At 67.6% G+C, this 57531-nt stretch carries 53 protein-coding genes and 2 tRNA genes (2 of these 55 running past the window's edge); 16 read left to right on the top strand and 39 right to left on the bottom strand.

The features are described from left to right. The 6 genes from PSR88_RS33270 to PSR88_RS33245 all read right to left on the bottom strand — a co-directional run. A protein-coding gene (locus PSR88_RS33270) for an ammonium transporter (RefSeq protein ID WP_371113085.1) crosses the window boundary here: on the bottom strand, positions 1 to 263 show its 5' end (the start). 1057 nt of this gene lie to the left of the window's left edge; 263 of the gene's 1320 nt are visible here — the first part of the coding sequence; the start codon lies at positions 261 to 263; its stop codon lies off the left edge, out of view. Between the two features lie 259 nt (positions 264 to 522). Then, positions 523 to 1932: a signal recognition particle-docking protein FtsY gene (gene ftsY / locus PSR88_RS33265; protein ID WP_009479714.1), complete on the bottom strand. Its 1410-nt coding sequence runs from the start codon at positions 1930 to 1932 to the stop codon at positions 523 to 525. A gap of 66 nt (positions 1933 to 1998) precedes the next feature. Next, complete coding sequence (gene smc, locus PSR88_RS33260) at positions 1999 to 5604, bottom strand: chromosome segregation protein SMC (protein ID WP_011598392.1); 3606 nt, start codon at positions 5602 to 5604, stop codon at positions 1999 to 2001. Positions 5605 to 5626: 22 nt separating this feature from the next. After that, positions 5627 to 5896 carry an acylphosphatase gene (locus tag PSR88_RS33255; RefSeq protein WP_011598391.1) on the bottom strand — a complete coding sequence of 90 codons (270 nt, stop codon included), beginning with the start codon at positions 5894 to 5896 and terminating at the stop codon, positions 5627 to 5629. A 5-nt stretch (positions 5897 to 5901) separates the two neighbouring features. Next, the gene (locus PSR88_RS33250; protein WP_011598390.1) at positions 5902 to 6831 is read right to left on the bottom strand and encodes a hypothetical protein; all 930 of its coding nucleotides are present in this window, start codon (positions 6829 to 6831) and stop codon (positions 5902 to 5904) included. Continuing rightward, positions 6831 to 7271, bottom strand: coding sequence for an OsmC family protein (locus tag PSR88_RS33245; RefSeq protein WP_009479711.1), 441 nt, complete (start codon positions 7269 to 7271; stop codon positions 6831 to 6833). Before PSR88_RS33245 ends, PSR88_RS33250 begins: the two co-directional genes overlap by 1 nt. A gap of 147 nt (positions 7272 to 7418) precedes the next feature. Here PSR88_RS33245 and PSR88_RS33240 point away from each other — a divergent pair, with 147 nt between their 5' ends. Then, positions 7419 to 8123 (top strand): pyridoxamine 5'-phosphate oxidase family protein, encoded by a 705-nt coding sequence (locus tag PSR88_RS33240; RefSeq protein ID WP_016883096.1) that lies wholly within the window; start codon positions 7419 to 7421, stop codon positions 8121 to 8123. Here PSR88_RS33240 and mutM read toward each other — a convergent pair. From mutM to PSR88_RS33190, 10 genes are all read right to left on the bottom strand, one after another. Beyond that, positions 8065 to 8943 (bottom strand): bifunctional DNA-formamidopyrimidine glycosylase/DNA-(apurinic or apyrimidinic site) lyase, encoded by an 879-nt coding sequence (mutM, locus tag PSR88_RS33235; RefSeq protein ID WP_011598388.1) that lies wholly within the window; start codon positions 8941 to 8943, stop codon positions 8065 to 8067. The genes PSR88_RS33240 and mutM overlap by 59 nt on opposite strands. After that, on the bottom strand, positions 8936 to 9694 hold the full coding sequence (rnc, locus tag PSR88_RS33230) for a ribonuclease III (protein WP_009479707.1): 759 nt from the start codon (positions 9692 to 9694) through the stop codon (positions 8936 to 8938). The genes mutM and rnc overlap by 8 nt, the downstream gene beginning before the upstream one ends. Positions 9695 to 9713: 19 nt before the next feature. Then, positions 9714 to 9896 carry a 50S ribosomal protein L32 gene (rpmF, locus tag PSR88_RS33225; protein WP_005240446.1) on the bottom strand — a complete coding sequence of 61 codons (183 nt, stop codon included), beginning with the start codon at positions 9894 to 9896 and terminating at the stop codon, positions 9714 to 9716. A gap of 2 nt (positions 9897 to 9898) precedes the next feature. Further along, a complete protein-coding gene (locus tag PSR88_RS33220) occupies positions 9899 to 10459 on the bottom strand; it encodes a YceD family protein (protein WP_009479706.1) in 561 nt (186 codons plus the stop codon). A gap of 158 nt (positions 10460 to 10617) precedes the next feature. Next, on the bottom strand, positions 10618 to 11391 hold the full coding sequence (locus PSR88_RS33215) for a DivIVA domain-containing protein (RefSeq protein WP_009479705.1): 774 nt from the start codon (positions 11389 to 11391) through the stop codon (positions 10618 to 10620). Positions 11392 to 11499: 108 nt separating this feature from the next. After that, on the bottom strand, positions 11500 to 11994 hold the full coding sequence (gene coaD, locus PSR88_RS33210) for a pantetheine-phosphate adenylyltransferase (protein WP_005240440.1): 495 nt from the start codon (positions 11992 to 11994) through the stop codon (positions 11500 to 11502). Next, entirely contained in the window at positions 11991 to 12557 is a 567-nt protein-coding gene (gene rsmD / locus PSR88_RS33205) for a 16S rRNA (guanine(966)-N(2))-methyltransferase RsmD (RefSeq protein WP_009479703.1), read from the bottom strand. Before rsmD ends, coaD begins: the two co-directional genes overlap by 4 nt. Continuing rightward, a complete protein-coding gene (locus PSR88_RS33200; protein ID WP_009479702.1) occupies positions 12554 to 15958 on the bottom strand; it encodes a pyruvate carboxylase in 3405 nt (1134 codons plus the stop codon). The genes rsmD and PSR88_RS33200 overlap by 4 nt, the downstream gene beginning before the upstream one ends. Before the next feature lie 155 nt (positions 15959 to 16113). After that, positions 16114 to 18372, bottom strand: coding sequence for an ATP-dependent DNA helicase RecG (gene recG, locus PSR88_RS33195; protein ID WP_009479701.1), 2259 nt, complete (start codon positions 18370 to 18372; stop codon positions 16114 to 16116). Positions 18373 to 18380: 8 nt separating this feature from the next. Continuing rightward, entirely contained in the window at positions 18381 to 20069 is a 1689-nt protein-coding gene (locus PSR88_RS33190) for a DAK2 domain-containing protein (RefSeq protein ID WP_081437492.1), read from the bottom strand. Between the two features lie 235 nt (positions 20070 to 20304). Between PSR88_RS33190 and rpmB the strand changes: the two genes are divergently transcribed. After that, a complete protein-coding gene (rpmB, locus tag PSR88_RS33185) occupies positions 20305 to 20496 on the top strand; it encodes a 50S ribosomal protein L28 (RefSeq protein ID WP_005240429.1) in 192 nt (63 codons plus the stop codon). Between the two features lie 147 nt (positions 20497 to 20643). Continuing rightward, positions 20644 to 21432 carry an enoyl-CoA hydratase/isomerase family protein gene (locus tag PSR88_RS33180; protein ID WP_009479699.1) on the top strand — a complete coding sequence of 263 codons (789 nt, stop codon included), beginning with the start codon at positions 20644 to 20646 and terminating at the stop codon, positions 21430 to 21432. Between the two features lie 45 nt (positions 21433 to 21477). Here the strand turns inward: PSR88_RS33180 and PSR88_RS33175 are convergent, their stop codons facing one another. Genes PSR88_RS33175 through PSR88_RS33165 form a run of 3 tightly spaced genes read right to left on the bottom strand, consistent with a single transcriptional unit; the run spans position 21478 to position 23594 of the window. Further along, entirely contained in the window at positions 21478 to 22152 is a 675-nt protein-coding gene (locus tag PSR88_RS33175; protein ID WP_011598385.1) for a uracil-DNA glycosylase, read from the bottom strand. Next, positions 22152 to 22673 (bottom strand): gamma carbonic anhydrase family protein, encoded by a 522-nt coding sequence (locus tag PSR88_RS33170; RefSeq protein WP_011598384.1) that lies wholly within the window; start codon positions 22671 to 22673, stop codon positions 22152 to 22154. The genes PSR88_RS33175 and PSR88_RS33170 overlap by 1 nt, the downstream gene beginning before the upstream one ends. A gap of 9 nt (positions 22674 to 22682) precedes the next feature. Continuing rightward, positions 22683 to 23594, bottom strand: a complete 912-nt coding sequence (locus PSR88_RS33165) for a thiamine-phosphate kinase (RefSeq protein WP_016883098.1) — start codon at positions 23592 to 23594, stop codon at positions 22683 to 22685. Positions 23595 to 23841: 247 nt separating this feature from the next. Here PSR88_RS33165 and PSR88_RS33160 point away from each other — a divergent pair, with 247 nt between their 5' ends. Further along, positions 23842 to 24075 carry an Lrp/AsnC ligand binding domain-containing protein gene (locus PSR88_RS33160; RefSeq protein ID WP_009479695.1) on the top strand — a complete coding sequence of 78 codons (234 nt, stop codon included), beginning with the start codon at positions 23842 to 23844 and terminating at the stop codon, positions 24073 to 24075. A 2-nt stretch (positions 24076 to 24077) separates the two neighbouring features. Next, positions 24078 to 24674, top strand: coding sequence for a DUF3515 domain-containing protein (locus tag PSR88_RS33155; RefSeq protein WP_016883099.1), 597 nt, complete (start codon positions 24078 to 24080; stop codon positions 24672 to 24674). Between the two features lie 19 nt (positions 24675 to 24693). Here the strand turns inward: PSR88_RS33155 and PSR88_RS33150 are convergent, their stop codons facing one another. The 3 genes from PSR88_RS33150 to PSR88_RS33140 form a co-directional block, all read right to left on the bottom strand. After that, entirely contained in the window at positions 24694 to 25800 is a 1107-nt protein-coding gene (locus tag PSR88_RS33150; RefSeq protein ID WP_009479693.1) for a D-alanine--D-alanine ligase family protein, read from the bottom strand. 92 nt (positions 25801 to 25892) lie between these two features. Further along, positions 25893 to 27017, bottom strand: a complete 1125-nt coding sequence (locus PSR88_RS33145; RefSeq protein ID WP_016883100.1) for a cystathionine gamma-lyase — start codon at positions 27015 to 27017, stop codon at positions 25893 to 25895. A gap of 4 nt (positions 27018 to 27021) precedes the next feature. Further along, positions 27022 to 28020 (bottom strand): NAD(P)H-dependent glycerol-3-phosphate dehydrogenase, encoded by a 999-nt coding sequence (locus PSR88_RS33140; protein ID WP_009479691.1) that lies wholly within the window; start codon positions 28018 to 28020, stop codon positions 27022 to 27024. Between the two features lie 170 nt (positions 28021 to 28190). Between PSR88_RS33140 and cofC the strand changes: the two genes are divergently transcribed. The 3 genes from cofC to PSR88_RS33125 all read left to right on the top strand — a co-directional run bounded on the left by cofC (position 28191) and on the right by PSR88_RS33125 (position 32135). Further along, positions 28191 to 28892 (top strand): 2-phospho-L-lactate guanylyltransferase, encoded by a 702-nt coding sequence (gene cofC, locus PSR88_RS33135; protein WP_411755681.1) that lies wholly within the window; start codon positions 28191 to 28193, stop codon positions 28890 to 28892. Between the two features lie 68 nt (positions 28893 to 28960). Next, complete coding sequence (locus PSR88_RS33130) at positions 28961 to 31165, top strand: RNA degradosome polyphosphate kinase (protein WP_009479689.1); 2205 nt, start codon at positions 28961 to 28963, stop codon at positions 31163 to 31165. Positions 31166 to 31199: 34 nt separating this feature from the next. After that, on the top strand, positions 31200 to 32135 hold the full coding sequence (locus tag PSR88_RS33125) for an NUDIX hydrolase (protein ID WP_009479688.1): 936 nt from the start codon (positions 31200 to 31202) through the stop codon (positions 32133 to 32135). A gap of 103 nt (positions 32136 to 32238) precedes the next feature. Here PSR88_RS33125 and PSR88_RS33120 read toward each other — a convergent pair whose 3' ends face one another. From PSR88_RS33120 to leuC, 3 genes are all read right to left on the bottom strand, one after another. Further along, positions 32239 to 32931 carry an HU family DNA-binding protein gene (locus PSR88_RS33120; protein WP_011598380.1) on the bottom strand — a complete coding sequence of 231 codons (693 nt, stop codon included), beginning with the start codon at positions 32929 to 32931 and terminating at the stop codon, positions 32239 to 32241. A gap of 158 nt (positions 32932 to 33089) precedes the next feature. After that, positions 33090 to 33698, bottom strand: a complete 609-nt coding sequence (leuD, locus tag PSR88_RS33115; RefSeq protein ID WP_005240402.1) for a 3-isopropylmalate dehydratase small subunit — start codon at positions 33696 to 33698, stop codon at positions 33090 to 33092. Positions 33699 to 33725: 27 nt separating this feature from the next. After that, on the bottom strand, positions 33726 to 35147 hold the full coding sequence (leuC, locus tag PSR88_RS33110) for a 3-isopropylmalate dehydratase large subunit (protein WP_009479685.1): 1422 nt from the start codon (positions 35145 to 35147) through the stop codon (positions 33726 to 33728). Between the two features lie 138 nt (positions 35148 to 35285). Between leuC and PSR88_RS33105 the strand changes: the two genes are divergently transcribed. The 3 genes from PSR88_RS33105 to PSR88_RS33095 all read left to right on the top strand — a co-directional run bounded on the left by PSR88_RS33105 (position 35286) and on the right by PSR88_RS33095 (position 36794). Then, positions 35286 to 35987: an IclR family transcriptional regulator gene (locus tag PSR88_RS33105; protein ID WP_005240398.1), complete on the top strand. Its 702-nt coding sequence runs from the start codon at positions 35286 to 35288 to the stop codon at positions 35985 to 35987. A 38-nt stretch (positions 35988 to 36025) separates the two neighbouring features. Further along, positions 36026 to 36544, top strand: a complete 519-nt coding sequence (locus PSR88_RS33100) for a pyridoxamine 5'-phosphate oxidase family protein (protein ID WP_011598378.1) — start codon at positions 36026 to 36028, stop codon at positions 36542 to 36544. A gap of 82 nt (positions 36545 to 36626) precedes the next feature. Next, on the top strand, positions 36627 to 36794 hold the full coding sequence (locus PSR88_RS33095) for a DUF5302 domain-containing protein (RefSeq protein ID WP_005240394.1): 168 nt from the start codon (positions 36627 to 36629) through the stop codon (positions 36792 to 36794). Positions 36795 to 36855: 61 nt separating this feature from the next. Here the strand turns inward: PSR88_RS33095 and PSR88_RS33090 are convergent. From PSR88_RS33090 to PSR88_RS33075, 4 genes are all read right to left on the bottom strand, one after another. Beyond that, positions 36856 to 36928, bottom strand: a tRNA-Glu gene (locus PSR88_RS33090). Between the two features lie 76 nt (positions 36929 to 37004). After that, positions 37005 to 37076: transfer RNA gene (locus tag PSR88_RS33085), tRNA-Gln, on the bottom strand. A gap of 142 nt (positions 37077 to 37218) precedes the next feature. Further along, positions 37219 to 38694 (bottom strand): glutamate--tRNA ligase, encoded by a 1476-nt coding sequence (gene gltX / locus PSR88_RS33080; protein WP_016883103.1) that lies wholly within the window; start codon positions 38692 to 38694, stop codon positions 37219 to 37221. 73 nt (positions 38695 to 38767) lie between these two features. Then, positions 38768 to 39541, bottom strand: a complete 774-nt coding sequence (locus tag PSR88_RS33075; RefSeq protein ID WP_009479681.1) for a fumarylacetoacetate hydrolase family protein — start codon at positions 39539 to 39541, stop codon at positions 38768 to 38770. A 115-nt stretch (positions 39542 to 39656) separates the two neighbouring features. On the opposite strand from PSR88_RS33075, the gene PSR88_RS33070 reads away from it, so the two are divergent. Next, the gene (locus PSR88_RS33070; RefSeq protein WP_011598376.1) at positions 39657 to 40901 is read left to right on the top strand and encodes an MFS transporter; all 1245 of its coding nucleotides are present in this window, start codon (positions 39657 to 39659) and stop codon (positions 40899 to 40901) included. Here PSR88_RS33070 and PSR88_RS33065 read toward each other — a convergent pair. From PSR88_RS33065 to PSR88_RS33045, 5 genes are all read right to left on the bottom strand, one after another. Further along, the gene (locus PSR88_RS33065) at positions 40898 to 41908 is read right to left on the bottom strand and encodes a 3-isopropylmalate dehydrogenase (RefSeq protein WP_011598375.1); all 1011 of its coding nucleotides are present in this window, start codon (positions 41906 to 41908) and stop codon (positions 40898 to 40900) included. The two genes, PSR88_RS33070 and PSR88_RS33065, sit on opposite strands and share 4 nt — an antisense overlap. A 71-nt stretch (positions 41909 to 41979) precedes the next feature. Beyond that, entirely contained in the window at positions 41980 to 43575 is a 1596-nt protein-coding gene (gene serA, locus PSR88_RS33060; RefSeq protein ID WP_011598374.1) for a phosphoglycerate dehydrogenase, read from the bottom strand. Between the two features lie 224 nt (positions 43576 to 43799). Then, the gene (gene ilvC, locus PSR88_RS33055; RefSeq protein ID WP_061700158.1) at positions 43800 to 44801 is read right to left on the bottom strand and encodes a ketol-acid reductoisomerase; all 1002 of its coding nucleotides are present in this window, start codon (positions 44799 to 44801) and stop codon (positions 43800 to 43802) included. 49 nt (positions 44802 to 44850) lie between these two features. Then, complete coding sequence (gene ilvN, locus PSR88_RS33050) at positions 44851 to 45354, bottom strand: acetolactate synthase small subunit (RefSeq protein ID WP_005240383.1); 504 nt, start codon at positions 45352 to 45354, stop codon at positions 44851 to 44853. Continuing rightward, a complete protein-coding gene (locus PSR88_RS33045) occupies positions 45351 to 47294 on the bottom strand; it encodes an acetolactate synthase large subunit (protein WP_011598373.1) in 1944 nt (647 codons plus the stop codon). Before PSR88_RS33045 ends, ilvN begins: the two co-directional genes overlap by 4 nt. A 267-nt stretch (positions 47295 to 47561) precedes the next feature. Between PSR88_RS33045 and PSR88_RS33040 the strand changes: the two genes are divergently transcribed. The 3 genes from PSR88_RS33040 to PSR88_RS33030 all read left to right on the top strand — a co-directional run bounded on the left by PSR88_RS33040 (position 47562) and on the right by PSR88_RS33030 (position 51818). Further along, positions 47562 to 48059: a PH domain-containing protein gene (locus tag PSR88_RS33040; RefSeq protein WP_016883104.1), complete on the top strand. Its 498-nt coding sequence runs from the start codon at positions 47562 to 47564 to the stop codon at positions 48057 to 48059. A gap of 52 nt (positions 48060 to 48111) precedes the next feature. Beyond that, on the top strand, positions 48112 to 49956 hold the full coding sequence (gene ilvD / locus PSR88_RS33035; protein WP_005240376.1) for a dihydroxy-acid dehydratase: 1845 nt from the start codon (positions 48112 to 48114) through the stop codon (positions 49954 to 49956). Positions 49957 to 50282: 326 nt separating this feature from the next. After that, positions 50283 to 51818, top strand: a complete 1536-nt coding sequence (locus PSR88_RS33030; RefSeq protein ID WP_016883105.1) for an amino acid permease — start codon at positions 50283 to 50285, stop codon at positions 51816 to 51818. A 70-nt stretch (positions 51819 to 51888) separates the two neighbouring features. Here PSR88_RS33030 and PSR88_RS33025 read toward each other — a convergent pair whose 3' ends face one another. Continuing rightward, positions 51889 to 52758 (bottom strand): DoxX family protein, encoded by an 870-nt coding sequence (locus tag PSR88_RS33025; RefSeq protein WP_029539447.1) that lies wholly within the window; start codon positions 52756 to 52758, stop codon positions 51889 to 51891. A gap of 98 nt (positions 52759 to 52856) precedes the next feature. Between PSR88_RS33025 and PSR88_RS33020 the strand changes: the two genes are divergently transcribed. Continuing rightward, positions 52857 to 54005: a PQQ-dependent sugar dehydrogenase gene (locus tag PSR88_RS33020; RefSeq protein ID WP_016883106.1), complete on the top strand. Its 1149-nt coding sequence runs from the start codon at positions 52857 to 52859 to the stop codon at positions 54003 to 54005. Positions 54006 to 54080: 75 nt separating this feature from the next. Here the strand turns inward: PSR88_RS33020 and gatB are convergent, their stop codons facing one another. From gatB to PSR88_RS33000, 4 genes are all read right to left on the bottom strand, one after another. Further along, a complete protein-coding gene (gene gatB, locus PSR88_RS33015) occupies positions 54081 to 55592 on the bottom strand; it encodes an Asp-tRNA(Asn)/Glu-tRNA(Gln) amidotransferase subunit GatB (protein WP_009479671.1) in 1512 nt (503 codons plus the stop codon). 42 nt (positions 55593 to 55634) lie between these two features. Next, positions 55635 to 56666 carry an ATP-dependent 6-phosphofructokinase gene (locus tag PSR88_RS33010; RefSeq protein ID WP_009479670.1) on the bottom strand — a complete coding sequence of 344 codons (1032 nt, stop codon included), beginning with the start codon at positions 56664 to 56666 and terminating at the stop codon, positions 55635 to 55637. Between the two features lie 96 nt (positions 56667 to 56762). Continuing rightward, on the bottom strand, positions 56763 to 57425 hold the full coding sequence (locus tag PSR88_RS33005; RefSeq protein WP_009479669.1) for a response regulator: 663 nt from the start codon (positions 57423 to 57425) through the stop codon (positions 56763 to 56765). 9 nt (positions 57426 to 57434) lie between these two features. Beyond that, a protein-coding gene (locus PSR88_RS33000) for a sensor histidine kinase (protein WP_016883107.1) crosses the window boundary here: on the bottom strand, positions 57435 to 57531 show its final stretch. 1100 nt of this gene lie beyond the right edge of the window; 97 of the gene's 1197 nt are visible here — the last part of the coding sequence; its start codon lies off the right edge, out of view — the gene reads right to left on this strand; the stop codon is at positions 57435 to 57437.

Here is a 57531-nt window from a genome sequence, read left to right as displayed (position 1 = left end):
CCGGCATCGTCGGTCTCGGCGAGGTACGACCCGCCGATCAGTCCTTTGAGCCCGAAGTACTGGAACGGATCACCGACAAGGTTTCCCTTGTCCTCACCGAAGGCCATGGAGTAGCCGTAGAGAACCCACAGGATGCCGACGACACCCATCGCGCTGATGCTCATCATGAGCATGTTCAGCACGCTCTTGGCCCGCACCATGCCGCCGTAGAAGAACGCAAGACCCGGAGTCATGAGCAACACGAGCGCGGCGCTGGTCAGCATCCACGCTGTGTCCCCGGTGTCCGGTGCACCGATAGTGGGGAAATCCACCTTGAGCCTCCTCCTTCTCTGCCCAGCCGGTAGCGGCTGACGACCTGAGAAGAAGGGTGCTCAGTTGGTGTTTCGGCTGTGCCACTGCACTGTTTCGCGCGCGTGAACGCATCGGCCTATTTTGTTGCGTGCAGGTTTCGCCAGGCGATTTGCGGTCGGTTTCAGCCCGCCTGAGCGGTCCGGGAGCCCGAGACGACCCTGAATCGCTGCGTCAGCCGAGCAACGCGTCGACGAAGGCGCCCGGCTCGAACGGCGCCAGATCGTCGGCGCCCTCACCGAGTCCGACGAGCTTCACGGGAACCCCGAGTTCGTGCTGAACCTGGAACACGATGCCGCCCTTGGCGGTGCCGTCGAGCTTGGTGAGCACCACACCGGTGATATCGACGACCTCGGCGAACACCCGCGCCTGCGCGAGGCCGTTCTGGCCGATGGTCGCGTCGAGGACGAGGAGGACGTCGTCCACCGACGCCTTCTTCTCGATGACCCGCTTCACCTTGCCCAGCTCGTCCATCAGTCCGGTCTTCGTGTGGAGCCGGCCAGCCGTGTCGATCAGCACGACGTCGACGCCGTTGTCGATTCCCTTGGCCACGGCATCGAACGCGACGGCCGCCGGATCTGCGGCTTCCTTCCCGCGCACCACCTCGGCGCCCACCCGCTCGGCCCACGTCTGCAGCTGGTCCGCGGCGGCAGCACGGAACGTGTCGGCGGCACCGAGCAGGACGCGCCTGCCGTCGGCCACGAGAACACGCGCGAGCTTGCCGGTGGTCGTGGTCTTGCCGGTGCCGTTCACACCGACGACCAGCAGGACCGCCGGGTGGTCGTCGTGCGGCAGGGCACGGATCGAGCGATCGAGTTCCGGCCGGAGTTCGGCGACCAGGACTTCGCGGAGCAGCGCACGGGCATCGGCCTCGGTGCGGACGCTGCGCGACGCCATCTGCTCACGCAGCGACGTGACGATCTTCGTGGTGGTCGCCGAGCCCAGGTCGGCGATGAGGAGTGTGTCCTCCACCTCTTCCCAGGAGTCCTCGTCGAGATCGCCGCCGCCGAGCAGTCCGAGCAGGCTCTTGCCCACCGCGGACTGGGAACGGGATAACCGCCCACGCAGACGGTCGAGCCGCCCCTCCGTGGGAGCGATGACGTCGAGCACCGGCGCGGCGGGGGCCGGTGCGGCTTCGGCTTCGGGTTCGGGCGCGGGCGCGACCTCGGGTTCCGGTTCGACCTCGGGCGCGACGACCGGTTCGTACGTGACCGGCTCCGGCGGGACCGTCGGCTTCTCCGGGGCCTTCTCCGGCTCGGGGGCCTTCTCCGGTGCCGGGGGTGCGACGACCTCGGGTTCGGGTGCGACGACCTCGGGTTCGGGCACCGGCTTCGGCAGAACCGGCTCGGGCGCAGGCGGACGTGGCGGCGCCGTCGCCGTCGACCCCTGGCTGAAGTTGAACCCGCCGTCCGCGCGGTAACTGCCCGAACGGTCCTTTTCCGCCGTGGTGACCTGCGGGGTGTCCGGCGCCTTCAGGGAGATTCGGCGACGCCGATACAGCAGGGACCCGACGACGAGAACGACGAGAAGTACGGCCAGTGCGGCCGCGATGGCAATCCAAGCTCCGGTAGTCACGCCGCCCATTGTTTCAGGCTCCGGATTTCGTTGCGCACTGCCTTCCCACGCGCACAGTCCCGGCTCGGACCGGAATCAGGCGTCCGCGGCCGCCATGTCCTGGCCACGGAGCCGCTGGGAGATGACGGTGGTGATGCCGTCGCCGCGCATGCTGACGCCGTAGAGCGCGTCGGCGACCTCCATCGTCGGCTTCTGGTGGGTGATGACGATCAGCTGCGACTTCTCCCGCAACTGCTCGAACAACCCGATCAGACGACGCAGGTTCGTGTCGTCCAGCGCGGCCTCCACCTCGTCCATCACGTAGAAGGGGGACGGCCTGGCTCGGAAGATCGCCACGAGCATCGCCACCGCCGTCAGCGACTTCTCGCCACCGGACAGCAGCGACAGCCGTTTGACCTTCTTGCCGGGCGGCCGGGCCTCCACCTCGATGCCGGTGGTCAGCATGTCCGACGGGTCGGTGAGCACCAACCTGCCTTCACCGCCGGGGAACAGTTTCGCGAACACCTGCACGAATTCGCGTTCGACGTCCGAGTAGGCCTCGGTGAACACCTGCAGGATGCGGGCATCGACGTCGGCCACCACCCCGAGGAGATCCTTGCGGGCGGTCTTCACGTCCTCGAGCTGTGTCGAGAGGAAGTTGTAGCGCTCCTCGAGCGCGGCGAACTCCTCGAGTGCCAGCGGGTTGACCTTGCCGAGCGTCGCCAGGTCCTTCTCGGCACGTTTCGCGCGACGCTCCTGCGTGGCGCGGTCGTACGGAATCGGTGCGGGCATCGTGACCTGCTCGCCGCGCTCCTTCGCCTGCTCGTACTCCTCCATCTCGAGTGCGGACGGCGGCAGCGCGACGTCGGGGCCGTATTCGGCGATCAGGTCGTCCAGACCGATGCCGTGCTGTTCGAGGATCGCCTCCTCGAGCTGCTCGATGCGCAGCGCGGCCTGGGCGCGAGCCACCTCGTCGCGGTGCACGGCGTCGGTGAGCGACGCCAGCTGTCCGCTCAGCTGACGCACCCTTTCCTTCACCTGTTCGAGTTGGGTGGTCCGCTCGGTGCGGGCCCGCGCGAGTTCGTCGCGGTGAGCCATCGCGGCGTCGACGACGTCACCGAGGTGCTCGGCCACCCGCTGCCCGGACTCGGCGACCGCCGCCGCGACCGCGGCCGCGTTCTGGCGCGCCTTCATCGCACGTTCGGCCCGGGCGCGCGCGTCGCGTTCCACCTGTGCGGCGCGGCGCAGGGAATCCGCCTTGCCGCGCACCGATTCGGCGCGCTCCTCGGCCGTCCGCACCGACAGTCGGGCTTCCACCTCCACGGCCCGCACTTCGGCCAGCGCCGCGGCCGCCATCTCACGATCGATGCTCGTCGTGTCGGATCCACCCGTGTCGGCACCGGAGGACGACCCGTCCTGTTCCGCCAGGCGCAGCCGTTCCTCGAGTTCGGCGAGCGCGGTCAGCGTGTCCTCCCGACCGCTCTCGGCCTTGTCCCGCTGCGCCATGAGCCGATCGGATTCGGCGCGCGCGGCCCGCGCGGCCTGGCCGAGGCGGCCGAGGCGCTCGTAGATGGCGGACATCGCGGCGTCGGACTCGTTCAGCGCGGCCAGTGCCTGCTCGGCGTTCTCCTGACGGTCGGCCTGTTCCGCGACCGCGCCGGACAGTGCCGCGGACAGTTCCTCGGCGCGACGTTCGGCGCGGGCCAGATCCTGCACCGAGTTGTCGATGGCGGCCTGGACCTCGAGGGTGCTCGGCTGACGGTCCGAGCCGCCGCTCATCCAGCCCGCTCCGAGGAGATCTCCGTCTCGGGTGACGGCGCGCACGTCGGGCCTGCGCCGGACGGTCTCGACGGCGTCGTCGAGGGAATCGACCACGACCACCCCGCCCAGGAGCGCTGCGAGCCCGGTCCGCAGTTCGGCGGGGCAGTCGATGACGTCGACGGCCCACCGGGCGCCGGAGTCCAGGTGCCCGCCGTCACGTGCGACGTGATCGGAGCCGATGAACAGGGACGCCCGTCCGCTGTCCGTTTCCTTCAGCGCACCGACTGCGCTGCGGGCGGCGTCGAGGGATTCGGCGACGACGGCGTCCGCGGCGGGGCCCATCGCCGCGGCGACGGCACCCTCGTACCCCTTCTCGACTGTGATGAGTCCACCGATCGGTCCCCGGATGCCGTGCTGCGCCCGATTCTCGACGAGCCAGCCGGCGCCGTCCTTGCGTTCGAGGCCCATCGACAGCGCGTCGATCCGGGCACGCAGGGATGCCACTTCCTGTCCGGCGGCGCGCTCCTCGGCCTGGAGTTCCGTGACGCGTTCGGTGATCAGGCGCAGTGCCTCGACGGCACGCTCGTGGTGGGAATCCAGCCCCAGCTCGCCGGCGTCGAGGTCACCGATCTCGTCCTGGACGACCTCGAATTCGGACTGTGCCGCGTCGCCGCGCTGCCGGGCCTCTTCGATTGCGACGGTCAGCCGGGACACTTCGGCGTCGACGGAGTCGGCGCGGGTGCGCAGCGTGTCGACCTGCCCGGACAACCGGGCCAGGCCTTCTCGGCGGTCGGCGATCGCCCGGACCGCCGCCATGTGAGCGCGTTCCGCCTCGGCGGCGGTCTCCTCCCCCAGTGCCAGCTGCTCCTTGGCCGCGTCCAGCGCCCCGCGCGCCATCTCGACGGCTTCGACGAGCTCCATCTCCTCCGCGGCGATCCGGTCGGCGCGGGCCTCCATCTCGTCCGGATCCTGACCGCGGTTCGCGGAGGGCTCGGAGTCGAGGTGGCGCGCCCGTTCGCGGGCGATGCGGATGGTCGCATTGACGCGCTCCGCGAGTGCCGACAGCTGGAACCACGTCTGCGCGGCCGCTTCCGCACCCGGTGTGAGTCTCGACAGTTCCTGTTCGTGCCGTCCCAGCTCCAGATTGGCCTCGTCGAGCGCCTCGGTGACCTGATCGTGCTGCTCGCGCGCCACCTTCTCGTCCTGAGCCTGGTCGGCCAGCTCCTCACGGCGCGTGACCAGGTCGTCCGCGGCGAGCCGCAGCTTCGCGTCGCGGAGGTCGGCCTGCACCGTCTGGGCGCGGCGCGCCACCTCGGCCTGCCGGCCGAGCGGTTTGAGCTGGCGCCGCAGTTCCGCCGTCAGGTCGTTCAGGCGCGCCAGATTGGCCTGCATGGCGTCGAGTTTGCGAACCGCCTTTTCCTTGCGCTTGCGGTGCTTGAGAACGCCGGCCGCTTCCTCGATGAATGCGCGCCGATCCTCCGGACGGGATTCGAGGATGGCGGCGAGGCGGCCCTGACCGACGATCACGTGCATCTCCCGGCCGATGCCGGAGTCGCTGAGCAGTTCCTGCACGTCCATCAGCCGGCAGGAGCTGCCGTTGATCTCGTATTCTCCGGCGCCGTCGCGGAACATGCGCCGGGTGATCGACACCTCGGAGTAGTCGATCGGCAGGGCGCCGTCGGAGTTGTCGATGGTCAGCGTGACCTCGGCGCGTCCGAGGGGCGCCCGCCCGGCGGTGCCTGCGAAGATGACGTCTTCCATCTTGCCGCCGCGCAGGGCCTTCGCTCCCTGCTCCCCCATCACCCAGGTGAGAGCGTCGACGACGTTGGATTTACCCGACCCGTTGGGTCCTACGACACAGGTGATTCCCGGCTCGAATCGCAGAGTCGTTGCGGACGCAAAGGATTTGAATCCCTTCAGCGTCAGACTCTTCAGATGCATGACGGAGAACTTTACCTGCGGTTCACCGTTCCACGAACCCGGTGAGGTCGCCGCGGGCGGAATCCCATTGCTCCACGACGAGATCCACCGCGCCCGGTGTGTCTCCCGACCGCAGCAGCGTCAGCAGGGTTTCCAGCTTGTCCCGAGGTCCCTCGGCGATGACGAGCACGCGGCCGTCCTTCTGGTTGGCCGCGTATCCGACGAGGCCGAGTTCCAGCGCGCGGGCGCGGGTCCACCACCGGAATCCCACACCCTGCACGAATCCGTGCACCCACGCGGTCATTCTCTCCATGTCCGTCACGACCGTTCGAGCTTGTAGATCTTCCCGGTGAAACTGGTGGCGTAGAGCGCGTCCGGATCCCAGCCCGGTCCTGCGCCGAACCGCACCGAAGACACGAGCGGCAGCCCGGACGCCAGGGCGCAGCTCTCCCCTGTCGCGGGATCGACCCGCACCACCTTGCCGCCGCCGTTGTAGGCGACGTAGACGATGCCGTCCGGTCCGACGGTGAGGTCGTCGGCCGCGTTGAGGGGCCCGGAGCCGGGCAGCTCGACCGAGACGACGGGGCCATCCAGGTCGTCTTCGCGGAGGATGCGCAGCGTAGTGGTCGTGTCGAATGTCGTCACCGTATAGACGTTGCCGTCGTGCGCGGCGAGACCGTCCACGGTTCCGAGATCGGTGCGGACGATCTCCGGGGTGTGGGGATCCGCCGCCGGGACGCGGGTCAGTCCCGCCCCGGAGCCCAGATTCCGGGCGGTGAGGATGTCTCCGTTGCTCAGCCGGACCAGCCCGTTCGGCATGACCAGCCCCTCGGCCACGGTGCGTGTGTCACCGGTGTCGAGGTTCACGACGTCGATCGTGCCGCTCGCCGAGCCGGTGACCCCGGCGGCGAAGGAATTCCCCGTGGCGAAGTACGCGTCGGTGCCGTCCACGGCGATTCCACCGGGCGACTCGACGTCGGGCACGATCGGGGTGACGGTGCCGTCGGGGGCGACCCCGTCGAGGGCTCCGCCGCCGACCAGGCCTGTCCGCGACACCAGCATGGTGCCCGCGCCGTCGAACGCCAGGTTCTCGAGAACACCCGCCCCGGACGTCACCTCCGACACCGACCACGGGGTGCACGCACCGCCGGGGGGCGCGAACGCGGGCCCGGCGGCCGCGGGCGCGACCACGAGCAGACCCGCGCAGAGCGCTGTCCCGCCCGCGAGCGCGGCCAGCTCACGACGCATCATGCTTCCCTCTGGACGGTCAACGTCACCGTCGTCCCGGCCTTCAGCGTCCGCCCGACCGTGCAGACCTTGTCGACGGATCGTTCCACGAGCGCCACCAGACGCTCCTGCGCGTCGGCGTCGAGCTCGCTGAGATCCAGTTCCAGCACCTCGTCCAGCTGCGGGTACACCTCGTTCTCCCGGTCGGCGGCACCGGACACCCGGATGGTGGCGTCGTAGTTGTCACCCAGTCGCCGCGACAGCGGGAAGTCCGAGCTCATCCCACTGCACGCGGCGAGTGCGATCTTCAGGAGTTCCCCGGGAGTGAATACGCCCTCCACGCCCTCGGAGCCGATCAGGACCTCGGCGCCGCGCGAGCTGCGGCCGGTGTATCGCCGGGTGCCCGTTCGCTCGACCCACAGTGAGGTGGGCGCCGTCGTGTCGGAAGTCTGTTCTGCCATGCGCTCAATCCTGCCACCGATCGGCGCAACGCCAGGTAGGTGGGTGGGCGGCAGTGGTTTCCACGCAATTGTGAACGACGATTCTCAGCAGAGGGAACCGGCGGGCCGTAGGGTGAACCGACCAATGACGCCGAGACGTAGCGGGGAATGCAGATGGGCCAGATCGGTAGTGTGGGAGAGCGCGGGCTTCAGTCCGAGTACGGAACCGAGGATCGTGCCGCCAAGTTCTACTCGGATCAGATGCTGGACCATCTCAATCCGACGATGATCGACTTCGTCGGCCGCCAGGAGATCGCCTTCATCGCCACCGCCGACGCGTCCGGCGAATGCGACAACAGTCTGCGCGCCGGGACACCGGGATTCATGCACGTCATCGACTCGAAGACCCTCGCGTACCCCGAGTACCGCGGCAACGGAGTCATGGCGAGCCTCGGCAACATCCGGGAAAACCCGCACGTCGGAATCATTCTCGTGGACTTCGTGCAGGACCTCATCGGACTGCACGTGAACGGCTCGGCCCGGATCGTCGAAGACCCCGTCCTGCGCTCCGAGATCGCGGATCTGCCTGCGGACCACACGAACGGCCGGATCCCGGAACGCTGGGTGGTCGTGGACGTGGAGGAAGCATACATCCACTGCCGCAAGCACATTCCGAGAATGGCACCGGTTCCCCGCCACCGCGAGTGGGGCACCGACGACGTGAAACGCAAGGGCGGCGACTACTTCGACGCCAAGGCGACACCGCGCCACGACACCGACCGGCAGCTCTCCGAGGAGCCCGCGACCGCCGAACTCACACAGACGATTTCGCCAGGCTTCTCCGTGGTGCCGGCTGGCACTTCGGGCAACTGAACGACGAGCGGTTCATGAATTTCTCTCGCCTGATCGCGGTGCCGCACCGCGGGCACGGGCGATCCTCCTGACCGTAGGCGGACAGCGAACGGTCGAAATAGCCCGACTCGCCGTTGACGTTCACGTAGAGCGCGTCGAAGGACGTGCCGCCCTGGGTGAGTGCCTCACGCATGACCTCCTGGGCGGCCGTGAGCACTTCCCGGACCTTGGGACCACTCAGCCTGTCGGTGAGCCGATTTCCGTGGATCCGTGCGCGCCACAGCGCCTCGTCCGCATAGATGTTGCCGATGCCGGAGACGACGGTCTGGTCCAGAAGCGCACGTTTGACCTCGGTGTGCTTGCCGCGCACGACCTTCACGGTGGCCGCGAGGTCGAAACGCGGATCCAGTGGGTCGCGGGCGATGTGCGCCACCGAGTCCGGGACGAGCGAGCCGTCGACGTCGACGAGCGGCGCCAGCGCCCAGCCCCCGAACGTCCGCTGGTCGACGAACCGGAGGTCGAGACCGGAATCGAGCCGGGCCCGGATCCGCAGATGCTTCTCGGTCGGCAATTCCGGTGGCTGCACGAGCATTTGACCACTCATGCCGAGATGCACCACGAGAGCGACCGTGCTGGGTTCGAGGACCAGCCACAGATACTTTCCACGACGGTCGGCGCTCGCGATGCGTTCGCCGGTGAGCTGTCCGGCGAGGTCGGCGGCGCCGGGCAGATGACGCCTGATCGCCCGTGGGTGCAGGATGTCGACGGAATCGATCGACGCCCCCACGATGTGGCGTTCGAGTCCGCGCCGGACCACCTCGACTTCGGGTAGTTCAGGCACTGACGTCGTCGGCCGCTACGTCGGGGCCTGCGTCGGACAACGCATTCCACGCCGTGCTCGCAGCCTTCTGCTCGGCCTCTTTCTTGGAGCGGCCGATACCGACGCCGAGGGGCTTGCCGCCGACGATCACGGTGGCGGTGAATTCCTTGTCGTGGTCCGGGCCGGTCGCGGTGATCTCGTACGCCGGGACACCGACGCCACGCTCCGCCGTCAACTCCTGCAGACTCGTCTTCCAGTCCAGACCCGCGCCGAGGCGGGGGGCTCGCTGGAGGAGGTCGCTGAAGAGGTCGAGTACGACGCGCCGCGCCGTGTCGATGCCGTGCTCGAGGTGGATGGCGCCGAGAATCGACTCCATGCCGTCGGCCAGGATGCTCGGCTTGTCACGGCCACCGGTCATCTCCTCGCCCTTGCCGAGCAGAAGATGGGCACCGAGGCCGCCCTCACCGAGAGTGCGGGCCACCTCCGCGAGCGCGTGCATGTTGACGATGCTCGCCCGGATTTTCGCGAGGTCACCCTCGGACTTGTCCGGATGCGCAAGGTACAGCTTCTCGGTGACGGTGACTCCGAGTACGGAGTCACCGAGAAATTCGAGACGCTCGTTGGTGGGCAGACCACCGTTCTCGTACGCATACGAGCGGTGCGTCAACGCCAGGGTGAGCAGCGAAGGCTCGATTTCTACGCCGAGGGCGGCGAGGAGGGAAGCATGATCCTCCTCGCCGCCGGCGGGTGTATTACTGATGTCGCTCGTCACAACGCCTCTCCGCGGAGAACTAGACGGCGGCAGTGACCTGGCGGCCCTTGTATGTGCCACACGACGGGCACGCGACGTGGGGCAGCGTCTTCTCGCCGCAGCCACGGTTGGGGCAGGTGACGAGGGTAGGCACAGTGGTCTTCCACTGGCTGCGACGCGACCTCGTGTTGGATCGCGACATTCTGCGCTTGGGGACAGCCACTTCTACTTCTCCTCGGCTTCGGTGTTCACAAGATTCTTGCTGGGTTCTGATTCCACGCCAAATTTGGCTGCAAGACCAGCCCAGCGAGGATCAAGTATGTCATGCCCATGGCCAGATTCGGCAATCGCCAGGCGAACGCCACATTCTGGGCACAATCCTTGGCAGTCGTCACTGCAGAGCGGCTGCAACGGCAGTGCGAGGCCGACGGCGTCGATCACGACGGGTTCGAGGTCGATCTCGTCGTCGACGACGTGATAGACCTCCCCCTCCTCCGTGGTCTCTTCCGTGGCGCTGTCCGGGTAAGCGAACAGCTCCGTGAGAGTCAGGTCCACCGTGTCCGAGAACGGCTCGAGGCATCTCGAACACTCCCCCACGGTGTCGGCTCGCAACGAACCGGTGACCAGAACACCCTCGGATACGGCCTCCAACCGGAGATCGAGATCGATCTCCGATCCTTCCTCGATGGCGATCAGGTCGAGACCGATGCGCTGTGGCGCCGTCACCACCCGTTCCACGGTGCGCATCGAACCGGGACGACGGCCGAGTTTGACCGTGTCCAGCACGAAGTCCGCGTCCCGTCGGGAACGCGATGAGCTGTGGCGATGGGATGACAACAAACTTCACTTTCGAGAAAAGGGAAACGACAAAGGGCAACCACTCCACGGTACGCAATCTGCGCGGTGGAGCCAAATTCGGTCGAGAGCGCCGGCCTGACGGTCGCTCAGCGGCGACGCTCCGCCCGTCGGTCGTCGACGTCGTAGTCCGAGGCGTAGTCGGGGACACCCGAACCGGTCCGCAACTGCTGACGTCCCCGGCCCACGGACCGGACGGTGCCGTTCAGGAAGTCCTCGAACTCCGCGAGCTTCGTGTCGACGTACAGATCGCAGTCCGAGCGGAGACGATCCGATTCGGCGTGCGCGGAGTCGATCACCCGGGCCGACTCGGTGTGCGCCGCCTGGACGACTTCCGTCTGCGAGACGAGGCGTGCCTGCTCGGCTTTACCCTCCGCAACGGACCTCTCGTACGACGCCTTGCCCGACTCGATCATGCGATCGGCTTCGGAGCGCGCACGACCCGTCAGTGCGTCGTACTCGCGCTGGCCTTCCGCGACGGACGACTCGGCCTCGGCGCGCGCGTCGGTGACCAACTGCTCGGCGTGCGCGCGGGCCTCGGCGACCATCCGGTCGGCCTGCGCCTTCGCGTCCGCCAGAATGCGGTCGGCGTCGTCTCGCGCGTTTTCGATGGTGGAGTTCGCCTCGGCGTTGGCGCTGGAGATGGTCTTCTCCGCGTTGGACCGGGCGTCCCCCACCAGTTTGTCCTTGTGGTCCAGGACGTCCTGGGCGTCGTCGAGTTCACCGGGAATGGCATCGCGCACGTCGTCGAGCAGTTCGAGGACGTCGCCGCGCGGAACCACGCAGCCGGCGGTCATCGGTACGCCGCGTGCCTCTTCAACAATCGCGACAAGTTCGTCGAGCGCCTCGAATACCCGGTACACAAGCAACCCCAATCATCCATGACCCTCAGCAGGTCGGCGCAGCCTTCTTCGTGCAAGTCTGCCCGACCGGACGCCGCGGGTGTGTCGTGGCAGCCGGTGTGTCGGGTATCAGCTGCTCTCGGCGGCGCGCTCGGCGATCCTCGCGAGAAGGCGGGCGTGCACCTTCTCGGGCAGCATGTCGGAGACGTCGCCGCCGAACGTGGCCACTTCCTTCACGAGCGAACTCGACAGGTAGCTGTAGGTGGGGTTGGTCGGGATGAAGAGGGTGTCGACGCCACTGAGCTTCTGGTTCATCTGCGCCATCTGCAGCTCGTAGTCGAAGTCGTTGGCGCCGCGCAGGCCCTTGACGATCGCTGTGATCCCTTGCTGCTTGGCGTAATCCACCAGCAGGCCGTGCCACGAGGACACTCGCACGTTGGGCAGCTCACTGGTCGAGTCTTCGAGCATCTCGATGCGCTCTTCGACGGTGAACAGGCCACGCTTGCTCTTGTTGACCATGACCGTCACGATGACCTCGTCGAACTGCGCGGCAGCTCTGCCGATCACGTCAAGGTGGCCATTGGTCACGGGGTCGAAGGATCCGGGGCAGACAGCGCCAGTCATGAGTCCAGACCGTAGCAGGTCGCCAATTCGATTCTCGCCTCGCCGTACTTCTTCGCCTTGACGGGCGCGAAGCCCTCGGGCCAGGCTGTCTCGGGTGACCTCGACGACCGCTCGAGCACCACGATCGAGCCGTCGCCGACCCAGCCGTTGACCCGGAGGTGGCCGAGCACCGTCTGTACCGCCTCGTCGTCGACGGCGTACGGCGGATCCGCCATCACCAGGTCGTACGGCCGGTCGGCGGTGCCCGCGAGCACCGCCGCCACCGGAGCGCCGCGCACTTCCGCTCCCGGCAGACCGACCGTCGTCACGTTGTGCTTGATGATGCCCGCCGCTTTCGAGTCGGACTCGACGAGGACGACGCGGTCCGCACCCCGGGAGAGCGCCTCCAGGCCGAGCGCCCCCGACCCCGCGTAGAGGTCGAGGACGGACGCGCCTTCGAGATCCATCCGGCTGTGCAGGGCGCTGAACAATGCCTCGCGGACCCGGTCCGAGGTGGGCCGGGTCCCGCTCGGCGGGACTCGCAGGCGTCGACCGCCCGCGAGTCCCGCGATGATCCGAGTCACTCGCTCGCGGACTCCCCCGTCGACACGACGGCGAGGAGGTCGCCGCCCTCCACCTGCTGGACCGATCCGATGGCCAGCCGGGAGACCGTGCCACTTCGCGGGGCGGTGATGGCCGCTTCCATCTTCATGGCCTCGATGGTCGCGATCGTGTCGCCGGCGGCGATGTGCTGGCCCTCGGTCACGGCGAGGGTCACCACACCGGCGAACGGCGCCGGCACATGGCCGGGGTTGTTCTTGTCGGCCTTCTCGGCGGCCGGGAGCTCACTGGAAATGGACCGGTCGCGCACCGACACCGGACGCAGCTGACCGTTGAGGATGCACATGACGGTGCGGTATCCCCGCTCGTCGGGTTCGGAAATGGCCTCGAGCCCGATGATCAGCTCGACACCCGGTGCGAGGCGGACCCGGTGCTCGTCGCCGCGGCGCAGGCCGTAGAAGAACTGGTTCGCCGAGAGCTGCGACGTGTCGCCGTACTTGTCCCGGTGCTCGAGGAATTCCTTCGTCGGGCCGGGGAACAGCAACCGGTTGAGCGTCGCCCGACGTTCCGCGGACGTGCCCGCGAGTGCCTTCTCGTCGTCCGCGGACAGAGCCACCTCGGGCTTGGCGGCTCCGCGACCTTCGAGGGCCCGGGTACGGAACGGTTCGGGCCAGCCGCCGGGCGGGGTGCCCAGTTCGCCGCGCAGGAACCCGACCACCGAATCGGGGATGTCGAACTTCGCCGGGTTCTCCTTGAATTCCTCGGTGGACGCTCCAGATCCGACGAGGTGCAGGGCGAGGTCGCCGACCACCTTCGACGACGGGGTGACCTTCACCAGGCGGCCGAGCATCCGGTCGGCGGCCGCGTACTTGGCCTCGACCTCCTCGAACTTGTCACCGAGACCGAGCGCAACGGCCTGGGTGCGCAGGTTCGACAGCTGACCGCCCGGGATCTCGTGCGTGTAGACGCGTCCGGTCGGGGCCGGCAGCCCGGACTCGAACGGCTTGTACACCTTGCGCAGCGCTTCCCAGTACGGCTCGAGGTCGCACACGGCCTGCAGGTCCAGGCCGGTGTCGTACTCGGAGTGCGCGGCCGCGGCCACGATCGCCGACAACGCCGGCTGGCTGGTGGTGCCCGCCATCGCGGCCGAGGCACCGTCGACCGCATCCGCGCCTGCCTGCCATGCGGCCAGGTACGTCGCGAGCTGACCACCCGGGGTGTCGTGGGTGTGCACGTGCACGGGCAGGTCGAAGTTCTCGCGCAGCGCCGTCACCAGGGTCGTGGCGGCGGGGGCGCGGAGCAGTCCGGCCATGTCCTTGATCGCGATGATGTGCGCACCGGCCTCGACGATCTCCTCCGCCAGGCGCAGGTAGTAGTCGAGGGTGTACAGCTTCTCGTCCGGGTTCGACAGGTCGCCGGTGTAGGACAGGGCGACCTCGGCGAGAGCGGTGCCGGTCTCGCGGACGGCGTCGATGGCCGGTCGCATCTGGTCGACGTTGTTGAGGGCGTCGAAGATGCGGAAGATGTCGATGCCGCTGTTGGTGGCCTCCTCGACGAACGCCCGCGTCACCTTCTCCGGGTACGGGGTGTAGCCGACGGTGTTCCGTCCGCGCAGCAGCATCTGCAAACAGATGTTCGGCACGGCCTCGCGCAGAGCGGCCAGCCGGTACCAGGGGTCCTCGTGCAGGAACCGCAGCGCCACGTCGTAGGTCGCACCACCCCACGCCTCGATGGACAGCAGCTCGGGGGTCAGCCGGGCGACGTGCCCGGCGACGTCGAGCAGACCGCTGGTCCGCACGCGGGTCGCGAGCAGCGACTGGTGTGCGTCACGGAACGTGGTCTCGGTGACGGCGAGGGCCTTCTGCTCCCGCAGTGCCTTGGCGAATCCCTCCGGCCCGAGGGCGAGCAGCTTCTGACGGCTGCCGTCCGGCGGCGGGGTGGACAGGTCGATCTGGGGCAGCTTGTCGCGCGGGTACACCGCCGACGGCCGCTCGCCGTGCGGCTTGTTGACCGTCACGTCGGCGAGGTAGGTGAGGATCTTGGTGCCACGGTCGGCGGAGCTGCGCAGCGTGAGCAGCTGGGGGCGCTCCTCGATGAATGACGTGGTGACCCGGCCGGCCTTGAAATCGGGGTCGTCGAGCACCGCCTGCAGGAACGGGATGTTCGTCGACACACCGCGAATGCGGAACTCGGTGACCGCGCGGCGGGCCCGGGCGACGGCGGTCTCGAAGTCGCGGCCGCGGCACGTCAGCTTGACGAGCATCGAATCGAAGTACGCGGAAACCTCCGCGCCGACCGACGTCCCGCCGTCGAGGCGGATGCCGGCACCACCCGGGGTGCGGTACCCGGTGATCCGGCCGGTGTCCGGGCGGAACCCGTTGGCGGGGTCCTCGGTGGTGATGCGGCACTGCAGAGCCGCACCGCGCAGCGTGATCTTGTCCTGGCTCAGGCCCAGGTCCGCGAGGGTCTCCCCCGACGCGATCCGCAGCTGCGACTGCACGAGGTCGACGTCCGTGACCTCTTCGGTGACGGTGTGCTCGACCTGGATGCGGGGGTTCATCTCGATGAAGACGTGGTTGCCGCGGGTGTCGAGGAGGAATTCGACGGTGCCCGCGCAGGAGTAGTTGATCTCCTTCGCGAACGCCACTGCGTCCGCGCAAATCTTCGCCCGCAGCTCTTCCGAAAGGTTCGGGGCCGGCGCGAGCTCGATCACCTTCTGGTGGCGGCGCTGCAGCGAGCAGTCCCGCTCGAACAGGTGGATGACGTTGCCCTGACCGTCGGCCAGGATCTGGACCTCGATGTGACGCGGGTCGACGACGGCCTGTTCGAGGAATACCGTCGGGTCGCCGAAGGCCGACTCGGCCTCACGCGCGGCGGCCTCGATGGACTCCTTGAGCTGAGCCCGCTCGGCGACGCGGCGCATGCCGCGGCCACCGCCGCCGGCGACGGCCTTCACGAACAGCGGGAACTGCATGGTCTCGGCCGCGGCCAGCAACTCGTCCACATCGGCGGACGGCTCCGACGACGCCAGCACCGGCAGACCGGCGGCCTTCGCCGCGGCGATTGCACGCGCCTTGTTGCCGGTGAGCTCGAGCACCTCGGCGGAGGGACCCACGAACGTGATGCCCGCCTCGGCGCACGCGGCGGCGAGATCCGGGTTCTCGGAAAGGAAGCCGTAGCCGGGGTAGATGGCGTCGGCGCCTGCCTGCTTGGCCGCGGAGACGATCTCGTCGACGGAGAGGTACGCCCGAACCGGGTGTCCCTCCTCGCCGATCTGATAACTCTCATCAGCCTTCAGACGGTGGATCGAGTTCCGATCCTCGTACGGGAACACCGCGACCGTTCCAGCACCTAGTTCGTAGGCGGCACGGAAAGCGCGGATCGCAATTTCGCCACGGTTGGCGACCAGGACTTTGGAGAACATTGGAGCAAACTACCCCGCCGCGGACGGCCGCGGAGAAGTGGCATCCCACATTTCAGGATCCTCCACAAACTTCACAAAGACCCCCCTGACGTGTGCGAATTCTGCAACAGACCCGAAACAGACGAGCGAAGATTTACGTGAAGCGAAGTAAGTTCTCACGTTTTCTCCAGATACTCGATGCGGTCCGCGTCGAGCGCCGAGGTCACCATCGCGGACAGCCCGGGATGGTTGTCGAGGCGCGGATCGTCCGCGATCACCGAACGCGCGAACTCGGACGCCGCAGCGATGACGTCCTCGTGGCCGAGCAACGACAACAGCCGCAACGTGGACGTCGTGCCCGACTGCGCCGCGCCGAGAATGTCGCCCTCGCGGCGGGTGGCGAGGTCGAGTTGCGCGAGCTCGAAACCGTCGTTGGTCGACGCCACGTTCGACAGACGCTCGTAGGCGGGACCGCCCGGATTCATCTCCGTGACGAGAATGCACAGGCCCTGGTGTCTGCCACGGCCGACGCGTCCGCGCAGCTGGTGCAGCTGACTCACACCGAAACGGTCCGCGTCGACGATCACCATGATCGTCGCGTTCGGGACGTCGACGCCGACCTCGACGACCGTGGTGCACACCAGGACGTCGATGTCGCCGGCCGTGAAGTCGCGCATCACCGCGTCCTTCTCGTCCGCGGGAAGACGGCCGTGCAGCAGACCCACCCGCAGGTCGGGCATGATGCTGCCACTCAACTCCTCGAACACCTCGACGGCGGACTTCGTCTCGGGCGCCTTCTCGTCGAACGCGTCCTCGCCGTCACCCTTCTCGCCGTCGCCGATGCGCGAGCACACGACGTAGGCCTGCCTCCCCTCGGCCACGTCCTCGCGGATCCGTTCCCACGCGCGCGCGACCCACTGCGGCTTCTGGGACGCGGGTACCACACTGCTCTTGATCGGCGACCTGCCCTTCGGCAGCTGCCGCAGCGTCGACACCTCGAGATCGCCGAGCACCGTCATCGCGATGGTGCGGGGAATCGGCGTCGCCGTCATCACCAGCAGGTGCGGGCTCAGCCCCTCCCGCGCCCTCGACCGCAGCCGGTCGCGCTGCTCGACACCGAACCGGTGCTGCTCGTCGACCACCACCATCCCGAGGTTGAAGAACTCGACGTTGTCCTGGATGAGGGCGTGCGTGCCGATGACGATCCCGGCGTCGCCGGTGATCGCCTCGTTCAGAGCCGTGCGTTTGGCGGCGACCGGCATCGACCCCGTCAGCAGCGCCACCCGTGTGGCCTTTTCGTGCGCCCCGAGTTCCCCGGCGGTCGCGAGGGAGCCGAGCATCGCCCGCAGCGACCGGGCGTGCTGCGTCGCGAGCACCTCGGTCGGGGCGAGCAGGGCGCACTGGTAGCCGGCGTCGACCACCTGGAGCATTGCGCGCAGGGCCACGATCGTCTTACCCGAACCCACCTCACCCTGCAGGAGCCTGCTCATCGGGTGCGGCCGCGCCAGGTCGGCGGAGATCTCGTCGGCGACCGCGTGCTGACCGTCGGTGAGCTGGAATGGAAGCATCTTCTCGAACACGTCGGCGATCCCGCCGGGCACGGGCGGGCACTCGGGCGCGACTCGCTCGGCGTTGTCGTGGCGGCGACGGGCGAGAACCAGTTGCAGCGCCGTCGCTTCGTCGAACCGCAGACGGTCGTGGGCGTTCTCCACGTCCTCGCGGGTGTCGGGCAGGTGGACCGACCGGAGGGCGTCGTCGAGGCCGATCAGGTCGCGTTCGGCCCGGATGTTCTCCGGCAGGGGGTCGTCGACGTGATCGAGCTGGTCCAGGATCTGGCGGACGCATTTCATGATCGTCCAGCTCTCGACGTCCCGCGTGGCCGGATAGAGCGGGATCAGCGCCCGGTCGAACACGGACATGTCGACCCCGGCACCGGCTTCCTGCGACGCCCGGGCGATTCCTGCGAGATCCCCGGCGCCGCGGATCCGGCCGACATTCACGACGGGGTCCTCGCTGCCGGCCCGCGGCTCGGGAAGGATGAGGTAGCTCGGGTGGGTGAGGCTCCACTTCTGGCGGAAGTACTTGACCGTTCCCGAGAACATCGCGCGCACACCCGGCTTGATCACGTGCTTGACCTTCTGCGGGCTGAAGAAGGTGACGTCCACGTTCTGGGTATCGGTGGACAGGACCACCTTGAGCATGCTGCCCGGCCGGTTCTTCATCTTCACGACGGCCGCGGACGTGACCCGGGCGATGATCGTGATGTGCTCGCCCTCCGGCGGGTCCTTCTCCGCGAGCTCGCGGCCCTGCGAGGCGTACCGGTGCGGGTAGTGCCGCAGCAGGTCCTCGACCGTGCGGATGTCGAACGCCTCCTCGAGCGCGTCGGCGGTCTTCTTCCCCAGCAGATGATCGAGCCGGTCGGACAATGTGGCCATCGAATTCCTCATTCCACCCCGAGTTGCAACAGATCTCCAGGCTGTCCACCGTGGTAGATCATCACCTCGACGCCGGGGTGCCGCTGCGAGATGTGATCGGCCAGTTCCGTGTCCAGCCCGTCCGGCGCCTCCGACCCCATCAGGAGCGTCACCAGTTCGCCACCCGCGCCGAGGACGAGGTCGACGAGTCGCCGTCCGGCCGCGACCGCGTCCGGTTCGATGACGATCACCTCGTGACCCATCAGTCCGATGCCGTCGCCCGGTTCGCACGTGCCCACATAGGTGAGGGCCCGTTCCCTGGCGATGCGCAGCGATCCCCAGCGGGTGGCGGCGGCGGCCTCCGACATCGCGAAGGCGTCGTCCACCGCCTCACGCTCGGGGTCGTGCACCGCCAGGGACGCGAGTCCCTGCACCATCGCGGACGTCGCGAGCAGCAGGACCTCGTGCCGGGCGTCCCTCGCCGCGGCACTGACCGCGACGAGTTCCTGCGCCGTCAGCGCGCCGTTGGGGAGGACGAGCACCTCGGTGCGTCCCATCTGCCTGATGATGCCGAGGAGCTGGGCCCGGGTGACGGGGGCGTCGTCGCATCGGAGGACTGTCGCGCCCTCGCTAGCGAATAGTTCGGCGGCACCGTCACCGGCCACGACGGCGACGATTCCCCGCTCCCCCTGATCCGGCCGGGTCCGGACCGGTGGAACGAGCAACCCCTGGTCCCGCGCATCCACGAGGAAGCTGCTGACCCGGATTCCGTGGATGCGTCCCGCCGAGAGGCCGGCCTCCACGGCTGCGCCCGCGTCCGTGCAGTGCACGTGCACCGACCAGCCTCCGCCGCCGTCGCCGACGATCACGATCGAGTCCCCGAGGGCGTTCAGCGTGGTGCGCAACTCCGCCATGCGGTCCTCGTCGGACTCCGCGACCAGGTACATCACCTCGAAATCCTGATCCGAACCCTCGTCGCAGTCGGGTCCGGGTCCCGGATGCGCGTGCGGGCCCTGCGACGCGGGCGGCGCGGAAACGGGGACGAGCTCTGCGCGATGCCTGGACGGGGTGCGGCGCGGAACGTGGAGCGCGATCGGTGCGCGATCGGGCGGTGCCCCCGTCACCGCTGTGACGAGAGCGTCGAGGATCACGACGAGGCCGAGTCCTCCCGCATCGACGACGCCTGCGGTGCCGAGCACCTCGAGTTGCGACGGCGTCCTGGTGAGCGCGGACGCCGCCGCATCCGCGGCTGCGCGGGCCGTGACCGCGATCGGCGCCTCGTCCGGATACTCCGCCGCGGCGTCGGCGGCGCAGCGCAGCACGGTGACGATGGTCCCCTCCACCAGGTAGCTCACCGCGTCCGTCACCAGGTTGGTGGCCATCAGCAGCCCGGTCCGGACGGTCCTGGTGTCGACGGCGGGGGTAACGGCTGCTTCCGCAATCCCTCGCAGCACCTGGGACAGGATCACCCCGGAGTTCCCGCGCGCGCCGGCGACCGCGCCCCGAGCCAGGGCGATGGCCACCTGCCGGACGTCCTTGGTGCCGCTGCCCGCGAACTCGTCGATCGCACCCAGCGCCGCACGCATCGTGAACAGCAGATTGGTGCCCGTGTCGGAGTCCGGGATCGGAAAGACGTTGAGGCTGTTGATCTCCTCGCACCGCTTTTCCAGACCCGCGACGGCGGTCCGCGCCCACGATTCGAGGACTCGCCCGTCCATCGGGAGCTCAGGGGCCACTGTCATCCTCTCCGGCCAGGGAATGGGAAGGTGCCGTCAGACTAGTCGGGGGACGATGATCGGGCCCGCGGTCCGAGCGCTTCGGGACCGGGTTTGGCCAATCCGCACTCGAGCGGCTACTCTTGCACGGTTGCCTCGTACAGGGCGCGCTTGCTGTGTCCTGTCTCCACGAGGCCAGCAAATTTCACAGTTCACTATCTTGAAGGAGTTCGCGACTATGGCTGCCGTCTGCGACGTATGCGCCAAGGGGCCCGGCTTCGGTAAGTCGGTCTCGCACTCGCACCGGCGTACCAACCGTCGCTGGAACCCGAACATTCAGACTGTTCGTGCCGAGGTTGCCCCCGGAAACACCCGGAAGGTCAACGTCTGCACCTCCTGCCTGAAGGCTGGAAAGGTTGCTCGGGGCTGACCCGACGCTGCGTGCGATGTCACTGCGCCCCCGACACTTCGGTGTCGGGGGCGCAGTTTTTTATGTCGCCACACCTGTCCGATTCGGCGTCGTCGCAGCGCATCGGGGCACGTCGGGCCCCGGCGGGGGCCCACGTAAGGTGCAACGGTGACTTCACTCGATGGACTCAGCAAAGTACAGCTCGAAGACGGCGTCCTGCGCATCACGATCGCGACGGCGGAGAACGGCACCTCGCTGGACGGCGAGGGCATGGTGCAGGGTGCCCGGGCACTCGAAGCAGTCGGTGACCGAATCGGCAGCGTCCTTCTCGTCGGGGAGGGCCCGAACTTCTGCGCGGGCGGCAACGTCCACGCCTTCGCGTCCGCACCGGTGCGAAGCGAATACGTCGCCGAGGTGGCGCGCGTGTTCCACGAATTCGTTCGTGCGCTCGACGCCGTGACCGTTCCGGTGATCGCCGGTGTTCACGGGTGGGCAGCGGGCGCCGGCATGAGCCTCGTGTGCCTGACGGACGTCGCCATCGGCGGCCCGGGCACCAAGCTGCGCCCGGCCTACCCTTCCATCGGCTTCACCCCGGACGGCGGCATGTCGTGGACCCTCCCGCGCATCGTCGGCGACGCCCGGGCGCGCGAGATTCTGATCACCGATGCCGTTCTCAGCGGTGACGAGGCCGTCCGCCTGGGCATCCTCAGCCGCCTCGTCGGCGACGACGTCGTCCAGGACGAGGCGCTTCGGCTGGCCCGCACCCTCGCGGCCGGCCCGACGCCGTCCTACTCGGGGATCAAGACGCTCGTGCGCGCCTCCCGATATCGCACGCTCGCCGAGCAACTCGACGCGGAGGCCGCGTCGATCGCCACCGCGGCCGACAGCCCGGTGGGACGCGAGGGCGTCGACGCCTTCGTCGAGAAACGGCGTGCCGATTTCTCGTCTGTGCAGTGAAACGGCGTGCCGACTTCTCGTCTGTGCAGTAAGGAAATTCGCCGTTTACGGCAGCTGCCAGTTCACCGGTTCGGCGCCCAGGCCGTCGAGGAGTTCGTTCGCGCGGCTGAACGGCCGCGAACCGAAGAATCCGCGCGACGCGGACAGCGGTGAGGGATGCGCCGACTCGATCGTCGGCACGTCGCCGAGCATCGGTTTCAACGTGGATGCGTCCCGGCCCCACAGAATTGCGACGAGGGGTTCGGGGCGCGCCACGAGAGCGCGAATGGCCTGCTCGGTCACCGCCTCCCAGCCCTTCTTCCGGTGTGAGGCCGGGAGTCCGGGCTGCACGGTGAGAACCCTGTTCAGCAGAAGCACTCCCTGACGCGACCACGGGGTGAGGTCCCCGGTGGTGGGCGTCTCGTGGCCGAGGTCCTTGCTGTATTCGGTGAAGATGTTGCCGAGGCTGCGCGGGACGGGGCGCACGTCCGGAGCCACCGAGAAGCTGAGACCGACCGCGTGACCGGGTGTGGGGTACGGGTCCTGACCCACGATCAGGACCTTGACCTCGGAGAACGGGTGGGTGAACGCCCTCAGGACGTTCTCTCCGGCGGGAAGGTACTCACGCCCGTCGGCGATTTCCGCGCGCAGGAACTCACCCATCTCCGCGATCCGTCCGGACACCGGTTCGAGTGCGTCTGCCCATCCGGCCTCGACGAGGTCCGCCAGCGGCGCCGCCATCAGTCGAGCCTGCGCAGCGAGTCGCGGTAGTAGGCCGCGTTCGCGGCGTACATCTTTACGTTCATCTCGAGGTGCCCCTCGGGAACCTCGTAGCCCTGCCGGATCTTCGCGGGGACGCCGAGCGCCATGCTCCGCGGCGGAACCTCGAATTTGAACGGAACGACAGCGCCGGCACCGACGACCGAACCGGCGCCGATGACCGAACCGTTGAGAACGACCGAACCGGAGGCGATCAGGCAGTGGTCGCCGATCGTGGATCCCTCGATGTGCGCCGCGTGACCGACGACGCACCCCGTGCCGATGACGGTGGGATCGATCATCGTGCAATGGATCACGGTGCCGTCCTGGATGTTCGTGTCGGCGCCGACGGTGATGGTGCCGTAGTCGGCGCGGAGCACGGCCTGCGGCCACACCGAGGTGCCTGCCGCCAGGGTCACGTTCCCGATCACCACGGCGTCGGGATGGACGTAGGCGTCCGGATGGATGTCGGGTTCGCGGTCCCCGAGCGCGTAGATAGCCATGCGTGCAACCTATACCGAGAAACTCTGCCAGCCGCCGGCCCCCGGCCAGGTCTCGCCGTCGACCGAGATGCCGGACCCGTCGTGCACCGCGCCGATCGCGGTCCACCCCGCCGGGAGCGGGACGGCGGCGGGGAAGGTGGCGGCGAAACCGTGGTCCTCTCCCCCGGTGAGCACCCATTCCCAGTGGTCGACGCCGAGAACCTTCGCTGCCGACACCAGTTCGGGTGAAACGGCCAGGTCGGATCGGGTGAGGGACATTCCGACGCCGGAGGCGTCACAGATGTGACCGAGGTCGGCGAGGAGCCCGTCGGAGATGTCGGTCATCGCGTGGGCGCCCCCGTCCGCGGCGGCCCAGGCGGCGGAGTACGGCGGAGTGGGGACTCGATGCGCGGCGAGCAGGTCCGGGAAATCCGAGGACCCGCCGAGCAGCAGCGCGAGACCGGCCGCCGACCGGCCGAGTTCGCCGGCCACCGCGACGACGTCGCCGGGCCGCGCGCCCGACCGCCGGATCGGGCTTCTGCCACCGAGATCACCGAGGACGGTGACGGAAATCACGACCTGTCCGGCCTGCACGAGATCACCGCCCACGACGCCGGCCCCAAGTTCCTCGGCGCTTTCCCCGATTGCCGCCGAGATGCCGTCCGCCACGTCGATCGACGTGTCCGGCGGGAGACCGAGGGAGACCAGGAAGGCCGTGGGCCGCGCCCCCATCGCCGCGACGTCAGCCGCATTCTGTGCCACCGCCTTGCGGCCCACATCGCGTGGGGACGACCAGTCGAGCCGAAAGTGCCTGTCCTGCACCAGCATGTCGGCGGACACCGCCACCCTGCCGTCGTCCGCTCGGACCAGGGCGGCGTCGTCGCCGGGGCCGATCAGAGTGGACGGGGGCTGCACCCGGCCCTGCACCGCTCGGCCGATCACGGCGAACTCGCCGACGTCGGCGACGGTGAGGGGCGGGGTCGGGTCCGGGGAATCCGTCGGTGTGATGGTGTGCCTCCAGTGTCGGGTGGCCCGTGCAGCGGCTGTGGGTCCGGTCGACGGAATGTGCGACTGCGGTACCTTTTAGCTGTTGCCGGGACTTCTCGGCACGTGACCGATCAGCGCGCCGAAGCACCCGCGACTCTACCGAGATCGATGCGGCGCGGAGCAGGGAAGGGCCGTAGCGAGAGTGCAAGCGTTCATCCTGATCCAGACCGAAGTCGGCAAGGCTGCGGCGATCGCGACCGAGATCGCGAAGATCACCGGAGTCCGGACCGCCGAGGACGTGGTCGGGCCGTACGACGTCATCGTGCGGGTGTCCGCTGACGAGGTCGCTCCCGTCGTCAAGGAGATCCGTCAGGTCTCCGGCATCACCCGCACCCTCACCTGCGACGTCCCCGAAAAGTCTGCGAACAAGAACTGAGCATGTCCGACCTCGAACCCGAACAGAACACACCCGCCGGCAACTCCGACCCGGTCCCCGCGGAGCGGCGGAATCCCGCACTCATCGCGACGGCCGTGGCGCTTCCCGTGGCCCTGGTCATCGGCAGCGTCGTCGCGGCGGTGTTCGCCGGGCGGAACCCGGCGAAGGAACCCGTGTCGCTGGGCCCCGTGCCCGCACCCGCATCCGGCTCCGCGGAGTGCGCCACCCTGATGGCGGGCCTCCCCGACGCGCTGGGCGACTACACGCGCGCCGAGCTCACCGAACCCGCACCCGAGGCGACGGCGGCGTGGCAGCCGGCCGAGGGTGAACCACTCGTCCTGCGTTGCGGTCTGGACCGTCCCGCGGAGTTCGATCAGGCTTCGGCGCTGCAGGTGATCGACGGAGTTCAGTGGTTCGAGATCTCGGGTGCGAGCGCCGGAATCGACGCGAGCAGCTATTTCGCCGTCGACCGCGGCGTGTACATCGGACTCACGGTTCCCACCGGGGTGGGACCGACGCCGCTTCAGGACATTTCCGGCGCGGTGTCGCAGGCGTTGCCGCAGAAGCCCCTCGATCCGGCGCCCGTGGCGAATCCCTGAGCGCCGGACCGCGGTTTCTCTAGCGCAGACCGATGCCGCGCGCGAGGGCGGTGTCGACCAGGGTCGAGACGAGGGTGCCGTAGTCGACGCCCACCGCGCCCCACATGCGCGGGTACATCGAGATCGACGTGAATCCCGGCATCGTGTTGATCTCGTTGATCACCGGGCCGTCCTCGGTCACGAAGAAGTCGACCCGCGCGAGACCCTGGCAGTCGAGCGCGGAGAACGCGCGCACCGCGAGTTCGCGGATCTCGTCGCTGACCGATTCGTCGAGTTTCGCGGGCACGTCGAACTCGCACACGTCATCGAGGTATTTGCTGTCGAAGTCGTAGAACGCCTCGTCGTCGCCAGCGCCTTCCGGCATCCGGATCTCGGCGATGACGCTGGCCCGCACGTCGCCGTCCGGGAACTCGAGGACTCCACACTCGACCTCGCGGCCGATGATCCCCGATTCGACGATCACCTTGGGGTCGTGCAGGCGGGCGTGGGCGATGGCGTCGTCGAGCGCGGCCCACTCGGCCACCCGGGTGATACCGATCGACGATCCGCCACGGGCCGGCTTCACGAACACCGGGAGGTGGAGGCGGGACTTCTGTTCGTCGGTCAGTGTGGCGGTGCCCGGTCGCAGGACGACCTGGAACCCGATGGGCAGGCCTTCCGCGGCGAGCAGCTTCTTCGTGAATTCCTTGTCCATACCGGCAGCGCTGGCGAGTACGCCGGGACCGACGTACGGGACACCTGCGAGTTCGAGCAGGCCTTGGATCGTGCCGTCCTCGCCATAGGCGCCGTGCAGGACGGGAAAGACGACGTCGACCGAGGCCAGGATCTTGCCCGCTTCGCCGTCGTCGAGGGCGACGAGGTCGCCGGACCGTGTCGGGTCGGCGGTGAGGGCCAGTGCGGACCCGTCGGCATCGACGCTGGGCAGTGCCCGGCCGCGGATGGACAGCGTTTCGGGGTCGGTGGAGCCGAGGACCCACGAGCCCTCGGTGGTGATGCCGATCGGCACCACCTCGTACCGTTCCGGGTCGAGGTTCCTCAGGACGCTTCCGGCCGACACACAGGACACGGAATGCTCGTTGCTGCGGCCACCGAAGATGACGGCTACCCGGGTACGCGGTTTACTCACGACACAAACCGTACCGTCGCCGCGACACGCTCACCGCACCCACCTCTCCTCATATTTCCTTCGCCGACCTCACGACACGTCGAGCCCTGCACTCACAATGCGGACAGGGCCTGCTCGAGATCGGCGACGAGGTCTTCGGTGTCCTCGATTCCGCACGAGATCCGCACGAACCCGTCGGGTACCGGGTCTCCCCACCGGGCCCGGCGGTCGGCGCTGGTGTGGATGCCACCGAAGCTCGTCGCGGGCACGAGGAGTTCACTTCCGGCCACCAGTCGGTGGAACTGTTCGGCGGAGTCCACCTCGAAGCTCACCAGCCCGCCGAATCGACGCATCTGACCGGCGGCGACGGCGTGCGCAGGATCTCCGGGCAGACCCGGATACCGGACGCGGTGGGCCACCGGGTGTGACTCGAGCAAGACCGCCACGGCAAGGGCGTTGGCGCACTGACGCTCGAAACGCAGACCGGCCGTCCCGAGACTCCGGTGGGCGAGCCACGTCTCGAACGGCCCCAGCACCGTGCCGGACAGGGCCCTCTCGCGTTCCATCCCGGCCAGGAAGTCGGCGTCCGACGCGGCGATGTATCCCATGAGGAGATCACTGTGACCGCTCAAAGCCTTTGTGCCACTAGCGACTACCACGTCGGCACCGAGTTCGAGCGGTTGCTGGCCGAGCGGGGTGGCGGTCGTGTTGTCCACCACGAGAACGGCGCCCGCGTTCGCGCACTGCTCGGACACGGCGCGTAGATCCACCACGTCGAGGGAGGGGTTGGCCGGAGTCTCGGCCACCACCACCGTCGTCCCCTCGGCGGACGCCAGCAGTGCGGCGGCCGCCTCGCCGGCCATGTCGGCGGTCCTCAGTTCGTGCACGGTGATGCCCATCGGCTCCAGGCGCTCCCGCGCGTACGCGCGCACCTGGTAGTAGCCGTCGGACGGAACGACCACGGTGTCGCCGGCGGTGAGCAGACTCCTCAGCACGACGGTGACCGCCGACATCCCGGAGCCGACGACGAGCGCGCCCGCGGCGCCTTCGAGCGTCGCCAGCGCCGATTCGAGGTCGCGCCAGCCCGGATTGGAGGCACGCGCGTAGGTGTCGGACTCGGTTCCCTCGTCCGCGCTCAGCTGATACGGCGCCGCGAAAACCGGCCCCCTCTGCATCGGCGAGCCGGGAACATTTTCTGCGGCAACGGCTTTGACGCAGCGGGTGGAATCACCACTCACGAGCTCACTCCGGCTTCGTGCGACGGCCGAGCAGCTGACCGATCGCGTCCTGCACCACGACGCCCTCGTGGCACACCCGGTGCACGGCATCGGTCAGCGGCATCTCGACGTCGTAACTGGCCGCGAGAGCCCGCACGGACGAGCACGATTTCACACCCTCGGCGACCTGACCGTGAGTAGCCGCCTGGGCACTCTCGATCGAACCACCCTGACCGAGGCGTTCACCGAACGACCGATTGCGCGACAGGGGCGACGTGCACGTCGCAACCAGATCGCCCACTCCCGCGAGACCCGCGAGGGTGGCAGGTTTCGCACCGAGGGCCACTCCCAGCCGGATGATCTCGGCGAGACCACGAGTGATGATGCTCGCAATCGTGTTCTCTCCCAGACCGATTCCCGATGCCATACCGCAGGCGAGGGCAATGACGTTCTTGCAGGCGCCACCGATCTCACACCCGATGACGTCCGAATTCGTGTACGGACGGAAGTATCCGGTGGCCGAGGCCTTCTGCAGTTCCAGTGCCCGCGTCGAATCCGTGCACGCGACGACCGTCGCCGCCGGTTGACCGATCGCGATCTCCCGGGCCAGATTGGGCCCGGACAGCACGGCGACACGCCCCGGGTCTGCGCCGGTGACCTGGATGATCACCTGACTCATCCGCATGAGGGTGCCGGTTTCGATGCCCTTGGCGAGGCTCAGCAGGGTGGCGTCCTCGGGGATCATCGGACTCCAGACCTGCAGATTGTCGCGCAGGGACTGCGACGGCACCGCGAGGACGACGATGTCGGCGCCGTCGAGTGCGGCCCGCGCGTCGTCGGTGGCGGTCAACGACGGAGGCAGGGCGATGCCCGGCAGGTAGTCCGCGTTCTCGTGCCGCGACACGATCGATTCGGCGACCTCAGCGCGTCGCGCCCACATGGTGACATCGGTCCCGGCATCGGCCAGGACCTTCGCAAATGCAGTCCCCCATGAACCCGCTCCCAGTACCGCAGCCTTGCTCACACAGCCCCCTCGTCGTTCGTTACCCGATGCGTCGCCCACAGTATTGCCGATGCCGAGGTCGGGCGCCGCCCCGCTACCGAACTCGTTCGCTGCTCAGCCGCGACCGGGCGTCCGGAGCACCGCCCCGCGCGGGCTGGCAAGATATCCGCATGAGCACAGCGACCCGATCCGTGGCGCCGCGCGCGCACGTTCTCGTCGCGGTGAAGGAACTCCACGCGGCCAAGACGCGGCTGTCGGGTGTCTTCGACACGGCGGACCGCACCGGACTGGTCCTGTCGATGCTGCGCGACACCCTGGCCGTCGTCAGCGACGTCGCGACGGTCGTCGGTGTCACCGTGGTCACGCCGGATCCCGCGGTGGCGCGGCTCGCGCGCAGTGTCGGCGCGCACGTCTACGCCGACCCCGCACCCGTTTCCGCCGAGGATCGGCCGGACGAGGGCGGCACCGAGCACAGCCTCAATGCGGCGCTGTCGGCGGCGGCCGAGCACGTCCGCCGCAACGAGCGCGGAGTCGACGTCGTCGCACTGCAGGCCGACCTTCCGTCTCTGCGCGGAGGCGAATTCGGTGAAGCACTCGCCGCGGCGAGAACCGGTGGCAGGTCGGTCGTCGTCGATCATCACGGCACCGGAACCGCCGCACTGTTCTCCTGCGACCCGGAGATTCCGCTCGATCCCCGGTTCGGACCGGGATCCGCGAAGCGGCATCTCGAGTCCGGGGCGCGGCCCCTCGACGGGCACTGGCCCGGTCTGCGAACCGACGTCGACACCGCCGACGATCTCGATGCCGCGCAGGCTCTCGGCGTCGGACCTGCGACGCGTGCCGCCCTCGACGCTCTCGAACACACCGACCCCTCGCGCTGCGGAAACGAGTAGGCCGCGCGCGCCGTGTGAATTTGCCCCATCGATTGTCGGCGGCCGAATTCTCGAGGGATGATCGTGGAGTGAGTAACCGAGAAGCACTCGACCAGCAGACCGACGTCGACGGAAAGAACGGAACCCGCGACAGCATCGTCACGGCCAATCCCACGAACGTTCCGATGGCGCCACCCGCTGCGACGAGTGCCCTCACCAGCGCGCTGACCGACGGACTCCCCGAAGATCGTTACCTGAACCGCGAACTCAGTTGGCTCGATTTCAATGCCCGTGTCCTCGCCCTCGCCGAGGACACGTCGCTGCCGTTGCTCGAGCGCGCCAAGTTCCTCGCCATCTTCGCGTCCAATCTCGACGAGTTCTTCATGGTCCGCGTGGCCGGACTCAAGCGCCGCGACGAGACCGGGCTGTCCGTGCGGTCCGCCGACGGTCTCTCCCCGCGCGAGCAGCTCTCGCTGATCGCGACCCGGACCCAGGAGATCTCGGAGAAGGCCGCACGGGTCTTCCTCGACTCCGTTCGTCCCGCGCTTGCCGCCGAAGGGATCTCCATCATCGGATGGGACGATCTCACCGACGACGACCGCGAGCGCTTGTCGGTGCATTTCCAGGACCAGATCTTCCCCGTGCTCACTCCGCTCGCCGTCGACCATGCCCACCCGTTCCCGTACATCAGCGGGCTGAGTCTCAACCTCGCGGTGACGGTGAAGGATGCGGTGACCGGTGGCGAACACTTTGCGAGGGTCAAGGTTCCGGACAACGTGGGCCGGTTCGTCCGCGTCCGCCGCGACGAAACGCCCTCCTCCATCGACGCGTTCCTGCCCCTGGAAGATCTGATCTCCGCTCACCTCGACATGCTGTTCCCGGGCATGGAGATCGTGGAGCACCACGCGTTCCGGATCACGCGCAACGCCGATTTCGAGGTCGAGGAAGACCGCGACGAGGATCTTCTGCAGGCCCTCGAGCGTGAGTTGGCCCGCCGCCGCTTCGGTTCACCGGTGCGGCTCGAGGTCGCGGACGACATGACCGAGCACATGCTCGAACTTCTCCTGCGCGAACTCGACGTCGATCCCGGCGACGTCATCCAGGTACCCGGATTGCTGGATCTGTCGTGCCTGTGGCAGGTGTACGCGGTCGATCGGCCCGCCCTCAAGGACGCACCGTTCGTCCCGGCAACGCATCCGGCGTTCGGCGAGAGAGAAACACCCAAGAGCGTCTTCTCCACACTCCGCGACGGCGACGTCCTGGTCCACCACCCGTACGACTCGTTCTCCACGAGCGTCCAGCGCTTCATCGAACAGGCCGCGGCCGACCCCCAGGTTCTGGCGATCAAGCAGACGCTCTACCGCACTTCGGGCGACTCCCCCATCGTCGATGCATTGATCACCGCCGCCGAGGAGGGCAAACAGGTTGTGGCACTGGTCGAGATCAAAGCGCGATTCGACGAGCAGGCGAACATCAAGTGGGCCCGCAAACTCGAACACGCGGGTGTGCACGTGGTGTACGGACTCGTCGGGCTCAAGACCCACTGCAAGACGTGTCTCGTGGTCCGTCGCGAAGGGTCCACCATCCGGCGTTACTGCCACATCGGTACCGGCAACTACAACCCGAAGACTGCCCGCCTGTACGAAGACATCGGCCTCCTCACCGCCGCACCCGAGATCGGCGCGGACCTCACCGACCTGTTCAATTCCCTCACTGGCTACTCGCGGAAGACGCAGTATCGCAACCTGCTCGTCGCGCCGTACGGTGTGCGCCGGGGAATCATCGAGCGGATCGACGGTGAGATCGCGCACAAACTGCGGGGCGAGGACGCCGGAATCCTGCTGAAGGCCAACGCCTTGGTCGACGAGCAGGTGATCGACTCGCTCTACCGCGCGTCCCGGGCCGGTGTGCCCGTCGAAATCGTCGTGCGTGGCATCTGCGCCCTCAAACCCGGAGTTCCCGGCCTGAGTGAGAACATCCACGTCCGGTCGATTCTCGGACGATTCCTCGAGCATTCCCGGGTGTTCCATTTCCGCGGCGCCGACGAATACTGGATCGGCAGCGCAGACATGATGCACCGCAACCTCGACCGACGCGTCGAGGTCATGGCGCAGGTGAAAGATCCTCGACTCACTGCTCAGATAGGCGAGATCGTCGACTCCGCGCTCGATCCCGTCACGCGGTGCTGGGTGCTCGGGTCCGACGGCCGGTGGGTTCCGTCGCCTGCCCGCGGCGAGGAGGTTCGCGACCACCAGGAGGCCATGATGCGCAAACGAATGGGCACCGGATCCTGATCGCGGCGAGTCCGCGGCAGAAGGAAGGAACTCGGTGAGCAGTTCACCCGGCAAACCGGTCAAAGCCAATATCTTCGCTGCTGGGGCAGTGCTGTGGCGAAAGTCTCCCGGCAATCCCGACGAGATCGAGATCGCGCTCATTCACCGGCCCAAATACGAGGACTGGTCATTCCCGAAGGGAAAGCTCGACCCCGGAGAGACCGCCGTGGTGGCCGCACTGCGTGAGGTGGAAGAAGAGACGGGTATTCGCGGGCGCCTCGGCCGGCATCTGGGCGCGTTGACATATCCGATTCCGGGCCACCGCCGATTGAAACGAGTCGAGTACTGGGCGGCAGAAGCCCGCGCCGGTGAATTCGTCTCCAACAGCGAAGTGGACGAGATGCGGTGGCTTCCCGTATCCGAGGTGGCCGATCAACTGTCGTATCCCATGGATCGCAAGATGCTCCGCCGATTCACGGCCCAGCCACCCGACACCGCGACCGTGCTCCTGGTCCGGCACGCCAAGGCTGGAAGCCGGAAGCGGTACAAGGGCGACGACACCACCCGGCCCCTGGATACGAACGGCCTACACCAGGCCGAGGCGCTCGTCCCGCAGCTCGAAGCGTTCGGGGCCACCGTCATCACGTCCGCCGACCGGACGCGGTGCACACAGACGGTCGAGCCGCTGGCGCGCGCGCTGGACACGACCGTCCGGTTGGATCCGCTGCTGTCCGAGGAGAGTTACACCGCCGACCCGGTGGCCACCCGCACGAGGGTCCGTAAGATCGCCGCTCTCGGCGGAGTTCAGGTGATCTGCAGTCAGGGAGGCGTCATTCCCGATCTGCTCGACTGGTGGGCGGAGAACGACGGCATCACACTTCCCCCGGCGCGGAACAGGAAGGCGAGCACCTGGGTGCTTTCGCTGTCCGGCGGCAAACTCATCGCCGCCGATCACATCGACAGTCCGCTGCCTCCCACTCGGAAGGACTGAGCCCTACCGGCCAGAGTTCACCGGGAGGCCAGGAGAACACTGACAGGCGCCAACCCCCAGGGTCGGCGCCTGTCAGTGTTCGGGCAGTCCCGTGTGCGCTGTATTACTTGGCGCGCTTCGCGGGAGCCTTCTTTGCTGCGGTCTTCTTGGCAGCCGTGGTCTTGGCCGGAGCCTTCTTGGCTGCAGTCTTCTTGGCTGCAGTCTTGGCCGGAGCCACCTTCTTCGCCACGGTCTTCTTCGCAGCCGTGGTCTTGGCCGGAGCCTTCTTGGCTGCAGTCTTCTTGGCTGCAGTCTTGGCCGGAGCCACCTTCTTCGCCACGGTCTTCTTCGCAGCCGTGGTCTTGGCCGGGGCCTTCTTGGCTGCGGTCTTCTTCGCGGCCGTGGTCTTGGCCGGGGCCGCCTTCTTGGCTGCGGTCTTCTTGGCAGCCGTCTTCTTTGCAGCAGCCTTCTTGGCGGCAGCCTTGGTGGCGGGCGCCGCTGCGCCGCGCTTGACTGCCGGACCGGTGGCCGGAAGCTTCTGGCCGCCAGCGATAACCGCCTTGAACTGAGCGCCCGGACGGAACGCCGGCACCGACGTCGGCTTGACCTTGACGGTCTCACCCGTGCGCGGGTTGCGTGCGACACGTGCTGCGCGACGACGCTGCTCGAAGACGCCGAAACCGGTGATGGTCACGCTGTCGCCGCGGTGCACTGCCCGGACGATCGTGTCCACGACATGCTCGACAGCTTCCGTTGCCGTGCGCCTGTCCGTGCCCAGTTTCTCGGTCAGAACATCGATGAGCTCTGCCTTATTCATTGAAATTCCTCCGCGAACTAATGGTCCATCATCGGACCGACTACGAACTACGGTAAACCTGAATACCGCAGGAGTCTATGTGCCACGCCAATTCTCATACAACGCGGCACCATTCTCAGGAACTTATTATCTGGCAGACAGGGCTCCTATTCCAACTTTCAGTCGGCAGGAGTGGGCTCCGGAAGAGTCGCAGGTTTCCAAGAAGGCCTTGACTTTTCGAACTCGGAAATGGCTTCTACCTGCCGTAATGTCAATCCGATGTCGTCCAGACCCTCGATCAGACGCCACCGCGTGTAGTCATCAATCGCAAAGGGCACCACGGTGGTTCCGGCCGTCACAGTCTTGTTCTCGAGGTCGACAATCAATTCGAGACCGGGTTGCTCGTCGAGCAACTTCCAGAGCAGTTCGACGTCCGACTGGGCCACCTGAGCGGCCAGCAGACCGGCCTTGCCGGCGTTCCCCCGGAAGATGTCGGCGAAGCGAGACGCGATCACGACCCGAAATCCGAAGTCGGATAGCGCCCACACGGCGTGCTCGCGGGAGGAGCCCGTGCCGAAATCGGGCCCGGCCACCAGAACGCTGCCCTTGTCGTACGGGGCGACGTTCAGAACGAAGTTCGGATCGTTCCGCCACGCGGCGAACAGACCGTCCTCGAAACCGGTGCGGGTCACTCGTTTCAGGTAGACCGCCGGAATGATCTGGTCCGTGTCCACGTTGGATCGCCGCAGCGGAACGCCGATACCTTTGTGTGTGCTAAAGGATTCCATCGAAAAATCTCCTAAATTCCTTGGGTCCTAGGCCAGATCTGTCGGCGCGGACAGTGTTCCCCGGACTGCGGTCGCGGCGGCGACCAGCGGCGAAACCAGGTGAGTCCGGCCGCCCTTGCCTTGACGGCCTTCGAAATTGCGGTTGGACGTGGAGGCCGAACGCTCGCCGGGCGCGAGCTGATCCGGGTTCATCCCGAGGCACATCGAGCACCCCGCCTGCCGCCATTCGGCGCCCGCGGCGGTGAAGATCTCGCCGAGACCCTCCTTTTCGGCCTGCGCACGAACGCGCATCGAGCCCGGCACGATCAGCATCCGGACCCCGTCGGCGACGTGGCGGCCACGCAACACGTCGGCCACGGCCCGCAGATCCTCGATCCGACCGTTGGTGCACGAACCCACGAAAACTGTGTCGATCGCCACCTCACGCAACGGAGTTCCGGCTTCGAGACCCATGTAGGTCAACGCCTTCTCCGCGGCGTGACGCTCGCTCTCGTCCACGATCTCGGCCGGATTCGGCACGGCCTCGCCGAGCGGCAGCCCCTGCCCCGGGTTGGTGCCCCAGGTCACGAACGGCGTCAGGGAACTCGCGTCGATGTGGACCTCGTTGTCGAAAACCGCACCCTCGTCGGTCTTCAACTGCTCCCAGGCCTCCACCGCGGCGTCCCAGTCGGCGCCCTTCGGCGCGTGGGGACGTCCCTTGATGAATTCGTAGGTGATCTCGTCGGGGGCGATCATGCCTGCCCGCGCACCCGCCTCGATGGACATGTTGCAGACGGTCATCCGCGCTTCCATCGACATCTTCCGGATCGCTTCGCCGCGGTACTCCAGGACGTAGCCCTGGCCTCCGCCCGTTCCGATCTTCGCGATGACGGCCAAAATGAGATCTTTACTCGTCACGCCGTCGGGCAATTCGCCGTCCACGGTGATCGCCATCGTCCGGAAAGGACGCAACGACAACGTCTGCGTCGCCATGACGTGTTCGACCTCACTGGTGCCGATGCCCATCGCGAGCGCGCCGAAGGCGCCGTGGGTGGACGTGTGGCTGTCACCGCACACCACGGTCATGCCGGGCTGGGTGAGACCCAGCTGGGGTCCGACGACGTGGACGATGCCCTGGTCGATGTTTCCCATCGGGTGCAGCCGGACACCGAATTCCTCACAGTTGCGCCGCAGCGTGTCCACCTGAGTCTTGGAGACGGGGTCGGCGATCGGCTTGTCGATGTCGACGGTGGGGACGTTGTGGTCCTCCGTGGCAATCGTCAGGTCGGGCCGGCGCAGCGGGCGCCCCGCCAGCCGAAGTCCGTCGAATGCCTGCGGACTCGTCACTTCGTGAACGAGATGCAGATCGATGTAGATGAGGTCGGGGTTGTCTCCCTCACCCCGGACCACGACGTGGTCGTCCCACACCTTCTCTGCCAGGGTGCGTGCTTTCTCCGCCATCTTCTCCACCTCTGTGTGTCCTCTCGCACCGCGGGCTTCGGGCCGGTCCGCCGTGCGCTTGATGTCGTTACCCTCTTCCCGGACACGCACTCGACGTGAGACGAAGGTGCGCTATGATCCCAGTATGCGAGAAAGTGGTATCGACCTATGAGACAGCATAGCGGCATCGGAGTCCTTGACAAAGCGGTGGGCGTGCTGCATGCCGTGGCCGAGAAGCCCTGCAGCCTCACCGAACTGTGCTCGCGCACCGGACTCCCCCGCGCCACCGCCCACCGGCTGGCCGTCGGGCTCGAGGTCCACCGCCTCTTGACCCGCGACTCCGACGGGCTGTGGTGCCCCGGTCCCGGCCTCGCCGAACTCGCTGCAACGGCTAACGATCCGCTCGTCTCGGCGGCGGCGCTCGTCCTTCCGCGGCTGCGCGAGATCACCGGTGAGAGCGTGCAGTTGTACCGCCGGGAAGGCACCCAGCGCATCTGTGTGGCGGCGATGGAGCCGCCCACGGGTCTCCGCGACACCGTTCTCGTCGGGGCACGACTGCCGATGAGCGCCGGCTCGGGCGCCAAGGTCCTTCTCGCCTGGGCCGACCCACAGACCCAGCGCGCGATTCTTCCCGACGCGGCGTTCGGCGAACGCGTGCTGCTCGAGGTCCGCAGGCGCGGCTGGGCACAGAGCGCCGCCGAGCGGGAACCCGGTGTCGCCAGTGTCGCCGCACCCGTGCGGGATGCCGGCGGCGCTGTCATCGCAGCAATTTCGGTGTCCGGTCCCATCGACAGAATGGGCAGGCGACCGGGCGCCCGTTGGGCGGCCGACCTTCTCGCCGCCGCCGAGGCGTTGCACAAGAGGCTCTGATCGACCACGACCGACGTTCACCGCGACAGGAGAAGCCGATGGGGAAGAACCAACGATCGCAGATCACGATGACGGATTCGGAGATCGCCGAATTCGTGGATCGGAGCCGGATCGCCACGCTCGCAACGGTGGCAGCGGACGGCCGGTCCCATCTGGTCGCCATGTGGTACGCCGTGATCGACGGCGAGATCTGGTTCGAGACGAAGTCGAAATCGCAGAAGGCGGTCAACCTGCGCCGTGACGACCGCGTCACCGTCCTGATCGAGGACGGCCAGACGTACGACACCCTGCGCGGAATCTCCGTCGAGGGCCGGGCGGAGATCGTGGAGGACCCGGACGCGATGTTCGCGGTCGGCGTCAGCGTGTGGGAACGGTACACCGGGCCCTACACCGACGATCTGCGTCCCGCCATCGATCAGCTGCTGCACAAGCGGGTTGTCGTGCGGATCGTTCCCGAGCGCATCAGAAGCTGGGATCACGCCAAGCTCGGCCTGCCCGCGATGCCGGTGGGCGGGACCACGGCCGCGTACCTGGAGACGGCCGACCGCCGCGCCTGACACCGCGCAGAAAAAACGGGAGCATTCTCGGTGCCCTCGGCGTAGCTTCACAGAGTGAACCGGCTACCCGAGGGAGTTCACCATGACCGACGCCAGTAACGAGGACACGAAAAAGAAATTCCGCGAAGCACTCGAGCGGAAGAATCATCAGGCCGGACTGTCCACCGATCACAAGGACGGACATTCCAAGGCGCACGAGGCGCATGGGCCTGCCGACCACAAACGCGAATTCCGCCGCAAGACGGGATGAACGACATATCGTCCGGATAAAAAGAAACACCCTCCAATTTCTTGGAGGGTGTTTCTTTTTGTAGCCCCGACGGGATTCGAACCCGCGCTACCGCCTTGAGAGGGCGGCGTCCTAGGCCGCTAGACGACGGGGCCAGGAACTTTGTCTTGCTTTGGAAGCTCAGCAAGCATAGCTTCCAGAAGTTCGGAGTCAAAATCGGCCGAACTTCCGCTGGGGTACCAGGACTCGAACCTAGAATGGCGGTACCAGAAACCGCTGTGTTGCCAATTACACCATACCCCAATGGCCGTTCTCGAACCGCTGAGCTTCTGGGCTCTGCGGCCCGCCTCGGGCCGAAGAAGAGATTACCAGCCTACTGCCGGGATTTACCAAATCGTCTGGTCAGAGGCTGTTTTTACACCCTTTTCGGCCCGAGAGCGGCGTCCTAGCCGGCGACGCCGGCCCGCGCAGAGCGCAGCCGGGACAGCGACACGTCGCGTCCGAGCAGTTCCATCGATTCGTAGAGCGGCGGGCTGATGTGCGAGCCCGTCACGGCCACCCGAACCGGCGCGAACGCCTTACGTGGCTTGAGGCCCAGTTCGTCCACGAGAGCGGTCTTGAGGGCCTCTTCCAGTGAGGCCGCATCCCATGCCTCGACTGCGTCCAGCGACGCGAGGGCGGCGTCGAGAACCGGTGCGGAGTCGGCGCCCAGGTTCTTGGCAGCGGCGGCCGGGTCGATCGCGAAGTCGGCCTCGTCGACGAACAGGAACTTCAGCAGATCCCAGGCGTCGGACAGGACCACGATGCGCGTCTGGACCAGTTCGGCGGCGGTCGCGAAGACGGACTCGTCCACGGTCTCCCCGAGATGACCGTGGAGCGTCAGGAACGCGCGCAGGCGCGCGGCGAAATCAGCGGGCTCGAGCAGCCGGATGTGCTCGGCGTTGATCGCGTCGGCCTTTTTCTGGTCGAACCGGGCCGGATTGGAATTGACCTTGGAGATATCGAAGGCGGTGACCATCTCGTCCAGCGAGAACACGTCGTGGTCGTCGGAAATGCCCCAGCCCAGCAGCGCCAGGTAATTCAACAATCCCTCCGGAACGAAACCGCGGTCTCGATGGATGAAGAGGTTCGACTCGGGATCGCGCTTGGACAGTTTCTTGTTGCCCTGCCCCATGACGAACGGCAGATGCCCGAACCTCGGAGTGAAATCGGCCACGCCGATCCGCTGCATCGCCTCGTAGAGGGCGAGCTGCCGCGGCGTCGACGACAGCAGGTCCTCGCCGCGCAGCACGTGTGTGATCTTCATCAACGCGTCGTCGACCGGGTTGACCAACGTGTACAGCGGAATCCCGTTGCCGCGGGTGAGGGCGAAGTCGGGAACGGTTCCGGCCTTGAACGTCGTCTCGCCGCGCACGAGGTCGTCCCACGTCAGGTCGTGGTCCGGCATCCGCAGCCGGACCACGGGCTTGCGGCCCTCGTCGAGGAACGCCTGTCGCTGATCCGGCGTCAGATCACGATCGAAGTTGTCGTAGCCGAGCTTGGGATCGCGGCCGGCCGCCTTGTGCCGCTCCTCGACCTCCTCGGGCGTCGAGAACGACTCGTACGCCTCGCCCGCCGCGAGCAGTTTCGCGACGACGTCCAGATGCAGGTCCCGTCGCTGGGACTGACGGTAGGGCTCGTACGGTCCCCCGACCTCGGGGCCCTCGTCCCAGTTCAATCCGAGCCAGCGCAGCGCGTCCAGGATCGCCTGGTACGACTCCTCGCTGTCACGGGCAGCATCGGTGTCCTCGATGCGGAACACGAACGACCCACCGTTGTGACGGGCGAACGCCCAGTTGAACAGGGCGGTTCGGACGAGCCCCACATGCGGGGTTCCGGTGGGCGACGGGCAGAAACGGACGCGAACTTCGCTTGTGGTCATGGCTCACTTGGGTCGACGCTGGGAAAACGGACTCCTACAGGCTAGTCCGCTCCCGATGTCGACACGAGAGCCGTCAGCGCTTGGCGGTCACCGGATTGGTGAGGGTGCCGATGCCACCGATGGTCACGCTCACGCTCTGGCCGTCCACGATCGGACCGACGCCTTCCGGGGTACCCGTGAGAATGACGTCGCCCGGGAGTAGCGTCATGACGGCCGACACCCATTCGATGATCTTCGGAATGTCGTGCAGCAGAAGCGAAGTGTTGCTCCGCTGCTTCACCACTCCGTCCACCTCGGTGGTGATGTCGACGTCGGACGCGTCGAGCTGGGTCTCGATCCACGGTCCCAGTGGGCAGAACGTGTCGTGGCCCTTCGCTCTCGTCCACTGCCCGTCGTGGCGCTGGTGGTCACGGGCCGTCACGTCGTTGGCGGCGGTGTACCCGAGCACCACGTCGAGGGCCTTGGCTGCGGGCACATCCTTGCAGGGGCGCCCGATGACGACCGCGAGTTCTCCTTCGTAGTGAACTTCATTGGAGGACTTCGGCAGGACGATTGCGGCGTCGGGGCCCACGATCGAGGTGTTGGGCTTGAGGAAGATCACAGGATCGGCCGGCGCCTCTCCCCCCATCTCGGCGGCGTGGGCGGCGTAGTTCTTTCCGATCGCGACGACCTTGCTGGCGAGGATCGGTGCCAGCAGTCGCACGTCGGCGAGCGGCCAACTCCGGCCGGTGAAAGTGGGGGTGCCGAACGGGTGCTCGGCGATCTCCTTCGCGATCCGGGACTCCTCGTCCCCCTCGATACTGACGAACGCAACACCATCGGGACTTGCCACTCGACCAAGACGCATGGCGCCGAGTCTATCGGCCCGGGTTCAGCGCCGTGCCGGGACGCCGAGGGACGCGGGGTATAGACTCCGTATGCTCCCCAATATATGAGACTGCAATCCTAGATATTGAGATAACATGACTGCATCGATCGACACGCCGTCCGCCGTCGGAACTGCCCGCAGATGGTGGATGCTCACCCTCGGGATGTTCGCCCAGGCCGCACAGGCGGTCTTCGTCAACGGCGTCGCCTTCCTGATCCCCGAACTCCAGGAGAATCACGGGCTCAGCCTCGCCCGCACCGGACTCCTCGTCGCCGCACCCACCCTCGGAGTCATGCTGACGCTGATCGCGTGGGGCGCCCTCGCCGATCGCTACGGCGAACGCCGAGTGCTGGCCGCCGGGATGGCGGCCACGGCGGCTGCGGGAATCGGCGCGGCCCTGTCCGGATCACTCACGGCCACCGCGGCCTTCCTGCTGCTCGGCGGCATGGCGGCCGCCTCGGCGAATGCCGCGAGCGGACGCGTCGTCGTCGGATGGTTCCCGCCCGAGCGCCGCGGACTGGCGATGGGTATCCGGCAGATGTCGCTGCCGCTCGGCATTGCCTGCGCTGCGCTGACGCTGCCCTCGGTCGCACACGACCACGGCATCGGATGGGCGCTCGCGCTGCCCGCCATCCTGTGCGCGACCGCCGCGCTGGCCTGTGCACTCTGGGTTGTCGATCCGCCCAGGCCGAGCCGAAGCGCCGCGGCGGATCTCGGCATGCTCGCGAATCCGTATCGCGACAGCAGCACACTGTGGCGCATCCACGCCGTCTCGGTGCTGCTCGTCGTGCCCCAGTACACGGTGTGGACCTACGCGCTCGTGTGGCTGATCTCCGAAAGGCATTGGGAAGCAACGGCGGCAGGCCTGATCGTGACGTTCGCCCAGATCCTCGGCGCGTTCGGCCGGATGGGAGTCGGTTTCTGGTCCGACGTGGTGGGCAGTCGTATGCGTCCGCTTCGCTGGGTCGCCCTCGCCGGCGGAGTGTCCATGGTGGCGCTCGCCGTGACGGATGCGATGGATACACCGGTGGCGATCGTGGCGCTGCTCGCGGCGTCGGTCGCGACGGTGGCACCGAACGGCCTCGCCTTCACCGCCGTCGCCGAGATCGCGGGCCCGTTCTGGGGCGGACGCGCGCTCGGTGTCCAGAACACCGGTCAGTTCGTCGCGGCCTCGATCGTTCCCCCGGTGTTCGGCGCACTGATCGGAATCGTCGGTTTCCCGGTGACTTTCGCCATAGCTGCGGCATTTCCGGCAGCCTCGATACCACTGATCCCTGTGGCCCGGTCCGAAGACCGGGCCACAGGGATCGAGGGAGACAAGATCGAATCGCGGTCCTAGAGGGCGGCGGCGATCCGGTCGCCGACCTCCGACGTGACGACCTTCGAGTCGCCGCGGGACGCCAGATCGGCCTCGACGGCAGCTTCGATGCGCGCGGCATCGCCGTCCCGGCCGAGGTGACGCAGCAGCAGCGCCGCGGACAGGATGGCCGCCGTGGGATCCGCGATCCCCTGGCCGGCGATGTCCGGGGCGCTGCCGTGCACCGGCTCGAACATCGACGGGTTCGTCCCCGACGCGTCGATGTTCCCCGACGCCGCCAGTCCGATGCCTCCCGTGACCGCACCCGCGAGGTCGGTGATGATGTCGCCGAACAGGTTGTCCGTGACGATCACGTCGAATCGCGACGGATCGGTGACCATGTAGATGGTGGCCGCATCGATGTGGCAGTACGCCGTCTCCACGTCCGGGTATTCGGCCGACACCGTCTCCACGGCACGCGTCCAGATCGCACCGGCGTTGGAGAGGACGTTCGTCTTGTGGATCAGGGTGACGTGCTTACGCCGGGTCTGCGCGAGCGCGAACGCGTACCGCACCACCCGCTCGGCACCGAACCACGTGTTGATCGACACCTCGGTCGCGATCTCGTGCGGGGTGCCGACGCGAATCGCGCCACCGTTGCCGGTGTACGGACCCTCGGTGCCCTCGCGCACGACCACGAAGTCGATGTCCGGCTGCGCCGCGAGCGGCGACTTCGACCCCGGATAGAGCTGCGACGGACGCAGATTCACGTGATGATCCAACGCGAATCGCATGTTCAGCAGCAGCCCCCGCTCGAGCACACCCGGGGTCACCGACGGGTCGCCGATGGCGCCCAGCAGAATCGCGTCGTGCTCGCGGATCGCCGCGAGATCGGCATCCGGGAGCAGTTCCCCGGTGGCGTTGTATCGACGGGCACCGAGGTCGTACTCGGTGGTCTGGAGATCGGGTACGAGCTTCCGCAGCACCTTCAGTGCCTCGGCCGTGACCTCGACACCGATGCCGTCACCCGGAATGACCGCAAGCTTCATGAACGCCTCACTTCACATAGAGCTGTGCGCGTGCCACGACAACGGGGGTCGTGACACGCGCACAGTGGGGATTAGGCCAGGTTGACGAGCTCGATCTTGGTGGCGCCGACGGCGGTGGAGATCGCGTCCCGCACCTCGCTCGGCACCTCCCGGTCGACGCGGAGGAGGATGGTCGCGCCCTCGCCCTCGGCGTCCTGGCTGAGCTGCGCAGCCTGGATGTCGATGCCGGCGTTGCCGAGCTGCGTGCCGATCTTGCCCAGCGCGCCGGGCTGATCGGTGTAGTTCACCACCAGGTTGAGACCCTCGGCGCGCAGTTCGAAGTTGCGGCCGTTGATGTTGACGATCTTCTCGACCTGCTGCGGGCCGGTCAGCGTGCCCGAGACGTTGATGACGCTGCCGTCGCCGAACACCGCGCGCAGGTCCACCACGCTGCGGTGGTTGGGGCTTTCGGCGGCCTTGGTGACCTCGGCCGTGACGCCGCGCTCTTCCGCGAGTGCGGGAGCATTGACGAACGTGACCGCGTCCTCGATGACGGCGGAGAACACACCGCGCAGAGCCGAGAGCGCGAGCACCTCGACGTCCTCGGAGGCCAGCTCGCCGCGTACGTCGACCGAGAGGTTGACGGGCAGTTCACCCGACAGGGCCCCGATGAGAACACCCTGCTTGCGGACGATCTCGAGCCACGGGGCAACTTCCTCGCCCACGGCGCCACCCGACACGTTTACGGCGTCGGGAACGAAATCGCCTGCGAGAGCGAGCAGTACGGACTTCGCGACGTCGGTTCCGGCGCGGTCCTGAGCCTCGGTCGTGGAGGCACCGAGGTGCGGCGTCACGACGACCTCGGGCAGGTCGAACAACGGGCTGTCGGTGCAGGGCTCGGTCTCGAACACGTCGAGGCCCGCGGCACGCACGTGACCCGACTTGATGGCCTCGGCCAGCGCTGCCTCGTCGATCAGACCGCCACGGGCGGCGTTGACGATGACGACGCCCTTCTTGGTCTTCGCCAGGTTCTCCGTGCCGAGCAGTCCCTTGGTCTCGGGAGTCTTGGGGAGGTGCACAGAGATGAGGTCGGCCCGCTCGAGCAGTTCGTCGAGGGTGACGAGCTCGATGCCGAGCTGCGCGGCACGGGCGGCCGACACGTAGGGGTCGTACGCGATGACGTGCGTCTCGAACGCGGCGAGCCGCTGCGCGAACAGCTGGCCGATGCGGCCGAGGCCGACGACGCCGACGGTCTTGCCGAAGATCTCGACACCGTTGAACTTGCTGCGCTTCCATTCACGGTCGCGCAGGGTGGCGTCGGCCGCGGGGATCTGGCGCGCGGTGGCGAGCATCAGTGCGACGGCGTGCTCGGCTGCCGTGTGGATGTTGGAGGTCGGCGCGTTGACGACCATGACACCACGCTCGGTGGCGGCGGCCACGTCGACGTTGTCGAGGCCGACGCCGGCCCGGGCGACGATCTTGAGCTTGGTACCGGCCGCCAGGACCTCGGCGTCCACGGTGGTGGCGGAACGGACGAGGATCGCGTCGGCCTCGGGCACCGCCGCGAGCAGGGCCGGGCGATCAGGTCCGTCGACCCATCGCACCTCCACACCGTCGCCCAATGCCTCGACGGTGGACGGCGCGAGCTTGTCGGCGATCAGAACTACAGGACGGCCTGGCTGGCTCACGTGCAAACTCCCTGAATAGGTGGGTGTGGGGGTGTTTTAACCACACACAGCTTAGTCCGCCCTGACAGGGAAACCGCATCCTGGTCTGCAATACCACATAGTGGACGCCTGCAACAACGGAATCGGACACGAAACAACACCGGCCCAATGTCACATCGGGGGCCTCTGACGAGACCGATGCGGCATCGGGCCGGTGGTTCGGTGGAACAGAAAAGCAGTGAAACCTAGGCGGTTTCGGTGATCGGCCGGTCGACCCAGCTCATCAGGTCGCGCAGCTTCTTGCCGGTGACCTCGATCGGGTGCTCGGCGTTGGCCTTGCGCAGGCCCTCGAGCTCGGTGTTGCCGTTCTCGACGTTGGCGACGAGGCGGCGGGTGAACTCACCCGACTGGATGTCGGCCAGGATCGCCTTCATGCGCTCCTTGGTGCCGGCGTCGATGACGCGCGGGCCGGAGAGGTAGCCACCGAACTCCGCGGTGTCGGACACCGAGTAGTTCATGCGGGCGATGCCACCCTCGTACATGAGGTCGACGATGAGCTTGAGCTCGTGCAGCACCTCGAAGTACGCCATCTCGGGCGCGTAGCCGGCCTCGACCATGACCTCGAAACCGGTCTTGACCAGTTCCTCGGTGCCGCCACAGAGCACGGCCTGCTCGCCGAAGAGGTCCGTCTCGGTCTCTTCCTTGAACGTGGTCTTGATGACGCCGGCGCGGGTGCCGCCGATGCCCTTGGCGTAGGACAGCGCGAGGGCCTGGCCCTCACCCTTCGGGTCCTGGTCGATCGCGATGAGCGCGGGAACACCCTTGCCGTCGACGAACTGACGACGCACCAGGTGGCCGGGGCCCTTGGGGGCGACCATGCCGACGGTGACGAACTCCGGAGCCTTGATCAGGTCGAAGTGGATGTTGAGGCCGTGTCCGAAGAACAGCGCGTCGCCGTCCTTCAGGTTGGGCTCGATGTCATTGGTGAAGATCGACGCCTGCGCGGTGTCGGGTGCGAGCACCATGATCACGTCGGCCCACTCGGAGACCTCGGCGGGGGTACCGACGGTCAGGCCCTGCTCCTCGGCCTTCGCGCGGGACTTCGAGCCTTCCTTGAGGCCGATACGCACATCGACGCCCGAGTCGCGCAGGCTCAGCGAGTGCGCGTGGCCCTGGCTTCCGTAACCGATCACAGCGACCTTACGGCCCTGGATGATCGACAGATCGGCATCGTCGTCGTAGAACATCTCGACTGCCACAGTTCAACCTCTTTCTTGGATTTGCGTATCTAAAGTACTAGCGAGTGGCCGTGATGGACTTCGGCCCCCGTCCCACGGCCACGACCCCGGACTGCACGATCTCCCGGATACCGTACGGATCGAGCATCCGCAGCAGCGCATCCAGCTTGGATCGCGTCCCAGTCGCCTCGATCGTGACCGACTCCGGGGAGACGTCGATCACCTTGGCGCGGAACAGATTCACCGTCTCGATCACCTGCGTGCGCACGCTGGCGTCGGCTCGCACCTTGATGAGCACCAGCTCGCGGGCGACGGAGGCCTCACCGTCCTGCTCGACGATCTTGATGACGTTGATGAGCTTGTTGAGCTGCTTGGTCACCTGCTCGAGCGGGAACTCGTCGACGGTCACGACGATGGTCATGCGGGAGATCTCGGGAAGCTCGGTGCCACCGACGGCGAGCGACTCGATGTTGAACCCACGACGCGAGAACAGCGCGGCCACCCTGGCCAGCACGCCCGGCTTGTCCTCGACGAGAACACTGAGGGTGTGGCTGGTGCTCACTGATCTTCCTCCCCGGCCGCTGCGGCCGTGCCCGAACGCTGCTCGCGCTCCATGGCCTCGTGAATGACGGCCGGCTCGGCGGCCGCCTCGTCGTCGTCGAACAGCGGACGGATGCCCCGCGCCGCCATGATCTCGTCGTTGCTCGTGCCCGCAGCGACCATCGGCCACACCTGGGCGTCGGCGCCGACGATGAAGTCGATCACCACCGGCTTGTCGTTGATGGCCTGCGCCTCACGGATCGCCGCCTCGACGTCTTCTTCGCGCTCGACGCGAATGCCGTGGCAGCCCAACGCCTCCGCCAGCTTGACGAAGTCGGGGATGCGGATTGCGCCATGCGTGCCGAGGTTGGTGTTGGAGTAGCGCTCGTCGTAGAACAGCGTCTGCCACTGGCGCACCATGCCGAGGTTGCCGTTGTTGATGAGCGCAACCTTGATCGGGATGCCCTCGAGCGCGCAGGTGGCGAGTTCCTGATTGGTCATCTGGAAGCAGCCGTCACCGTCGATGGCCCACACCTCGGTGTCGGGCATGCCCATCTTGGCGCCCATCGCGGCGGGAACGGCGTAGCCCATCGTGCCGAGACCGCCGGAGTTCAGCCAGGTGCGCGGCTTTTCGTAGTTGACGAACTGCGCCGCCCACATCTGGTGCTGTCCGACGCCGGCGCAGTAGATCGCGTCGGGACCGGCGAGCTTGCCGACCGCCTGGATCACGTACTCCGGGGACAGCGCCCCGTCGGAGGGACGGTCGTAGCTGAGCGGGTACGTGCGACGGATTCCGTCGAGGTACGCCCACCACTCGGTGAGGTCCAGCGTGGTTCCCGTGGCCAGGTCGGCCTTGATCGCCTCGATCAGTTCGACGATGACCTCTTTGCAGTCGCCGACGATCGGGACGTCCGCGTACCGGTTCTTGCCGATCTCCGCCGGGTCGATGTCGGCGTGGATGACCTTGGCATCGGGGGCGAACGAATCGAGCTGACCGGTGACGCGGTCGTCGAAGCGCGCACCGAGCGTGATCAGCAGGTCGCTGCGCTGCAGTGCCGCCACCGCCGCGACCGTGCCGTGCATGCCGGGCATGCCGCAGTTCAGCGTGTGGCTGTCCGGGAACGCGCCGCGCGCCATGAGGGTGGTGACCACCGGAATGCCAGTGAGCTCGGCCAGTTCGAGCAGTTCCGGAGACGATTCCGACTTGATGACGCCGCCACCGACGTACAGCACCGGGTGCTTCGCGTCGGCGATCAGGCGGGCCGCCTCGCGGACCTGCTTGCCGTGCGGCTTGGTGACGGGACGGTATCCGGGCAGCCGCATCTCCGGCGGCCACGAGAACGTGGTCTGCGCCTGGAGGACGTCCTTCGGGATGTCGACGAGCACCGCACCGGGACGACCGCTGGAGGCGAGGTAGAAGGCCTCCGCGATGATCCGGGGGATGTCGACGCCGTCGGTGATGAGGAAGTTGTGCTTGGTGATCGGCATCGTGATGCCGGAGATGTCGGCTTCCTGGAACGCGTCCGTGCCGATGAGACTGCGGCCGACCTGGCCGGTGATGGCCACGACCGGAACGGAGTCCATCTGCGCGTCGGCGAGCGGCGTCACGAGGTTGGTCGCACCGGGACCGGACGTCGCCATACAGACGCCGACCTTGCCGGTCGCCTGGGCGTACCCGGTGGCGGCGTGGCCTGCGCCCTGCTCGTGACGGACGAGCACGTGCCGGACCTTCTTCGAGTCGAAGAGCGGGTCGTAGACAGGCAGAACGGCACCACCCGGAATGCCGAATACCGTGTCGACCTCGAGCTCCTCGAGGGCTCGGACCACGGACTGGGCGCCGCTGACCCGCTCGGGGGCGAGTTGGCGGCGGCTACCGGTCTGAGTCGCGGCGGCCGCGGTCGTCGGGCTTGCTGCCCCCGACTTGCGCGGCGTGGGTTGAGGCCGTGCGGTTGGTGCGCTCACTGGGAAATCCTCTGATTCTGGCTCCGGGCAACAAAAAACCCCCGTCAGCTGATGCTGTACGAGGGTGGCGCGTCGTTATCTGGCGAGTTGAAGGAATCGACTCAGGCGACGACGCGCCGGCCGATTACGAGCAACTCATTCTGTTTCACGCGCTCGACGGTAGGCGCGCTAATAGTGAACAGTCAACTTGGTGAGTCGGCCGTCCCAGAATATGAGATACATCGGCTGCGGTGCGAAGATGTAGAGGTGTCAACTCCGCAGCAGCCCGTGCCACCAGAATCATCATCCCACACCACGAACCCGCCCAAGCAGGTCATCCGGATTTCTCCCCTGGCCTATCTGGGATGCGCCTTCCTCCTGTTCGCCGTGTCGTTCCCCATCTTCGGCTGGCCCGCCGCCTTCGGCTGGCTCGTGATCGCCCCGATCGTCGCGGTGGCCTGGGTCGCGCGGGTGCGCACCACCGTCACGCCCGATGGACTCGAAGTGCGCCGGCTGTTCGGCGGCCGCTCGCTGGCGTGGTCCGAGATCACGGGATTCCGCTTCCCCAAGCGCGGCTGGGCCCGGGCGACGCTGACGGACGGGGGCGAGGTGACCCTTCCCGTCGTCACGTTCGACCGGCTTCCCGACATCGCCGAGGCGAGCGGCGGCCGCATCACCGACCCTTACGCGGCAGCCGCCGCGGCGGACGAAGCAGCCCACCACGCCGATGCGGGATCGAACGGCGGGCAGCCGGTGAAGAACCGGCCGGACACAGACGGGGAATAGTGCGCGAGTAGCGTTTGTCAGTACTTCCGTACGCTGACTAAGGAATACGCTCATGCCCCCGCTGAGGTCCCGAACCACCACCGCAGGACGAAATGCCGCAGGCGCCCGCGCACTGTGGCGCGCCACCGGAATGACCGACTCCGACTTCGGGAAGCCGATCGTCGCGATCGCGAACTCGTACACGCAGTTCGTTCCCGGGCACGTCCACCTGAAGAACGTCGGCGACATCGTCGCCGACGCCGTCCGCGCCGCCGGTGGTGTACCTCGCGAGTTCCACACGATCGCCGTCGACGACGGCATCGCGATGGGACACGGCGGCATGCTGTATTCCCTTCCCAGCCGCGAGATCATCGCCGACTCCGTCGAGTACATGGTCAACGCGCACACCGCCGACGCACTCGTCTGCATCTCCAACTGCGACAAGATCACTCCCGGAATGCTCAATGCCGCATTGCGTTTGAACGTTCCGACCGTGTTCGTGTCGGGCGGCCCGATGGAGGCCGGCAAGGCGGTGGTGGTGAACGGTGTCGCCCAGGCACCGACCGACCTCATCACGGCGATCTCGGCGAGCGCCAACGACGAGGTCGACGAGGAAGGTCTGTCCGAGGTCGAGCGCAGCGCCTGCCCGACGTGCGGGTCGTGCTCGGGCATGTTCACCGCGAACTCCATGAACTGCCTCACCGAGGCGCTCGGTCTGGCGTTGCCGGGCAACGGTTCCACGCTGGCCACCCACGAGGCCCGTCGCGCACTGTTCACCCGCGCGGGCACCACCGTCGTCGAAGCCGCCCTGCGGTACTACCGGGACGAGGACGACTCCGTCCTCCCCCGTAACATCGCGACGCCCGCCGCATTCCGCAACGCGATGGCACTGGACGTCGCAATGGGCGGTTCCACCAACACGGTCCTGCACACCCTCGCGGCCGCGCAGGAGGGTGAGGTCTACGACTTCGACCTCGACAAGATCGACGAGATCAGCCGCAAGGTGCCGTGCCTGTCGAAGGTCTCCCCCAACTCGGACTACCACATGGAGGACGTGCACCGGGCGGGCGGAATCCCCGCCATCCTCGGCGAACTCCGCCGGGCCGGCCTGCTCGAGAGCGACGTCTCGACCGTGCACACCGAGAGCTTCGACGAGTGGCTCGACACGTGGGACATCCGGTCCGGCAAGGCATCCGACGAGGCAGTCGAACTCTTCCACGCCGCACCCGGCGGTGTCCGCACCACCGAACCGTTCTCGACGAACAACCGCTGGTCGTCGCTCGACACGGACGCCGCCAACGGCTGCATCCGCGACTTCGAGCACAAGCACACGGTCGAAGGCGGCCTGGCCGTGCTGCGCGGAAACATCGCCGTCGACGGCGCCGTCATCAAGACGGCGGGCATCGACGAAGACCTGTTCCACTTCCAGGGACCCGCGCGCGTCGTGGAGTCTCAGGAAGAGGCGGTGTCGGTGATCCTCGGGAAGAAGATCCAGCCCGGCGAGGTCCTAGTCGTGCGTTACGAGGGTCCTGCAGGCGGACCGGGCATGCAGGAGATGCTGCACCCCACCGCATTCCTCAAGGGCTCCGGCCTCGGAAAGAAGTGTGCGCTGATCACCGACGGCCGATTCTCCGGCGGTTCCTCGGGACTGTCCATCGGCCACATCTCCCCCGAGGCCGCCAGCGGCGGCGCCATCGGCCTGGTGGAGGACGGCGACCAAATCCTCATCGACATCGCGACCCGCACGCTGAAGCTCCTCGTCGACGACGCGGTGCTCGCCGAGCGCCGGGCGAAGATGGAGTCGTCCGAGCGTCCGTGGCAGCCGGTGAACCGCGAACGCACCGTCACCACCGCCCTGCGGGCGTACGCCGCGCTGGCCACGTCCGCAGACAAGGGCGCGGTCCGTCAGGTCCCCTGACGCACTCGTACCGGGCGCACCGAACAGACACGAAGCCGGGTGCCGCAGCAGGAGCTTCCTGCCGCGGCACCCGGCTTCCGTCGTCGGTGCGACGACAGAATTCCGCCGCGGATGTGACCGCGCTCACGGGTGATCAACTCGCTCAGGCGACGACACCCAAGAACAGGTTCTACTGATCGAATTGATCAGTTGAGCCCGCGCTTCTTGCACACGGCGCTCAGTAGTGGTTCCCTCAGTTGGCCGTTGAGACCTACATCACAATCGGCAGCACCACCGGAACATCTCCGGCCCACGAGGCCATCGGGAACACAACCAAGGAGCGACACATGCCAGGAGTCGGCATTTGGCGAACGAAATCCGTTGAGCAATCGATAGCGGACACCGACGAACCCGACACCCGGCTGCGGAGGGAACTCACCGCGAAGGACCTCACCGTCTTCGGTGTCGCCGTCGTGATCGGCGCCGGCATCTTCACGCTCACCGCCCGGACTGCAGGCAACGTCGCAGGGCCGTCCATCTCGCTCGCCTTCGTCCTCGCCGCCATCGCGTGCGGCCTGGCCGCCCTCTGCTACGCCGAGTTCGCATCCACCGTCCCCGTCGCGGGCAGTGCGTACACGTTTTCCTACGCCACCTTCGGCGAGTTCGTCGCCTGGATCATCGGCTGGGACCTCATCCTCGAATTCGCCCTCGCAGCGGCCGTCGTCTCCAAGGGCTGGTCGCTGTATCTGGGCAACGTCCTCGGGTTCAGCGGATCCACCACAGCCCATCTCGGTCCCGTCGACTTCGACTGGGGCTCGCTGATCATCGTCGGCGGCATCACGATCGTGCTCGCCATCGGGACCAAGGTGTCCTCGCGCGTGTCCGCCGTCATCACGGCCATCAAGATCGCCGTCGTCCTCCTCGTCATCGCCGTCGGCGTCTTCTACATCAAGAAGGAGAACTACGCCCCGTACATCCCGCCCGCCGAGAGCAACGAGAGCGCCGCGCAGGGTGTGCACCAGACCCTCTTCTCCTTCCTCTCCGGAGCCGACGGCAGCAGCTACGGCTGGTACGGCCTCCTCGCCGCAGCGAGCCTCGTCTTCTTCGCCTTCATCGGATTCGACGTCGTCGCCACCACCGCCGAAGAGACCAAGAACCCGCAGAAGGCGCTCCCCCGCGGCATTCTCGGCTCGCTCGCCATCGTCACCGTGCTCTACGTCGCCGTCACCCTCGTGCTCACCGGCATGGTGAAGTACACCGACCTCAAGACCGGTAGCCCGCTCGTCGGCGACAGCAGCGCCACCCTCGCGACCGCGTTCGAGGCACACGGCATCACCTGGGCCCAGACCGCGATCAACTTCGGCGGGCTCGCGGGACTCACCACCGTCGTGATGGTGATGATGCTCGGCCAGACCCGTGTCCTGTTCGCCATGTCCCGCGACGGACTCGTGCCCCGCGGTCTCGCCAAGACCGGCAAGAACGGCAGCCCGGTCCGCATCACCCTGTTCGTCGGCGCCGTGGTCGCACTCCTCGCCGCCTTCTTCCCGATGGGCACGCTCGAGGAGATGGTGAACATCGGCACCCTCTTCGCGTTCGTCCTCGTCTGCATCGGCGTCATCATCCTTCGCCGCACGCGTCCCGACCTGCCCCGCGGATTCCGCGTTCCGCTGGTCCCGCTCGTCCCCATCCTCGCCGTCCTGGCTTGCGGATGGCTGATGCTGAACCTGTCGGTCGAGACCTGGATCCGGTTCCTCGTCTGGATGGCCCTCGGCGTCGTCGTCTACCTCGCCTACGGCCGGCGCAAGTCGGTCCTCGGACAGAAGCTCGCCGCCCAGGCGGGCCCGCCCGAGGAGGAGAACATCCCGGAACTCGCCCAACGCTGATCCCGAACGAAAACGACTGCGCCGCACTCCCGATCCGGGGGTGCGGCGCAGCCGTGTAAGGAAAAGACGCTCAGATGAGCGGGTTGGCACCGTTCAGGAAGATCCACACGCAGACACCGGCGGCGACGCCCAGGATCAGCGCCGCGAAGGACCCGATGAACGGGCGCGTCGCCCAGCCCCGGCGACCGTCGAGCGAGATGCGTCCTGGCCCGGTGAGAATGATCACGCCGGCGCACACACCCAGCAGCGTCTCGTACTCGGTGCCTGCGGGCGCGAAGTACTCGAGCCCCGGTTCCGCGATCTGCCGGAACGCCCACGCATTGATCATCACGGCCAGCACCGAGGCCGCGGCCAGCGGGGTGACGAGGCCGAGGATCAGCAGTGCACCGCCCGCGACCTCACCGATGGCACCCAGAATCGCGAGCAGTTTCGCCTGCTGGAACCCCGAGTTCACGAGCACCTCTTCGAACCCGTCGAGTCCCGGACCGTTCCACATCCCCGTCAGCTTCTGCAGACCGTGCACGAGCGCCGTTCCGCCGACCGCGAGTCGCAGGGCCAGCAGTCCGAGGTCCAGGGTGCCGCGGCCGATCTTCACGTCGCCCTCGCCGATCCGGTCGGTCGACGGATCACCCGCCGTCGCCCCGAGGGACGCGCCGGAACCCGCGCCGATCACCTGGGTCGGCTGGTCCGACATGTCGGACGCCGCCGACTGCCGGTACGCGGGGATCTGCTCGGTGGGGAGACCCCCGCCGCGCGCATCGCCGTAGTCGAGTTCGTCATCGGTGTGCGGCAGACGCTGCCCCGCGGAACCGGACGTCGGCGTGGCCGACGGAAAGCGCTCGGTGGGAAGGTCGTAAGGGCTCGAGACCTTGCCGTAGCCGGGTGAGGCGCTCTGGTCCGCAGCACCCTGGTCCGACGACTCGCTGGGGTCTTTCCGCATGTCAGTCACACCGTCAAGCCTAGGTCGACCGGCCGGACATCGCTGGTAGGCGGAACCGGCGTGGCGGCGACCTCGCACTCTTCCGTAACGTCTCCATCATGATGGTGGGTGGGCGGCGCCGCACGGCGTCCCGCAAGATGGCGATGTCCGCACTGTGCGTGACGGCGGTCCTCGCCGCTGGATGCGCGAAATTCGACGACTCCGCGTCCTCCCCGTTCACACCCGAGCCGACCGGTGCCTCGGGCGCCGAGGTGGAACCGGAGAACCCGCCGCCGTCCACGACGACCACCCCGCCACCGAGCGGTCCGCTGGGACCGTGCCAGGATCCCGACCCCAGCGTGATCGCCACCTGCCTCGACACCACCGGCGGACTCGTCGTCCTCCCCGACGGGGCCACCGCCCTCGTCGCCGAGCGCCGGACCGGACGCATCCTGCAGGTCGCCCAGGGCCAGACCCCCAAGGAGATCGCGCACGTCGACGTCGACGGCAGCACCGACGGCGGACTCCTCGACATCGCGCTGTCGCCGAGTTTCGTCGAGGACAACCTCATCTACGCCTACGTCACCACCCCGACCGACAACCGGGTGGTGCGGATCGCACCGGGTGACTCCGCCAAGGAGGTTCTCGGCGGGATCCCGCGCGGCGACGCGGGCAATGCGGGATCGCTCGAATTCTCGGGCGACGAACTGATGGTCCTGACCGGCAACGCGGGCAACGCCGCCGCGGCCGCCGATCCGGCGTCCCTCGCCGGGAAACTGCTGAAGGTCACCGCCCTGTCGCCCGCAGCGACGCCGGCGCAGCCGCGCCCTCAGGTCGTGCTGTCGGGCATCGGGACCGCCGGTGGGGTGTGCGTCGACCCCGGGGTGGCCGTGTGGGTCACCGATCACACCCCGCTGGAGGATCGGCTGCTGCGGGTCAGCGCCGACGGAGCCGTGTCGTCGCCGGTGTGGACGTGGCCGGAGCGCCCCGGCGTCGGCGGCTGCGTCGCCGCCGGTGACGTCGTGGCGGTGTCACTGAGCACCGCGAAGGCCATGTCCGCACTCGCTGCCGACCCCGGCACGGGGGCCGTGACCACCGCCCCCGGTGTCATCGTCCAGGACCGGTACGGCCAACTCGGCGGCGCCGCGCTCGGACCCGACGGTCTCATCTGGGTGAGCACCGTCAACAAGACGGCCGGTCAGCCCGGACCCAACGACGACCGTGTGATCAAGATGCCCCTGCCCTCCGGTGGCGGCGGATTCGACTGACCGCCCGCCCCGTCGAAACGAACGGGACGCTCGTTCGGTTCAACCGAACGAGCGTCCCGTTAATGCAGAAGGGATTCAGCCGCAGGCCTCGATGACCAGCTCCTTGACACGGGCCGGGTCGGCCTGACCACGCGTGGCCTTCATCACGTCGCCGACGATCTTGCCCGCGGCCGCGACCTTGCCGCCACGAATCTTCTCGGCGATGTCGGGGTTCGCGGCCAGAGCCTCCTCGACAGCCGCCTTCAGCTTCGTGTCGTCGCGTTCGACGACGAGCTCGGGGTGGTTCGCGACGACCTGCTCGGGGTCGCCCTCACCCTCGAGGACGTGGTCGACCACCTGGCGGGCCACCTTGTTGTTGAGCTTCCCGCTGTCGATCAGCGCGACGACCTGCGCGACCTGAGCCGGGGTGATCGGCAGCTCGGCGAGTTCCACCCCGCGGGTGTTGGCCTGCTGCGCCAGGTATGACACCCACCAGGACCGCGCGGCCTCCGGGGAGGCGCCGGCCTCGACGGTGGCGATGACGAGGTCGAGGGCGCCGGCGTTGACGAGGTCGCGCATGACCTCGTCGGAGACGCCCCAGTCGGCCTGGATCCGGGCACGGCGGACCCACGGCAGCTCCGGCAGGGTGCCACGCAGTTCCTCGATCCATTCCGCGCTGGGCGCGACCGGCTCGAGATCGGGCTCCGGGAAGTAGCGGTAGTCCTCGGCGGTCTCCTTACGGCGGCCCGGCGACGTGGTCCCATCGGCCTCCTGGAAGTGCCGGGTCTCCTGGATCACCTCACCGCCGGCCTCCAGCACAGCTGCCTGGCGGCGCATCTCGTACCGGACCGCCACCTCGACGCTCTTGAGGGAGTTGACGTTCTTCGTCTCGGTGCGGGTGCCGAGTTCGGTCGCCCCGATCGGCATCAGCGACACGTTGGCGTCGCAGCGCATCGAACCCTGGTCCATGCGAACATCGGACACGTTCAGCGACTTCAGCAGGTCGCGGAGCGCGGTGACGTACGCGCGGGCCACCTCGGGGGCGCGGGCACCGGCACCGCTGATGGTCTTGGTGACGATCTCGACCAGCGGGACCCCGGCACGGTTGTAGTCGAGCAGCGAGTGGCTGGCACCGTGGATGCGCCCGGTCGCGCCGCCGACGTGCAGCGACTTTCCGGTGTCCTCTTCCATGTGCGCGCGCTCGATCTCCACGCGCCACGTGGTGCCGTCGTCGAGAACGACGTCGAGGTGGCCGTCGGTGGCGATCGGCTCGTCGTACTGGGAGATCTGGTAGTTCTTCGGCTGATCGGGGTAGAAGTAGTTCTTCCGCGCGAACCGGCCCCACGGCGTGATGGAACAGTTCAGTGCGAGCCCGATCCGGATCGCGGACTCGACCGCCGCCTCGTTCACGACGGGCAGCGACCCGGGCAGGCCGAGGCACACCGGGCACACCTGCGTGTTCGGCTCGGCGCCGAACTCGGTGGGGCACGGGCAGAACATCTTCGTTTCGGTGCCGAGCTCGACGTGCACCTCCATGCCGAGAACAGGCTCGTACTTGGCGAGCACATCGTCGTAGTCGAGGAGGTCCGGAGCATCGACAGCAGTCATGCCCCAGAGTTTATGCGTCCGGGCGTTCGCCGAAAAACGCGGTCAACCGAAAAATGCGGCCGCCTCCTCGTACCGCTCCCTCGGCACCGTCTTGAGGCGCCGGGTCGCCTCCTCGAGGGGCACGAGGTCGATCGACGTGCCGTGCAGGGCCACCATGTTGCCGAAGTCGCCGCGGTGGACCGCGTCGGTGGCGTGCACCCCGAAGCGGGTGGCGAGCACCCGGTCGTACGGCGTCGGGGTTCCGCCCCGTTGCACGTGCCCGAGCACCGTCGTCCGCACCTCCTTGCCGATGCGGCGGACGATCTCGTCGCCCAGCTGCTGTGCGACACCGGTAAATCGTTTGTGGCCGAACTCGTCGATACCGCCCTCCCGCAGACTCATCGACTCCGGAGTCGGAGTGGCGCCTTCGGCGACGACGCAGATGAAATGCGAATCGCCGCGCTGGAAACGTTTCTTCACGAGGGAGCAGACTTCGCCGACGTCGAACGGGACCTCGGGAACGAGAGTGAGATGCGCACCGGTCGCGAGCCCCGAGTGCAACGCGATCCAGCCCGCGTGCCGGCCCATCACCTCGACGAGCATCACCCGCTGGTGGGATTCGGCGGTGGTGTGCAGCCGGTCGATCGCATCGGTCGCGATGGACAGCGCGGTATCGAAACCGAACGTCACGTCGGTGCAGTCGATGTCGTTGTCGATCGTCTTCGGAACCCCGATCACGGGCACCCCGCTCTCGGCGAGCCAGCTCGCGGCCGTGAGCGTGCCCTCCCCGCCGATCGGGATGAGCGCGTCGATCCCGTTGTCGTCGAGAGTCTGCCGGATCTGGTCGAGACCGGCCTTCAACTTGTCCGGGTTGACCCGCGCGGTGCCGAGGATGGTGCCGCCCCGGGTGAGGATGCGATCGATCCGGTCGTCGTTGGACAGCACGACCTTGCGATCCTCGAGCAGGCCGCGCCAGCCGTCACGGAATCCCACCACCGAGCTGCCGTATCGGCCGGCGGCGGTCCGAACCACCGCCCTGATCACCGCATTCAGTCCGGGGCAGTCGCCGCCTCCGGTGAGCATTCCGATCCGCATCCAAGCACCCCTCGTCGTCTCGTGTGGTGATGGTGGTTCTCATTACACATCTTGCCGCTCGAACCGTGTTCGAGCACCTCGGACCGGCCGGTTCACTCACCCGGGTGTGACGAGACCGCTCTCGTACGCCAGGACCACTGCCTGAGCGCGGTCGCGCAGATCCAGTTTCGACAGCACCTTGCCGACGTGCGTCTTGACGGTCTGCTCGGCAACGAACAGGCGCTCCGCGATCTCGGTGTTGGACATGCCGCGGGCGATGAGTTCGAGCACCTCGCGTTCGCGGGGCGTCAGCGCCGACAGCGCGGCCGGTTTTCGGCGCGCCGTGCTGCGGCGGCTGGTCACGTCGGCGATGAGACGCCGGGTGACGGTCGGCGCGAGCAGTGCCTCGCCGTCCGCGACCACCCGCACCGCACGGATGAGTTCCTCCGCGGGCGCGTCCTTGAGCATGAAGCCGCTGGCCCCGATGCTCAGCGCCTCGTACACGTAGTCGTCGACGTCGAACGTGGTGAGCATGAGCACGCGCACCGGCGGGTCGAAACCGGCCGACAGGATGATGCGGGCCGCGTCGAGTCCGTTCATCTCCGGCATACGGACGTCCATCAGGACCACGTCGGGTCGCAGACGCCGGACCTCGCTCACCGCCACGACCCCGTCCGGAGCGTCACCGATGACACTGATGTCGGGCTGTGAGGCGAGCAGGGCTCCGAAGCCCTGCCGGACCATAGCCTGGTCGTCGGCGATGAACACGGTGATGGCCACCCAGCCAGCCTAGGCGGAGGCGACCGGGAACTCGGCGTGGACCTCGAATCCGCCGTTGTCGTGCAAGAGGGTGGTGAGTATGCCCCCGACTGCCTGCGCACGCTCA

The organism is Rhodococcus sp. DK176 (assembly GCF_038447315.2).
Classification (GTDB): domain Bacteria; phylum Actinomycetota; class Actinomycetes; order Mycobacteriales; family Mycobacteriaceae; genus Rhodococcus_F; species Rhodococcus_F jostii_A.
The sequence above is the reverse complement of the archived record's forward strand: the minus strand, read 5'-3'. Positions and strand labels throughout refer to the sequence as shown.

What these genes read in the sequence shown, in the direction of transcription:
- ftsY (WP_009479714.1), bottom strand. Translation starts at nt 1,932, where the DNA reads ATGGGCGGCGTGACTACCGGAGCTTGGATTGCCATCGCGGCCGCACTG.
- smc (WP_011598392.1), bottom strand. Translation starts at nt 5,604, where the DNA reads ATGCATCTGAAGAGTCTGACGCTGAAGGGATTCAAATCCTTTGCGTCC.
- PSR88_RS33255 (WP_011598391.1), bottom strand. Translation starts at nt 5,896, where the DNA reads ATGGAGAGAATGACCGCGTGGGTGCACGGATTCGTGCAGGGTGTGGGA.
- PSR88_RS33250 (WP_011598390.1), bottom strand. Translation starts at nt 6,831, where the DNA reads ATGCGTCGTGAGCTGGCCGCGCTCGCGGGCGGGACAGCGCTCTGCGCG.
- PSR88_RS33245 (WP_009479711.1), bottom strand. Translation starts at nt 7,271, where the DNA reads ATGGCAGAACAGACTTCCGACACGACGGCGCCCACCTCACTGTGGGTC.
- PSR88_RS33240 (WP_016883096.1), top strand. Translation starts at nt 7,419, where the DNA reads ATGCAGATGGGCCAGATCGGTAGTGTGGGAGAGCGCGGGCTTCAGTCC.
- coaD (WP_005240440.1), bottom strand. Translation starts at nt 11,994, where the DNA reads ATGACTGGCGCTGTCTGCCCCGGATCCTTCGACCCCGTGACCAATGGC.
- PSR88_RS33200 (WP_009479702.1), bottom strand. Translation starts at nt 15,958, where the DNA reads ATGTTCTCCAAAGTCCTGGTCGCCAACCGTGGCGAAATTGCGATCCGC.
- recG (WP_009479701.1), bottom strand. Translation starts at nt 18,372, where the DNA reads ATGGCCACATTGTCCGACCGGCTCGATCATCTGCTGGGGAAGAAGACC.
- PSR88_RS33190 (WP_081437492.1), bottom strand. Translation starts at nt 20,069, where the DNA reads ATGGACGGGCGAGTCCTCGAATCGTGGGCGCGGACCGCCGTCGCGGGT.
- rpmB (WP_005240429.1), top strand. Translation starts at nt 20,305, where the DNA reads ATGGCTGCCGTCTGCGACGTATGCGCCAAGGGGCCCGGCTTCGGTAAG.
- PSR88_RS33175 (WP_011598385.1), bottom strand. Translation starts at nt 22,152, where the DNA reads ATGGCGGCGCCGCTGGCGGACCTCGTCGAGGCCGGATGGGCAGACGCA.
- PSR88_RS33170 (WP_011598384.1), bottom strand. Translation starts at nt 22,673, where the DNA reads ATGGCTATCTACGCGCTCGGGGACCGCGAACCCGACATCCATCCGGAC.
- PSR88_RS33155 (WP_016883099.1), top strand. Translation starts at nt 24,078, where the DNA reads ATGTCCGACCTCGAACCCGAACAGAACACACCCGCCGGCAACTCCGAC.
- PSR88_RS33120 (WP_011598380.1), bottom strand. Translation starts at nt 32,931, where the DNA reads ATGAATAAGGCAGAGCTCATCGATGTTCTGACCGAGAAACTGGGCACG.
- leuD (WP_005240402.1), bottom strand. Translation starts at nt 33,698, where the DNA reads ATGGAATCCTTTAGCACACACAAAGGTATCGGCGTTCCGCTGCGGCGA.
- PSR88_RS33105 (WP_005240398.1), top strand. Translation starts at nt 35,286, where the DNA reads ATGAGACAGCATAGCGGCATCGGAGTCCTTGACAAAGCGGTGGGCGTG.
- PSR88_RS33100 (WP_011598378.1), top strand. Translation starts at nt 36,026, where the DNA reads ATGGGGAAGAACCAACGATCGCAGATCACGATGACGGATTCGGAGATC.
- PSR88_RS33095 (WP_005240394.1), top strand. Translation starts at nt 36,627, where the DNA reads ATGACCGACGCCAGTAACGAGGACACGAAAAAGAAATTCCGCGAAGCA.
- gltX (WP_016883103.1), bottom strand. Translation starts at nt 38,694, where the DNA reads ATGACCACAAGCGAAGTTCGCGTCCGTTTCTGCCCGTCGCCCACCGGA.
- PSR88_RS33075 (WP_009479681.1), bottom strand. Translation starts at nt 39,541, where the DNA reads ATGCGTCTTGGTCGAGTGGCAAGTCCCGATGGTGTTGCGTTCGTCAGT.
- PSR88_RS33070 (WP_011598376.1), top strand. Translation starts at nt 39,657, where the DNA reads ATGACTGCATCGATCGACACGCCGTCCGCCGTCGGAACTGCCCGCAGA.
- PSR88_RS33065 (WP_011598375.1), bottom strand. Translation starts at nt 41,908, where the DNA reads ATGAAGCTTGCGGTCATTCCGGGTGACGGCATCGGTGTCGAGGTCACG.
- ilvC (WP_061700158.1), bottom strand. Translation starts at nt 44,801, where the DNA reads ATGTTCTACGACGACGATGCCGATCTGTCGATCATCCAGGGCCGTAAG.
- ilvD (WP_005240376.1), top strand. Translation starts at nt 48,112, where the DNA reads ATGCCCCCGCTGAGGTCCCGAACCACCACCGCAGGACGAAATGCCGCA.
- PSR88_RS33030 (WP_016883105.1), top strand. Translation starts at nt 50,283, where the DNA reads ATGCCAGGAGTCGGCATTTGGCGAACGAAATCCGTTGAGCAATCGATA.
- PSR88_RS33025 (WP_029539447.1), bottom strand. Translation starts at nt 52,758, where the DNA reads ATGCGGAAAGACCCCAGCGAGTCGTCGGACCAGGGTGCTGCGGACCAG.
- PSR88_RS33020 (WP_016883106.1), top strand. Translation starts at nt 52,857, where the DNA reads ATGATGGTGGGTGGGCGGCGCCGCACGGCGTCCCGCAAGATGGCGATG.
- gatB (WP_009479671.1), bottom strand. Translation starts at nt 55,592, where the DNA reads ATGACTGCTGTCGATGCTCCGGACCTCCTCGACTACGACGATGTGCTC.
- PSR88_RS33010 (WP_009479670.1), bottom strand. Translation starts at nt 56,666, where the DNA reads ATGCGGATCGGAATGCTCACCGGAGGCGGCGACTGCCCCGGACTGAAT.